Source organism: Xanthomonas sp. NCPPB 3005 (assembly GCF_041228095.2).
Classification (GTDB): domain Bacteria; phylum Pseudomonadota; class Gammaproteobacteria; order Xanthomonadales; family Xanthomonadaceae; genus Xanthomonas_A; species Xanthomonas_A bonasiae.
Window position 1 is genome coordinate 836,528 of record NZ_CP166096.2, and the last position, 57,671, is coordinate 894,198.

The window sequence follows — 57,671 nt, forward strand, 5'->3', positions numbered from 1 at the left end:
CCAGCGCGCACAGCAGCGTCACCGCCGCGCCGGCCAGCAGCACCGCGGCGAAGGCGACGAACACGTAGCGCAGGCCGATGCCGGCGATGACCGCGCCGACCACCAGCGGGCCGCTGGCCGAGCCCAGGCGCAGCCAGGCGCTGCCCAGGCCGGTGCCGATGGCGCGGATGCGGGTGGGATAGAGCTCGGCCGAATACAGGTACAGCGAGAAGGTGATGGTCTGCACCGCGGCATAGCCCAGCGCGGCGAACACCAGCACCTGCAGCGCCGAGGTGCCGCCCAGCATCGCCAGCGCCAGCAACGGGATGCTGCCGGCGGCGAAGGCGACGACGTACCAGCGCTTGCGTCCGACCCGGTCGATCGACAGCGCGCACACCACCGCGGCGGCGACGCCGGCCAGCGAGGTGAGGAAGCCGTAGGCGATGCTCTGCTGCAACGACAGCCCGAAATGCTGGCGGTACAGCGTCGGCAACCAGGTGATGATGCCGTTGGCCACCAGGTACGAACAGAACCACAGGCACCAGATCACCAGCGTGCGCTTGAGATAGACGCTGCCGAACAGTTCGCGCCAGTCCGAGCGCTGTGCCTTGGGCAGCGCGTTGCGGTCGAACACCGGCGCCGGCAGCGGGCCGTGGCGGCGCTCGGCGCTGCGCTCGAGGTCGGACACGATCGCGTCGGCCTTGTCGTAACGGCCCTTGGACGCCAGCCAGCGCGGCGATTCGAACATGAAGAAGCGCAGCGGGATCATGACCAGCGCCGGGATCAGCCCGACCATGAACATCGCCTTCCAGCCGTAGGCCGGCACCATGAAGTAGCCGATGCCGCCGGCGGCGACCAGGCCCAGCAGGAACATCACTTCGTACAGCAGGAAGAAGCGGCCGCGCTTTTTCGAGCCGATCAGTTCGTTGATGTAGGCGCTGGCCACCGGCACTTCGCCGCCGGTGCCGATGCCCTGGATGAAGCGGAACGCCATCATCGCCGCGGCGCCGCCGGCGAACAGGCAGGCCACGTCCATCGACACGAACAGCAGGATGGTGAACAGCAGCACGTGCAGGCGGCCGATGCGCTCGGCCAGCCAGCCGAAGAACACCGAGCCGAGCAACTGGCCCAGGTAGCCGGCCGACAGGATCATGCCGATCTGCGCCGGCGACAGGTTCCACTCCTTGGCCAGCACCGGCATCGCGTAGGCGATGGCGATCACCGTGTAGCCGTCGAAGAAGGTGGCGGCGCCGACGATGTTGCGCGCCCACCAGACCTGGCGGGTGATGGGCAGGCGTTCGAGCCGGGCGCCGATTTCCGCCTGCGCCTCGGCGGGCGGCAGCGAACGGGCGGTGGCGGCATTGGCGGTGGTGGTGGGCATGAGCATCGTTGCTGCCTCTCGCAGGACAAGGAGAACCCGGCGCGGGCGCCGGAGCGTCCACGAAGCGGTCGGATTGCAGGGGGCCGGGCGGGCGCCCGGACGGTCAGGTGCTGGGTGCGGTCACGGCGACGCTCCCGCTGGCCTGGATCGCGAAGGCGATGTCCTTGGCCGCGAGCAGGGTGGGTTGGAGGGCGGTGTTGAGCAGTTCGTCGTGGCTGGTGCGCACCGACGGCGCGGCGACGCTGATCGCGCCGAGCGGATAGGCGTCGGCATCCAGCACCGGCACCGCCAGCACGCGCAATCCCTCGGTCAGCATCGAATCGAGGATCACGTAGTTGTCGCGGCGGATGCGGTCGAAGGTGCCGAGCATGGCGGCGATCTCCGGCGCGTGCGGCGCGTGCACGTTCACTCCGGTCACCCGCGTCACTTCCGCCGGCGACAGATGCGCGAGCATGGCCAGGCCGATCGCGGTGCGGGTGCTGGGCACGGTGGTGCCGATGCGGATGTCCACGCCCAGCCGGGTGATGCCGGCACGCACCCGTTCGATGTAGAGCACGTCGGGACCCTGCAGCACCGCGAAGCTGGCCGCTTCGTTGACGTCGCTGACCAGCGCGCGCAGCAACGGCCGCACCACGCTGCGCAGGTCGCGGCGGGCGATGGCGTGGAAGCCGAGGTCCAGCACTTTCAGGGTCAGGCGGAAGCGGCGGCTTTCCGGAAGGCGATTCACGTAGCCCAACTCGACCAGCGTGTTGAGCATGCGGAACGTGGTCCCCGGATCGAGCCTGGCCAGCGCCGCGATCTGGCTCAGCGACAGTTCCTCGTGTTCGGAGGAAAACGCTTCGAGCACCCGGAACCCCTTCGCCAGCGATTGCACGGTGCTGCGCAGCTTCTTGTCCGCTGCGTCGCCGCTGTCCTCGGCGGCGACGTCCAACGCGCCTGGGGGGATGGTCTTGGTCATCGGCATGTCCTGGTGGCTGTCGTGCGTCGCCAGCTTGCCTAACCGGCTGGCTGGTGTCGCTTGACAAGCGTGTTTCGGATTGCGAAAATTATTTCGAAAGTACATGCCAAGATTCTGCCGGCGCCCTTGCCGCGTCAAGTTGCGCCGCAACATGCGTGGTGGGCGCGGCGCGGATGCGGGTGGCAATGCGACCGCGCGGCGCGCGACGATGCTGGCCAAGGCCAGCCCGACGGCGATCGGCGCCATGCCCGATCGAGCGGTTTCGCCATGCCGTGTCGGCGCTCGACCCTCCGCCGGTCCTGCCGTCCTTCGATCGATGCGAGATGGACTGCGGAGCGCCGTGTAGACGGACGCGTCTGCGGATTCGCGGCGCAAGCCGTGCTAACAGACAAGCGAGCGCGGCGCCGATAGCGTGGCGTGCATGGCCCGAACGAACCGTCAGCCGCCGCAACCGCCTGCGCAGAAATGGTGGCAGACGCTGTCGTTCAAACGCGCCGCCGCCGAGGTGTCGGCGGTGCTGGTGCTGGTCGGCGGCACTTACGGATGCGTGCAGTACGTGGAGGTCAAGCCGCTGGAGCGGCGTTTGGCCGAAGCGCAGGCCGCCGCGTGCAAGCCGGCGGCCAGTTCGCCCTCGATCGAGTTCAGCCTGTTGCCGGGCGACAGCCGCGTCCTATGGGAGGGCGCGCTGACGGTGACCAATGCGACGCGCGGCGGCGATGGCGGGAGGACACGGTTGCGGGCGACGCCGCGCGAGGGTGCGCCGGTCGAGCGCGCAGGGCTGTCGCCGGGCGACGGCTTCGATGTGCCGATTGCCGGACAAGGCACCTATCGGGTCTATCTGAAACGCAGCACGGCCGATTTCATCGAGGTGTCTGTGCTGCATCGGCCTTGAACCGCAGCACGCGAGGCCGCCGCCGCTGCCTCACTGCGCGGTTGCGGTCTCGACGATGGTGCCGTCCTCGTACACGCTCAGCTGGCGCATGCGTCCATCCGCTGCCGGCGCGAACACGAAGCGCAGGTCGCGTTCCTCGGCGAAGAAGCGCGTCGGCGATTCGGCGCGCAGGGTGACGGCCAACGCGCCGGCCGTGAGCTTCAGATGGTCGCCTTCCACGGCGACGCGGATGTCGCCGACCTTCTGGCCGAGATAGGTGCCGGCGTAGCCGGCCAGGACGTCGGGCGCCAACGTCAGGTGCGTGGCGGGCGCTACGTACGCCACCGCGCCGTGCGCATAGCTGTAGATGCGGCGCATGCGCCAGTGGCCATCGACCGCTTGCCAGAGATTGGTGAACTCGGCCTGGCCGTCCAACTGCTCGGGCTTGCCGTCGCGCTGCACGTAGAAGCGGTGCGTGCCCGACAGCAGCGCGAAGCCGCCGGCCAGCGGATGGAACTGCAGGCTGTCGGCGACGGCCTCGCGGCGCAGGTGCATCGCCGGGTCGGCGCAGGGGCCGTTGCGCAGGGATTGCAGCACCGCGGGCCTGGACGCGGTGAGGCCGGTCCTGTCGTGGTAGAACTCCACGTCGTCGGTGAGCAGCTCGCCCATCGCACGCATGTCGCAGGCGTTGTAGGCCTGCCAGTAGCGCGCATCGGCGGCGCGCACCGCCGCTGCGTCGTCGTCGGCCGCGGTTGCGGCGCCACTCAGGCTCAGCAGCACGCACAGGACAAGGTGGCGAAAGCGCATGGCGGGCTCCTGCAGCAGGACCGCGATTGCAGCGCACTTCCGCGCCGGTGGCGCGTGCAGTACGTCATGTGCACGAATGGGGCGGCAAGGCGGACGCGTGCGCCTCACGCGATCGCAAACGCGTGAAGGATGCGGATGGGACGCAATCGTCGCATACTGGTCGCGCAGGGGTGCGAGGGGAGGAGCGGTTGGCGGTGCTGAAGCGGGGAGATGGGACATTCAACCGGTTGCTGCACGGCCCGGCCAGATGGCTGCGCGCGGTGCCCATCGCCGATCCGGTGGATCTGCGCAATGCGCCGATGTTCCAGGTGGTGCTGTTGCTGTTCGGGACCTTGCCTGTCGCTGCGTGGCTGTATCGCGCGATCGCAGTGCCGGTTGCGTGGCGTCCCGGCGAATTGACCAGCCTGGCGTTGAGCGCGCTGTTCAGCGCGGTCGCGCTGCTGGGTGTGGTGCTGATCCGGTTCGGTCGGTTCCGCTGGGCCGCCTACCAGACGCTGTGCGTATTCGCGATCTCGGTCTTCGCGAGCTATGCCGCCAGCGGATTCGGTGGACAGCGCTTCGAGCAGCCGGTGCTGGTGGTGCCGATGGCGATCGCCGCGCTGGCGGTGGGACGGCCGGCGTTGTGGATGATGTTCGCCATTGTCGCGCTGTCGTTCGCGCTCGGAACGTACGTGGACCTGGGCAATGGCGAGCCGCACGACGTCATCGGCGATGCGCTCATCAGCGGTGTCATCTTCCTGCTGATCGCGGTGGTGCTGGACCGCACGTCGGCCGCGTTGCGGCAGAGCCTGCGCGATGCGCAGGCGCGCGCCGAGCAACTCGGCATCGCGCATGACACGTTGCGGCGCGAAGTGGAGGAGCGGCGCCAGGTCGAAGAGCAGCTGGTGAGCGCCAAGAAGGTGGAAGCGGTAGCGCGCCTGGCCTCCGGCCTCAACCATGATTTCAATCATCTGCTGAGCCTGGTGCTGGGCTACGTGCGCCAGGGGCGCCGCGCCAGCGATGCACAGGCGATCGGCGCAGCGTTCGATGGCGTCGAGGCGGCGGCCAGGCGCGCCACTGCGCTCAGCGCGAAGTTGCTCAGCTTCGGTCGCCAGGACGAGACCCAGGCCGAGGCGCTCGATCTGCGCGAACTGGTGGCGGCGCTGCAGCCGCTATTGAAGCAGGCGCTCAAGCCCGGCATCGCGCTCGATGTCCAGGTGCCGCCTGGGCTGCAGGTGCATTTCGACCGGCATCAGCTGGAGCTGATCCTGCTCAACCTGGTCGCCAATGCCGACGACGCGATGGAGCACAGCGGCACGGTGACCTTGCTGGGCCGACGTGTCGGCAGCGAAGCCTGGCTGCAGTGCCGCGATACCGGTCCGGGCATTCCCGCGGATCTGCACGACAAGATCTTCGAGCCGTTCTTCACCACCAAGCCTGCCGGCCAAGGCACCGGGCTCGGCCTGGCGATGGCGAACGGGCTGATGCAGCGGCATGGCGCGCGGATCTGGATCGACGCCGAGACCGGCACCGGCGCCGCGTTCGTGTTGAGCTTCCCGCACGAGCATGCGCAGCCGCCTGCGATGGCTGGCGCGAATGGCGGGCAGGGTTAGCCGCGTGGCGTGCGCTCGCTGCCTGGCGTATGCCGCGCGCGTGCCGTCGCCTTCTGCGAGCGGCCGGCGATGACCGCTTCGCAGGGCCTGGTGCTGGACGGTGTGCGGATCGCGGTGGTCGAGGACGACGCCGAACTGTGCGCGATCATCGTCGACGAGCTGGGCCACGAGGGCGCGCAGGTGCTCGGCTTCGGCAGCGCCGAAACGCTGTACCGACATCTGCTCGGCCATGTTTGCGATCTGGTGGTGCTGGATGTCGGGCTGCCGGGCGAGGACGGCTATTCGGTGGCGCGCTATCTGCGGCAGATCGCGCCGCAGGCGGGCATCGTGATGCTCACCGGCCGCGGCGCCAATCCCGACATGACCCGCGGCTTGCTGCAAGGCGCGGACATGTACCTGGTCAAGCCGCTGGATGTGGAACTGCTGATCGCCGCACTGGCCAATCTGCGTCGGCGCTTGCAGCCTGCCGCATCGCCGGAGGCGTTGCCGGCGCAGGAATGGCGCTTGAGCGACGACGGCTGGACGCTGTCCTCGCCAGCGCAGCGCACGCTGGCGCTGACCGAGGCCGAACGCGGCCTGCTGAAGGCGCTGTTCGCGCAACGCGGCGCGCCGGTGGACCGCGACACGCTGATCGCGGCGGTCACCGACGCGCCGTGGGACTTCGATCCCCACCGCCTGGAGGTGCTGGTGCATCGCCTGCGCGCACGGGTGGCCGCGGCCACCGCCGCGACGCTGCCGCTGCGTGCGGTGCGCGGGCAGGGATATCTGCTGGGCGACAACGCCTAGTCTTCGCCGCATCCGCATCCGCATCCGCATCGCGCGCGGAGCCGACGCCACGCGATCGGTAGACAGATTGCGCGTTTCACCCGCCATGCCAGCGCGCCGCCTTCCGTCACAGTGCGGCCATGGGCCGCATCTCATTGCCATTGCGCCATGCGTCTCGCTGTGCGTGTGAGGAAGTGAGAGCGAACGCGAACTGCTGCTACTGACTGCCTGCGCGCCCCTGCGCAGAATCCGCGCCACCACACCGGCAGGCCTCGCCTGCGCTTTCGGGGTGGGTACCGATCCCGATCGTCAGCGCGCCCCGCACGGCCTAGGCCTGGGGCGCCGGTTCGTGGGTCCGGCTTGGATGCTTGGGGAGAGAGAGGCACATGGATCATTTGATGCGCGGCAGCCGTGCGGCTGCACTGCGGGCGTGGGCGCGTGCCGCCTGCGAACACCACCGGACCACGGCGTCGTCGGGGCGACGCTTGCGGTTGCTGATGGCCGTCCTGCTGTCGGCCGCGCCTGCGCTGGCCGCGGCCGCGGACCTGCAGATCACCAACCTGTCCGACACCGGCTACGATCCCACGCCGGCCGGGGGCAGCGTGGTCTACAGCGTCACCGTCGAGAACAGTGCCGCCGATACGGTCAACAACGCGGTGGTGATCTTCGACCTGCCCGCCGGTGCCCAGGCGGGCTCGCCGTTGCCGTCCTCCTGCAGCGTGGCCGCCGGCAACGCGCAGCGCATCGAATGCCGGGTCGGCACGCTGGTCGGGACCTTCTCTTCCAACGGCGCGCCGGTGACCTTCCAGTTGCCGGTGAGCACGGTCGGCCTGGCCCCGGGCACGATCGAGATCCGCGGCGCGATCGGCGTGGAAACCGGCCTGCCCGCGGCGAGCACGCCGATCGCCTCGCTGGCCGATGCCGATCCGTTCTTCGCCGGCGACAGCAACGCGGCCAACAATCGCCGCCTGGAAGCGACCACGCTGGAATCGGCGGGCGACCTGAGCGTGGAGAAGACCGCCACGCCGAACCCGGTCGTCGCCGGCGCCGAGGTCACCTATACCGTCACCGTGCGCAACGCCGGACCCAGCGCTTCGGCCGGCTTCACCGTGGTCGACACGCTGCCGGCCGCGGTGCAGTACGTGGCCAACAGCTTCAGCGGCAGCGGCTGGACCTTCAACAGCGGCAGCATGACCGCCACCCACGCCGGCGCGCTGGCCAATGGCGGCAGCAGCAGCTTCACCTTCCGCGCCCGCGTCACCGCGGCCAGCGGCAACATCGTCAACACCGCACGCGTGCAGGCCGGCTCCACGCCGGATCCGTTGCCCGACAACAACACCGGCAGCGTGACCACCACGGTCACCGCCGGCGCCGACCTGGCGCTGAGCAAGAGCGTCAACCCCTCGCCGGCGATCTCCGGCCAGCCGGTCACCTTCAACATCCAGGTGCGCAACCAGGGGCCGAGCGCCGCGGTCAATCCGCGCTTCGTGGACAACTTGCCCACCGGCTTCCTGGCCACCGGCGGCACCGTGCCGGCCGGCTGGACCTGCACCAACAGCAACGGCGACGCCACCCGCACCTGCGCGTTGAATGGCAGCCTGGCGGTCGGCGCCGTGGCCGATTTCACCATCGAGAGCACGGTGCCGGCGTCCGGCACCAACAGCAGCGGCGACGTCACCAACAGCGCCACCGCCAGCGCCGACACGCCGGACGCGAACAGCACCGACAACACCGGCAGCACCACCTTCACCGTGCTCGCCGACGGTGCCGACCTGTCGCTGCAGAAGACCAAGACCCCGGCGCTGGTGCCGGTGTGGAGCGGCATCGGCAGCGATCTGGACAGTCGCATGACCAGCAGCATCGTCGTGCGCAACATGGGACCGCGCCCGGCGACCGGGCAGGTGCAGACGGTGGATACGCTGGCGACCGGCGAAGAGCTGTTGCAGCCGGACGGCAGCGTGGCGCAGCCGGGCGTGGCGTTCGCCAGCGGCGCGTGGACCTGCACCGTGGACCAGGCCTACAGCGGCTCCAGCGTGCAGCACGTGACCTGCGATCTCGGTGCCGGTTCGCTGCCGTTGGCAGTGGGCGCGCAGGCGCCGACGCTGCAGTTGCTGACGCGCGCGCGCAGTTCCTCGGCCAACCTGCTCAACAACGCCTGTACCGGCGGCTCCGGCGGCTCGATCGAGCCGCTGACCGGCAACGGCATCGACCGCGACCCGGAAACCGGCAACGACTGCTCGGGCGCGGGCACCCGCACCACCGACGAGCGCGCCGACCTGTCCATCGCCAAGCAGACCAATGGTGCCGGCGCCGCCGACAACGTGCTGGCCGCCAACCAGGACACGCTCAGCTACACCCTGACCGTGACCAACAACGGCCCGGACAGCACCACCGGCGTGGTGGTCAACGACACCGTGCCCGGCTTCGTCAACGGCCGCACCCAGATCAGCGTGACCACCACCCCGGCCGGCTGGAACTGCGCCATCAACGGCGCCTCGGTGGTCTGCCGCTCCGGCACCAACGCGCTGGCCAACGGCGCCACCGCGCAGATCGTCATCCAGGTCCAGCGCGCGCTGTTCGACAGCTTCAACCAGCCCGCCGGCACCTGCGGCGGCACCGCCATCAGCGGCGCGTTCTGCAACACCGCCGGGGTCGGCATCGATGCGGCCGTGGCCGGTTCGGTGGGCGAGCTCAACGGCAACAACAACCAGGCCTCGGACTGGATCCGCATCGCGCGCGTGGCCAACGTCGCCACCACCGCCAAGACCATTTCCTCGGGCACGCCCGGCCGCGCCGGCGTCAACACCACCTATGTGATGTCCTACATCAACCGCGGCCCGTCGACGGTGCCCGGGGTGATCTTCCGCGACGTGTTCACCCTGCCGGCCAACGATTCGGGCTTCGTGCTGGTGTCCGCGCAGCGCACCGGTGCCGGCACCCAGGCCTGTACCGCCAGCGCTGGCGCCGGGGTGACGGTCACCGTCGACGCCGGCGGCACCTCCTACGCCAATCCGACCGGCGCGCCGGCGCAGGTCACCGTGCAATGCCCGGCGCTGCCCTCGCTCACCAACGAGCAGACCGAAACCCTGCAGGTGGTGATCCGGCCCAACGTCAACAGCGGCAACACCGGCCGCCAGTTCGACAACACCGCCGACTTCGTGGTGGACCTCGATGGCGACGGCAACGGCGATGCCACCGCGGGCACCGACGGCGACGGCAACACCTACGACTTCAATACCGACACCAGCGACGACAGCAAGAGCGCGCAGCTGCCGTTCGAGGCCGGCCAGGTCGACCTGATCACCAACAAGGTGGACACCGGCTTCACCGGCGGCGTGGATCCGCTCGGCTTCGACGCGACCAATGCCGCGGCGAACCTGATCACCTACCGCATCACCATCCGCAACAACGGCCCGTCGGTCGCCACCGACGTGCGCCTGGCCGACACCTTCACTCCGCCGTCCGGCCGCACCGTCACCTTCATCGGCGCCTCGGCCACGCCCACCGGCACCTTCGATCCGGCCGCCTGTTCGGTGACGTCCGGCAGCAACCCGACCGTGGGCGCGGTGCAGGTGCTGAACTGCCTGATGCCCGGCATCGGCTTCAGCAACAACGTCGCCGGCGTGGTCGCGTCCGGCCAGACCAGCACGCTGTACCTGCGCTACCGCTACGACACCCCGCCCGGCGCGGCCGGCGACACGGTCAGCAACCTGGCCCAGGCCACGTCCGCCGAGACCGACAGCAACACCGCCAACAACGGCGCCAGCCAGGAAACCACGATCCGCGCCTCCGCCGACGTGGGCGTGAGCAAGCACGTGATCACCACCGCGCCCGATGCCGATCCGGATGCGGCGCTGCCGGCCAACGCCACCTCGGTGGGCCTGCGCCAGCCGTTCTTCTACGTCATCGACGGCATCAACAACGGTCCCGGCGCGAGCCTGTCGCGCGACCGCAGCGGCAGCAGTCCGCTCAACGGCACCGGCACCGTGGTCAGCGACACGCTGCCCGCCGGGCTGGTGGTCGTCGGCCAGGTGAGCTGGCAGAAGAAGGGCCCGATCCCGGGCGGCGGCGGTGGCGAAGTGCCCAACGGCACCGGCAACTGCACCCAGGCCTCGGCCACGCTGACCTGCAACCTCGGCGACGTCACCGTCGGCGGCAAGCTGCGCATCGTGGTGCCGGTGCGCTGGGATGCCTATCCGGGCGCGTCGGCGATCAACAACACCGCGACCATCACCACCGAGCAGGTCGATCGCGTCCCGCCGAACAACACGTCCACCGTGCCGATCCTGGTCACCCGGGCGTCGCTGGTCGGTACCGTGTTCGAGGACCGCGACCGCGCGGGCGGCAATGGCGGCGTTCACCAGAACGGCGAACCCGGCATCGCCGGCGTCACCATCGTGCTGAGCGGCACCGACGCCTACGGCAATGCGGTCAACCGCAGCACCACCACCGCGGCCGACGGCAGCTACAGCTTCGACAACCTGTCGGCGGCCGGCGCGGGCGGCTACACGCTGACCCAGACCCAGCCCACTGGCTATCGCAACGGGCCGGTGGATCCGCCGGTCGCCGGCGCCAGCGCGCCGTCGCTGGGCGGCACCTATGCCGCCGGCAGCCCCAACTCCAGCTACACCACGATTCCGGTCGGCGCGACCGACGCGGCCGTGCGCTACGACTTCCCGGAAGTGCGTCGTCCCAGCCTGTCCGGCCGGGTCTACGTGGACCTGAACTTCAACAACGTGCGCGACGGCGGAGATCCGGCGATCGCCGGCGCCACCGTGGAACTGCTCGATGCCGTCACCGGCGCGGTGCTGGCCACCACCAGCACCGACGGCAACGGCGCCTACCGCTTCGACGACCTGGATCCGACGCTCACCTACAGCGTGCGCGAGCCGCTGCCGAGCGGGCAGTACAGCAACCGTCCCAGCGCGATCAATCCCGGCCAGATCGGCGGCGCGGCGTGCGCGGCGGGCACCTGCGTGGCCGGCACCGCGGTGGCCGCGCCCGGCGGCCCGGATGCGGCCAGCACCGATCGCATCTCGCAGATCCAGCTGGGCGCAGGCCTGGACGGCACCGAGTTCAACTTCGGCGAGAACCCCAGCGGCAGCGCGATCCAGGGACGGGTGTGGCGCGACGACGACAACGACGGCGTGATCGACCCGGCCGAGACCGGCCTGGCCGACGTGGAGCTGGTGCTGACCGGCACCGACCAGAACGGCCAGGCGGTCAACCTGACCACCAAGACCGATGCGACCGGCAACTACAGCTTCATCGGCCTGCTGCCGGGCACCTACACGGTGACCGAGCCGACCCAGCCGACCGGCACCCTCAACGGCAAGACCGTGCCCGGCGACAAGGGCGGCACCGCCACCGGCGTGACCACCACGCCGTCGGCGATCGCCACCATCGTGCTCGGCGCCAACCAGCAGGGCCAGCACTACGACTTCGGCGAAGTGGCGGCGGCGTCGCTGTCCGGCCGCGTGTACTACGACAACGACGACAACGGCGTGGTCGGCAGCGACGAATCGGGCATCGCCAACGTGCGCGTGGTGCTGACCGGCACCGACGATCTCGGCGCCGCGGTGCAGCTGAGCGTGCAGACCGACGCGCAGGGCCACTACCGCTTCGAGAACCTGCGTCCGGGCACCTACACGGTGACCGAACCCGATCAGCCCGCCGATACCCGCAACGGCGTCACCAGCGCCGGCACCGTCGGGGGCGCCACGCGCGGCGTGGCGACCCCGCGCGAGACCGTGCCGTCGACGATTTCCACGGTGGTCCTGGCCCCGGGCGCGCAGTCGATCGACAACAACTTCGGCGAGATCGCCAACACCCCTGACCTGGTCGTCAGCAAGCTCGCCGACCCGGTCAAGTTCACCGTCAACAACACCGCCAGCTACACGATCAGCGTGCGCAACATCGGCCCGCGTCCGACCGCCGGCGTGTACCAGGTGCAGGACCGCCTGCCGCCGGGCGTGACCCTGGCGGCGGTACCGACCGGCAACGGTTGGACCTGCACCGGCGCGGTCGGCGCCGACCGCTTCAGCTGCGACGCCAGTACGGTGATCGCGCCCGCGCAGACCGCCAGCGACCGCATCAAGGTGCAGGTCGCGGTCGGCGCGGCCGCGGCGACCGGCAATCCGGTCAACAACGCGGTGCTGGTGCAGGGCGGCGGCGAAGACGCCACGCACAGCCCGACGCCGACCGAACGCGGCGCGTTCGAGGGCGACGTGACCCAGCTGCCGGTGTGCGATCCGGCGATCACCCAGAACGCCTGCCGCGTGCCGACCCAGGTGCAGTTGGCGGCCTCGGTGTCGGGCACGGTGTGGTTCGACGGCGGCAGCGAAGAGCGCCTGCTCGACGGCAGCGACCAGCGCCTGCAGGGCTGGACCGTGGAGTTGGTCGATCCGGTCAGCGGCCAGGTCGTGCGCAGCACGGTCAGCGCCGCCGACGGCAGCTACCGCATCGGCGACGTGATTCCCGGGCAGAAGTGGAAGCTGCGCTTCCGCCACCCGGTGTCCGGTGCGGTGTGGGGTTGGCCGGTGAGCACGGAGAGCGCCTCCACGGTGGCGCCGTGCGCGGCCGATACCGCTATCGCCAACGGCAGCACCAGCTCGTGCCGGGTCAGCGAAGGCGGCAGCAGCGAACTGGAAGTGGTGCTCAAGGCCGGCGAGAACCTGCCGCAGCAGAGCCTGCCGGTGGATCCGTCGGGCGTGGTCTACGACGCGGTGACCCGCGATCCGGTACCGGGCGCGATCGTGACCCTGGCGCCGGTCGGCGTGTGCGCCGGCTACGACCCGGCCACCAGCCTGCTCAACACCGGCAGCGGCGGCTACCGCATCGACGGCAACGCGGTATCGATGACCGTCGGCAGCGACGGCGCCTACCAGTTCCTGTTCGGTCCGGCGGCGCCGGCACGCTGCGAGTTCCAGCTGACGGTGACCCCGCCGGGCGGCTACGTGTTCGTGTCCACGCTGATCCCGGCCGAGCCGCAGGCGCTGTCGCCGCCGGGCGACGCCGGTTCGCGCTACAGCGTGCAGCCCGACGCGCGCGCGCCGACCGGTCCGGTCGGCCCCGCCACCCAGTACTTCCTGACCCTGTTTGCCGGCTCCGGCACCGCCAACATCGTGCACAACCACATCCCGCTGGACACCGCGGTGGCCACCGGCCTGGCCATCACCAAGACCGGCGACCGCCAGACCGCCGAAGTGGGCGATACCGTGCAATACACCATCACCATCCGCCAGACCGCCGGCAGCCCGCTGCAGACGGTGAACGTGGTCGATCGCCTGCCGCGCGGCTTCACCTACATCGACGGCACCGCGCGCGCCAACGGCGTGGCCGTGGCCGAGCCGCTGGGCAAGCCGGGCCCGACCCTGGGCTTCGCCACCGGTCCGATCCAGGTCGGCCAGCAGATCGCGCTGACCTACCGGGTGCGCATCGGCGTCGGCGCGCAGCAGGGCGACGGCATCAACCGCGCGCAGGCGCACGGCTGCTCGATCGCCGGCGGCTGCATCGATCCGGTCTCGCTGCAACCGCGTTCCGGTTCGTTGCCGTCCAACCAGGCGCAGTACCGCGTGCGTGTCAGCGGCGGCGTGTTCACCGAGGAAGGTTGCGTGCTCGGCAAGGTGTTCGTGGATTGCAACGTCAACCACGTGCAGGACCGCGAAGAGCTCGGCATTCCCGGCGTGCGCCTGTACTTCGAGGACGGCACCTGGGTGATCAGCGATTCGGAAGGCAAGTACAGCTACTGCGGCCTGCCGCCGCAGAGCCACACGCTGAAGGTCGATGCCAGCACGCTGCCGGTCGGCTCGCGCCTGACCACCAGCAGCAACCGCAACCTCGGCGATGCCGACAGCCTGTTCATCGATCTCAAGAACGGCGAGCTGCATCGCGCCGACTTCGTCGAGGGCAGCTGTTCCAACCCGGTGATCGAGCAGGTCAAGGCGCGCCGCACGCAAGGCGAAGTGCGCGCGCCGGAAACCGAAACCGGCCATGCGCCGCTGCGCTTCAGCAGCAAGCCGCTGCGCGCGCCGCAGCAGGGCACCGACAGCCCGGCGCAAGCGCCGATCGTCAAGCCGCGCGGCACCCCACCGCCCGATGTCGCCGTTCCTGCGGAGGTGCAGCCATGAGCCGGCCCGTCACGACGCGCCGCCTGCCGCGGCTGACCCTGCTCGCCTGCGCCCTGGCCGCGCTGCCGGCGCTGGCCCAGCAGACGGTCGGCAGCAGCCGCTTCACGCCGGTGCTGGGCGAGGCCGGCACGCTGTACCCGCGCACGCCGAGCAGCGCCGACGCCGCCGCGCAGACGCTGGCGCCGCGCGGCACGCTCGACGCGCACGCCGCGCAGGGCATGGACCAGGTGCAGGTGGAGGTCGACCGCGATGGCGCGCCGGCCGACGGCCAGACGCCGGTGCACGTGACCGTGCGCCTGCTCGACGACGCCGGCAAGCCGTTGCAGGGCGAGCACTTCGCCACCGTCGAACACACCGGCGGCCGCATCCTGCTGCCGGGCTCGCGCACCGACGAACTGGGGCCGGGCGCGGCCGATGCCGACAAGGTCACCCCGGGCGTGCAGCTGCCGGTGCGCGACGGCGTGGCCGAGTTCGACCTGCTCGCGCCGGACCAGCCGCAGGACGTGGTGCTGCGGGTCAGCGCCGGCGGCCACAGCGCCGAAGGCACGATCGGGTTCGTGCCGGAGATGCGCGAGATGATCGCCACCGGCCTGATCGAGGGTGTGGTCAACTTCGGCCGCCGCGACAACAGCGGGCTGATCGCGCCGGTCGATCACGACGACGTGTTCGAACGCGACATCCGCCGCTGGGAAAAGCAATTCAACAACGGCAAGGCCAACGCTGCCGCGCGCACCGCGTTCTTCGTCAAGGGCCGGATCAAGGGCGAATACCTGCTCACCGCCGCCTACGATTCGGACAAGGACGTGCGCGGCCGGCTGCTGCGCGACATCCAGCCGGAAGAGTTCTATCCGGTGTACGGCGACTCCTCGCTGCGCGGCTTCGACGCGCGCTCGGCCGAGCGCCTGTACGTGCGCGTGGACAACCGCCGCAGCTATCTGCTGTACGGCGATTTCCAGACCGGCGACACGCTGGCCACCGCGACCGGCGTCGGCGCGCGCAGCAGCATGCCGCAGCGCAGCCTCGGCACCTACAACCGCACCGCCACCGGCCTGGGCTGGCACTACGAGAACGCACGCGTGCGCTCCAACGTGTTCGCCATCCAGGACTCGCTGCGCCAGGTGATCGAAGAATTCGCCAGCCAGGGCAGCGGCCCGTACGCACTGCGCAACAACGCGGTGCTGGAAGGCAGCGAGCGGGTGGAAGTGGTCGTGCGCGACCGCAACCAGCCCTCGCGGATCGTCTCGGTGCAGCCGCTGGCGCGGTTGGTGGACTACAGCTTCGAGCCGTTCTCGGGGCGCATCCTGCTCAACCAGTTCCTGGCCTCGTTCGACAGCGACCTCAATCCGGTGTCGCTGCGCATCACCTACGAACTCGACCAGGGCACCGAGCGCTTCTGGGTCTACGGCGCCGACGGCCAGCTGCGGCTGACCGATGCGCTGGAAGTCGGCGGCGCGGTGGTGGACGACCGCAACCCGTTCGCCGAATTCCGCATGGGCAGCGTCAACGCCGGCTACCGCTTCGGCCCGAATACCGCGATGGCGGTGGAGTTCGCGCGCACCCAGAGCGAGATCAACACCAACTCGATCAACCAGGTCGCCACCCCTGGCCTGCAGGATCTCAGCGGCCGCGTCGAAGGCGATGCGTGGCGCGTGGAGTTCGGCCACGACGGCGACAAGCTCGACGCCAACCTGTTCGCCGCGCGTACCGATCCGGCGTTCAACAACCCGGCCTCGCCGCTGTTCGGCGGGCGCGGCGAGTACAACGCCAAGGTCGACTACCACCTGACCGAGCGCGTGGAGCTGTATGCCGAAGGCCTGCGCAGCGAGGACCGCAATCCGGACGGCGGCAAGCGCGATGCCGGCGGTGCCGGCGTGCGCGTCGGCGCCACCGAAAGGCTCACCCTGGACGTCGGTGTGCGTTCGATCCGCGAGACCGTCGGCGCCTACTCGCCGTGGTCCTCGGGCCTGGGCTACGGCAACACGGGCGGCCTGACCGGCGGTTTCGCCACCGGCTCCGGCGGCGGCGCGCTCGGCTACGGCCAGCAGCCGCTGGATCCGTTGACCGGCCTGCCGGTGATCGGTTCCAGCAGCGCCGTCACCGGCACCGCCAGCGACCTGCCGATCGGCACCCGCCTGGAATCGGACAGCGCGCGCATCGGCGCCGGCTACCGCGTCGGCGCCAAGCTGTCGCTGGGCGCCGAGTACGAGCAGAGCGTGTCCGGCGAAGACCGCAACCGCATCGCCGCCGGCGTCGATTACCAGGTGCTGGAACGCAGCCGCCTGTACGGCCGCTACGAGAAGCAGACCGGCCTGACCAGCGCCTATGGCATCACCACCACCGACCGCGAGGCCGATGCGCTGGTGTTCGGTATCGACAGCAGCTACGTGCGCGACACCCAGGCGTTCTCCGAGTACCGCATGCGCGATGCGATCAGCGGCCGCGACGTGCAGGCCGCCTCCGGCATCCGCAATACCTGGGACGTGCGCGAGGGCGTGCGCCTGAGCAGCTCGGCCGAACACGTGAAGGTGTACGACGGCAACACCGGCGATGCCACCGGCCTGGCGCTGGCGCTGGACTATGGCGTCAACCCGCTGTGGCGCGGCTCGGTGCGGGTGGAGTACCGCATCAGCGGCGACGTCGCCCAGACCGCGACCGACGAGGCCTTCGACACCACGCTGGTGCAGTTCATGCTGGCGCGCAAGCTCAGCCGCGACTGGACCCTGCTCGGCCGCAACTACCTGCTGCAGACCAACTACGCCGCGCGCGGCGACGTGCTGCAGAACCGCTTCCAGCTGGGCGTGGCCTACCGCGATACCGACACCAACCGGATCAACGCGCTGGCCCGCTACGAGTACAAGCTGGAGCGCGACGAGAGCGGACTGACCCTGCTCGACGGGCAGGCGGTGGACGGCAGCAGCCAGGACATCAGCAGCCGTGCGCACATCGTCTCCACCCATGCCGACTGGCATCCGTCGCGGCCGTGGTGGCTGACCGCGCATGTGGCCGGCAAGTGGCAGCAGGACCGTTTCGCCTATGCCGACGGCGGCCGCGTGGACAGCCGCTTCCACGCGGTGCTGGTGTCCGGGCGCGTGGTCTACGACATCACCGAGAACTGGGACATCGGCGTGCTCGGCTCCACCTTCCGTGGCCAGAGCGGTTCCAACCAATACGCCTACGGCATGGAAGTGGGCCGGCTGCTGCGCCAGAACCTGTGGCTGTCGGCCGGCTACAACTGGTCCGGCTACACCGCCGACCGCGACCTGTCCGGTTACGAGTACACCCAGCAGGGCGTGTTCCTGCGCCTGCGCTTCAAATTCGACGAAGACCTGTTCCGCCGGGATCCGGTCCGTTACCGCGACCCGGCGCGCTGAGGAATCCATGATGACCACGACCCAACCCCGCTTCGTCCTGTCCCGCACCGTCGCCGCCGCCTTGCTGCTCGGCGCCTGTGCCGCCGGCAACGCCCAGACCCAGCTGTTGCCGCAGCAGCAACGCATCAGCGACGCCGCCATCGCCGCCGACCTGCACGGCTACCAATCCGTGCAGGACCGCATCCAGGCGCTCAACGACGGCGGCCGCCCGGTGCGCGACTACGCCTTGTCCAAGGCGCAATGCTGGCTCGACGTGTCCTTCCACGAATACACCCGCAACGACCGCAGCGCGTTCCCGCAAGGCGCGCTGAGCGAGTCGGAGAAGCTGGTGCAGCTGATGGAACAGGGCGCCGCGACGATCCCGACCGAGACCCCGCTGGTCAACGACGCCAAGTACCTGCGCGACGACCTGTGGCAGCGCCTGCGCGCGCTGCACGGCAGCGCCGGTTTCAGCTGCGCGCAGCAGGCGGCGGCCTGCGGCGAGGTCGAGCTGGTACACGCCGGCAACGAGTTCAACCAGCAGCAATGGCGCCATTCCAAGCCGTACATCCAGATCGCCGAGGACCTGGTCAACGACGCCGAGGCGCTGGCACGGCAGTGCGACGGGCCGAAGCAGGCGGACACGCCGGCGGCGGCGCCGATTCCGCTGGTGGCCAACGTGCTGTTCGAATTCGACCGCGACGGCTACAAGGACATCCGCACCCACTCGCTGGAAAGCCTGGATCGCGCGCTGGCACGCATCGCCGAAGAGAAGTTGACCTTGCAGAAGGTGGAGCTGGTCGGCCATGCCGACCGCATGGACGGCCGTGGCCACGACTACAACCAGGGCCTGTCCGAGCGCCGCGCGCGCACCGTGCGCGAGCTGCTGATCGGCCGCGGCGTCGCCGCCGACCGCATCCGCTACGAATACCGTGGCGACAGCCAGCAGGTGCAGCAGTGCGCCGGCGTGAAGCCGCGCGCGGCGCTGCTGGAATGCCTGCTGCCGAACCGCCGCGTCGAAGTGCGGCTGGTGGTCGGTCGCGGCGACTGACGGCACCTAGAGCCCCTCTCCCCCCGGGAGAGGGGTTGGGGTGAGGGTCCGGCGCGAAAGCGACTCGCGGAGTTTGGGTGCACGAGGCTCCACCCGGACCCTCATCCGCCCCTTCGGGGCACCTTCTCCCGATGGGAGAAGGGAACAGCGCTAGCCCCTCTCCCCTCGGGAGAGGGGTTGGGGTGAGGGTCCGGCGCGAAAGCGCCTCGCGGAGTTTGGGGGCACGAGGCTGCGCCCGTACCCTCATCCGCCCCTTCGGGGCACCTTCTCCCGATGGGAGAAGGGAACAGCGCTAGCCCCTCTCCCATCTTGAGAGGGGTTGGGGTGAGGGTCCGGCGCGAAGCGTCTCGCGGAGTTTGGGTGCACGAGGCTGCGCCCGTACCCTCATCCGGCCCTTCGGGCCACCTTCTCCCGACGGGAGAAGGGAACAGCGCTAGCCCCTCTCCCCTCGGGAGAGGGGTTGGGGTGAGGGTCCGACGCGAAGCGCCTCGCGGAGTTTGGGTGCACGAGGCTGCGCCCGTACCCTCATCCGGCCCTGCGGGCCACCTTCTCCCGATGGGAGAAGGGAACAGCGCTAGCCCCTCTCCCATCGGGAGAGGGGTTGGGGTGAGGGTACGGCGCGAAGCGTCTCGCTGTGTTTGGGCGCGCGAGGCTTCGCCCGCACCCTCATCCGCCCCTGCAGGGCACCTTCCCTCGAAAACGGGCCATGGTCCCGCCGGGAAAAGGAGGCGCGGCCGGCCGGGCAGCGCTCAAGAATTCCCGCGCAGCGCCGCCATCATGGTGAAGCGAAGTCGCTTTCGCCGCCCGGATCGGGCTGTCCATGAGGGAACGCGCATGCTGTCCTTGCCACGCCTGCTGGGTCGTCACCTGGCCAAGTTCCTGTCCAAGCCGCGCCGGCACCGCTCGGAACTGCCGACCAGTCCGCCGCAGCTGCTGCAGGCGACCTTGCGCAAGGGCGACGTGCTGCTGGTCGAGGGCAACAGCCGCTTCTCCACCGCGATCAAGTACCTGAGCCAGTCCACCTGGTCGCACGCCGCGCTGTACATCGGCGATCACCTGGGAACGGCGGCCGACGCGGACGCGCCGACCTTCTGCGACGTGGACATCAACGTCGGCGTGCGCGTGGTCGGGCTGAGCGAATTCGCCGGCCTGCACACGCGCATCTGCCGCCCGGTGGGACTGGGCGCCGACGAGATCGATGCGGTGGTCGACTACATGGTCAGCCGCGTCGGCAACAGCTACGACCTGAAGAACATCTTCGACCTGGCGCGCTACCTGATCCGCACCCCGCCGCTGCCGTCGTCGGTGAAGCGCCGCTTCCTGGAACTGGGCAGCGGCGAGCCGACCAAGGCGATCTGCTCGACGCTGCTGGCGCAGGCCTTCGGCGCGATCCGCTATCCGATCCTGCCGGAGATCGGCAGCGTGCCGGTGTCCGACGCGCAGGATGCGGAGATCCTGCACAACCGTCATTACAGCCTCTACCTGCCGCGCGACTTCGACGTCTCGCCCTATTTCAACGTGGTGAAGCCGCGCCTGCAATCCGGCTTCGATTTCCATCGGTTGGTGTGGCATGGCGATGCCGATGCCGATGCCGATGCAGACGTGGCGCAACGTCAACGCGTTGCACAGGTTGCCTGAAAGCGGTTGCAGTCTTCGCACCGCTCGGACCTGAATGCGGAGGTTCACCGCCGCGGCAGCGCGAAAACCGGCGATTCGATCACAACGCCTTCAGTTTCCTGCACCGCCAGGCGTCAAGTTTGCGGCGATCGCGGCCGATATCGGTGGATATACATCACCGGCATCGCCCTCAGGATCGCTATGAATCCCGTCCATTTCCTGCGTCGTCGCATCGCCAACCTGCCGATGACGCGCAAGTTCGTGGTGCTGTGCACCCTGCTCGCCATCGGTGTGATCCTGCTCGCCGTCGCCGCCGCGCGTCTGCAGTACCTGGACCTGGTGGATGCGCGCAAGCAGACCGTGAAGACCCAGATCGACATGGGCATGAGCGTCATCGAACACTATGCGGCCAAGGCCAAGCGCGGCGAACTCACCGAGGCGCAGGCCCAGGAAGCGGCCAAGTCGGCGCTGGCCGACATGAAGACCAACGGCGGTGTGGACTACTTCTTCATGCTCGACCCGCAGATGCGCATCCTGATGCATCCCAAGCGCAAGGTCGGCACCGACATGAGCGACTACAAGAGCGATGCCGGCGAATACGTGTACCGCGACATCCGCACCGCGGTGACCAGCGGCGACGGCTTCAGCTACTACAGCGCGCCCAAGCCGGGCAAGAAGGAGCAGCTGCCGAAGATCAGTTACGCCAAGCTGTACCCGCAGTGGAACTGGGTGCTGGTGATGGGCGTGTACGCCGAGGACATCCAGGTCGAGGCGCTGGGCTTCACCAAGATCCTGACCGTGATCGGCGCGGCCCTGGTCGGTCTGGTGGTCGGGCTGTGCTGGCTGATCGCCAGCGCCATCGTCACCCCGCTGCGCGCCGCCACGCGCACCGCCGAGGCCATCGCCTCGGGCCGTTTCGACAACACGATCAAGGTGGAATCGCGCGACGAGACCGGGCAGCTGATGACCAGCATGCAGCAGATGCAGACCCAGCTGCAGCGCTTCAACGGCGAGATGCAGACCCTGGTGCAGCTGCAGCAGGGCGACGACATCAGCCACCGCATGCCGGAGGATTTCCCCGGCGATTACGGCACCCTGGCGCGCGGCATGAACACCGCGCTGTTCGAACACCTGGACGCGATCATCGAGGCGATGACGATCATGGGCGAGTACGGCCGCGGCGATCTGCGCCGCGACATGCGCCGCCTGCCGGGCCAGCGCGCCGCGCTGCACGAAGCGCTGGATGCGGTGAAGAGCAACCTGTCGGCGATCAACGGCGACATCGCGCGCCTGGCCGATGCGGCGGCGCGCGGCGATTTCTCCGCACGCGGCGACGAGGCGCGCTACCAGTTCGCGTTCAAGGAAATGGTGGAAGCGCTGAACCGGCTGATGCGGCAGGCCGAAAGCGGCCTGGCCGACGTGGGCCGGATCATGGGCGCGATCGCCGACGGCGATCTGTCGCAGCGCGTGGACGTGCGCTACGAGGGCGCCTTCGGCCAGCTGGCCGAGGCCGCCAACCGCACCGCCGAGCAGCTGACCACGATCGTGCAAGGCATCCAGCGCTCGGCCGAATCGATCAACACCGCCGCCGGCGAGATCGCAAGCGGCAACAGCGACCTGTCGGTGCGCACCGAGCAGCAGGCGGCGAGCCTGGAAGAAACCGCCGCGTCGATGGAAGAGCTGACCTCCACGGTCAAGCAGAACGCCGACAGCGCGCGCCAGGCCAACCAGCTGGTGCTGGGCGCCGGCGAAGTGGCCGAGAGCGGCGGCCGCGTGGTCGAGGACGTGGTCACCACGATGGCGTCGATCAGCGCCGCCTCCGCGCGCATCGCCGACATCATCGGCGTCATCGACGGCATCGCCTTCCAGACCAATATCCTGGCGTTGAACGCCGCGGTGGAAGCCGCGCGTGCCGGCGAGCAGGGCCGTGGCTTCGCCGTGGTCGCCTCGGAAGTGCGCTCGCTGGCGCAGCGCTCGGCGGCGGCGGCCAAGGAAATCAAGACGCTGATCTCCGACTCGGTGCAGGAAGTGGAGCAGGGCTCGACCCTGGTCGCGCGTGCCGGCACCACCATGGCCGAGGTGGTGACCTCGGTGAAGCGGGTCACCGACATCATGGCCGAGATCTCCGCGGCCAGCGCCGAGCAGAGTTCGGGCATCGAGCAGGTCAGCAAGACGGTGATGCAGCTGGACGAGACCACGCAGCAGAACGCGGCATTGGTGGAGGAAGCCACCGCGGCGGCGAAGAGCATGGAAGACCAGGCCTCGGACCTGACCCGTGCGGTGGCGGTGTTCCGTCTTGCCGGCGCCGCCAGGCCGGTGGCTGCGGTCGCGCCCAGGCCGGTGACGACCCAGGCCGCGGTCCGTCCGGTCGCCGCCGCACGCGCGCCGGTCAAGAAGGCGCCGGCAGCGGCTGCACGCCCGCTGGCGCGGAGCAAGCCCGGCGGCGCGCTGGCGGAAAGTTCGGAGTGGGAAGAGTTCTGAGCCAGCGCCACGACGTCCGTAACGGACGCCATGGCCGATGACGACGCCGATGCCTTGGCGCATCGGCGTCTTCGTTTCTGCGTTGGCCGCGGTCGGCGGCCGCCGCATCGTGGTGCGCTCGCGGCGATGTCATGCCACGCCGCGAGCGAGGCGTGGCGCTCCAGCGCAACCCGATCAAGGCGACGCCACTACGTGTGGGAGCGACTTCAATCGCGACGCGGCGTTGTCGAGGGAGTCTGTCGCGGCTGAAGCCGCTCCTACATGGGGTTGCGCCGTGCCAGTCCGAGCGCATTGCAGGAAGGGCGGCAGCGGTGCTCATGCGGCCTACGCGTTGCGTTGTGCCATCCAACTGCGCGGCGTGGCTGGCGACTCCGTGGTCGCATCTGCCACACTGCGCCGCCCCGTTCAAGGAAGACTCGCCGGATGCATCTTCGTGCCGTGGTCGCTGCCGTACTCGCCGTGCCCAGTTCCGTCGCCGCTGCGCAGGACACGCCCGCATCCGCTGCCGCGCCGCTGCTCACCCAGGTCGCGTTCGCCGGTGGCGACATGCAGTTGGGCGAGCGCGGCGGCCACTGCGCACTGCTGCGCGGCGAGACCGAACTGCTGGCGTTGGCGATCCCGGCGCCGTGCGGGTTCAGTCCAGACCGACACGGCGAGGTGCGCATCGAGCCGTTCAATCGCGGCAGCCGCATCGTGCTGGTTGAGCACATCCGCCCGGATCCGCGACCGCCGCTGCGCGGCAGCGCGAGGCCGGAGTGCATCCGCGAGGCGCAGGCCGTGCGCGCGATCGGGGGCACGCTGGAGGCCGGCCATGTGATCGCCTCGGCCGGCTGCGATCGCGGCCCGACCGACCAGAAGCTGTTCGTCGCCGGTTTCGCCTGGTGACGGTCGCGCGCGTGACGCGACCGCGCCGGTGCACGTGTCACTCGCCTTCGTCGTCTTCTTCCTCGTCCACTTCGGCATCATCGCCACGCCCGGGTGCATCGGCATCCACCGGTTCCAGCAAGGTGTAGTCGTTGCGCTCGCGGCGCTGGTAGGCCGACGAAACCGGATAGGCCAGCAGCGGCGGCTGCGGTGCGCGTGCCAGGAACGCGGTGGGAAACAGCCGCGGCCCGCGCAGCCAGCTGCGCCAGCGGTCGCCGCTCAGGAAGATCGGCCCGTCCGCGGTCAGCGGCGGCGGAATCGCGGCGTTGGCATGGGTCAGCACGCTGAAGCTGAGCAGTGCCGGTTCGCCGCGTTCCCAGCGTTCCCACAGCCCTGCCGCCAGCAGCACGGCGCCGTCCGCGTGGTGGATGTAATAGGGCTGCGCCGGTTTGCGGCTACGGTCCCACTTGTAGTATCCGGACAGCGGGATCACGCAGTGCTGGCTCTTCCACGGCGCGGCGAAGATGCGGCTGCGCGCGGCGCGTTCCAGCCGCGCGGTGACGGTGGTGTAGGGCGTGTCCGGCGTCTTCGACCAACGCGGCACGATGCCCCATTGCAGGCGCTCCACCTGCGCGACGCCGTCGCGGCACAGGATTGCGGTGGCGAGGTCGCCCTTGCCCAGGTTGTAGTGGTCCGGATAGGCCGCAAGCGCCGCACGCAGCGACGCGTCCAACTGCGCGGGCAGGGCGTCCTCGATGCCGAAGGCCTGTACGAAACGTCTCATCGGTCTCTCGCGTTGCGTGCCTGCAGCTTAGGGCGCACGACGGGCAAGCGCGGGTGAAGAAGTGGGGGCGCGCCGCGATGTGCGCGCATGCGCTCGGCGACGGCGTCGTCGCCGCTGACGGTTTCTTCATCCGTTCTTCCCGCGCGCGCTCGCATATTCCCGCCCGATATCCGCGATCGCACGACCGTGCGTAGCGCAGGAGGGAGGCAATCGCTCATGTTCTGGAAACGCAATGGCCTGTCGCTGGTGCTGTTGGGGCTGACCCTGCTGTTCATGGCCGGCCAGGCGCTCAGCGGCCACCTTGCCTACAACGACGAACTGCGCCAGCAGGGACTGGCGCCGCTGATGTTCTGGGAATACCTGCGCAGCGGCCATTTCGTCGGTGCGCTGTTCGAGAACTGGGAGAGCGAATTCCTGCAGATGGGCATGTATGTGGTGCTGACGGTGAAGCTGCGGCAGTGGGGCTCGGCCGAATCGCGGCCACTGTCGCCCGAGCAGGAAGACGACAGCGTCGCGCCTGGCACGCCGCCGTGGCCGGTGCGTGCCGGCGGCATCTGGCTGTGGCTGTACGAACGCTCGCTGGCGCTGGCGTTCGGCCTGCTGTTCCTGACCAGCTTCGTGCTGCACGCGCTGGGCAGCTGGCGGCACGAACTGGCCGAGCGGGCGATGCAACGGCTGCCGGCGATCTCGCTTTTCGAGCACGCGACCGGCGCGCAGTTCTGGTTCGAGTCGATGCAGAACTGGCAGAGCGAGTTCCTGGCCGTGTTCGCGCTGGTGGTGCTGACCATCTGGCTGCGGCAGAAGGATTCGCCGCAATCCAAACCGGTGCATGCGCCGCACACGCAGACCGGCGATTGAGCGGGCGCGTGGCTGCCGAGCCTGCTGCGTTCCGAGGCGACGGCGTATTCGTGTGCTGCTGGAGTGCGTCACGCGCGCATGGCCGACACGAGCGAGCTGGCGTATCGGGTTGGAAACAGCTTCGATATTGCAGGAGCGACTTCAGTCGCGACAGGATGCTATCGAAGTGCCTGTCGCGACTGAAGTCGCTCCTACAAGTGCCCACACTGCGGGCGTGTCCCGATCGGATGCTGGCGAATCTACAGCGGCGAGGGACTCGCCGCTGCGGACCGTGCGATCACAGCTTGATGTCGCCCTTGGTCGAACCGGCGCCCGGACCTGCACCCAGATCGGCGCCGGTGGTCGGATCGCTGTCCTGCTGCGACATGGTGCGCGCCGCCAGCGCCTGCAGCGCGCGTTCCTCGGCCGGACTCAGGCCGACGCTGGGCACGCCGCTGCCGCCGTCCACGGCCGCCTGGCGGTTGCGGTCGGAGACCTTTTCCCATTGGCTGCCGCTGTTCCAGGGGCCGTTGAGGTCGCCATCGCCCTGCGACATGTCGTAGAACGTGTCGGTGAACGCCGGATCGCCCGGCAGCTTGCCCGGCGGGAAGTTCGGCTCGATCGCGTACAGCGCCTTCTCGAACGACTTCTGGTGCGCTATCTCGCGGGTCATCAGGAACTTCAAGGCATCGACGATGCCCGGATCGTCGGTGACGTTGATCAGGCGCTCGTAGACGATCTTCGCGCGTGCCTCGGCGGCGATATTGGAGCGCAGGTCGGCGGTGGGTTCGCCGATGGAATCCACATACGCCGCACTCCACGGCACGCCGCTGGAGTTCACCAGCGCCGGGCCGCCGCCGTACAGGATCTGCTGGGTCTGGCTGGTGTTGTTGTTCCTGGTCAGGGTGCGCATCTCCTCGGCTTCGACCATGCCTTCGGACAGCACCGCCTTGGGTCCCTGGTTGAGCATGGCGATGATCGAACCGATGATCTCCAGATGGCTCAGTTCCTCGGTGGCGATGTCGTACAGCAGGTCCTTGCGGCCCGGATCGACCTCGCCGATGGCCTGGGTGAAATAGCGCATGGCGGCGGCCAGCTCGCCTTGCGGGCCGCCGAACTGCTCGAGCATCAGCGAGGCCAGGGCCGGATCCGGCTTGGCCACGTGCACCGTGTACATCAACCGCTTGTTGTGCATGAACATGAAAATCTCCTGGAGTGCGCCCACGGCAAAGCCACGACGACCTGGCGATCAGGCGTCGTGGCCAGTGGGCGCGTCTGGGTATAAAAAGCCGCGGCGCCGGCAATCGGCGCCGCGGTCGTGCGGTCAGGCCGCCTTGCGCTTCTGCGCGGCTTCCTGGTTGCCGCCCTGCTCGGCGAGCATGGTCAGCTTCTCGTCGGTGGACTTTTCCTCTTCCAGCGTTTCCAGCAGCAGCTTGAGCGCGTCGGTCTTGCCCAACTGCTTGGCCATCGCGGCCAGCGTGCCGTAGGACGCGATCTCGTAGTGCTCCACTTTCTGCGCGCCGCCGATCAGCGCCGCATCGCGCACCGGACCGGCCTCGATCGATTCGATCACTTCCTTGCCTTCCTCCACCAGGCCCTCCATCGCCGCGCACTTGATGCGCTTCAGGCGCAGTTCGAGTTTTTCCACGATCTGGTCGATGCGCTCGATCTGGCCCTGGGTCTCTTCCAGGTGGGCTTCGAAGGCCGCGCGCAGGGCCGGATTGGTGGAAGCGCGGGCCAGTTTCGGCAGCGCCTTGGTCAGTTGCTTTTCCGCGCTGTAGATGTCGGAAAGTTCGTGCAGGAACAGGTCGTCGATGGTCTTGATAGCCATGTCGGTGGATCTCCGTGATCGGGTAGTGGGATGGTGCAGGGTGGGCGCGCGGACTAGCGCTTGGCGGTCTGGCCCTCGGTCCGTTCGCGTTTCAGGAAGGCCAGGATCGTGGCCTCCTGGTGTTCGATCAGCCACTCGGCCATGGCGATTTCCTGGTCGAGAATGGCGGCGCAGATCTCGGCGATCTGCGTTTGACCGGCCTCCTTGGCGGCAATGACCAGCGCGCGATAGCTGGCGATTTCCATGTGTTCGAAGGCGTAACTGATCCCGAGGCTCTTGGCCACTTCGTCGCTCATCATCGAATTGCCGGCGGCATGTACCGTCGCCATCACGCTGGCCACGGCCCCCTTGATGGTCGGGATGGAACCGTCCAGCAGTTCGATGCAGCGCTTGACCTGGTCGGACTGGTCGCGGGTCTCGGCGATGTGCTGCTCGATCCGCGCCTTGAGTTCGGGGTAATGCTCCAGACGGCCGGCGGTGGCGGTCAGCATGGTGTTCGCCTCCTGCTCCATCGCGTAGGCGTCCTGCAGCCATTTCAGCAAACGCTCGGGGTTGCTTCGCGTCATGAATTTCCTCCAAAAGGATTCGTGGATCTTGATAGCGCCGCGCACTCGCGGAGTGCGCCACGTATCGGCTGTTTTTTCCCCTGTGCAGGCCAAGCTAGACGCACGCCCGTTAGCGCGGATGCAATGAAGGGTGAACGCCTTGCGAGGAACGGAGCGCGTCAACGCCACGCTGAAAACAATGAATGCGGCAGCGCTCTCCGCCACCGTCGGGCATGCGGCGACCGCGCGTTCACGGCGCCCGCGCCAGGCTCGTGCAGGCCATCGATACAGGAGACCCTCGTGCCGAAACTCGATCACGCCGATTGGCCGCAACGTCTGTGGCTGGTGCGGCATGGACAGAGCGCGGGCAATGTCGCCCGCGATATCGCCGAAGCCTCCGGGCAGGAGCTGATCGACATCGCCACGCGCGATGCCGACACGCCGTTGTCCGCACTGGGCGTGCAGCAATCGCAGCAACTCGGGCAGTGGTTCGCGACCTTGCCGGCGACGGTGCGGCCCCAGATCCTGCTGACCTCGCCGTTCCTGCGCGCGCAGCAGACCTGCGCCGCGATCGGCGCGGCGCTGCAGGTGCCGCCGACGGCGCAGCTGCTGGACGAGCGCCTGCGCGAGAAGGAGTTCGGCATCCTCGACCGCTACACCCGGCACGGCATCGTCAGCCGTTTCCCGGAACTGGCCGAACAGCGCGCCTCGGTCGGCAAGTTCTACTTCCGCCCGCCCGGCGGCGAAAGCTGGTGCGACGTGATCCTGCGCCTGCGCAGCGTGGTCGAGGAACTGCGCCGCGACCATGCCGGCCAGCGCGTGTTGATCGTCGCCCACCAGGTCATCGTCAACTGCATGCGCTACCTGCTCGAGCGCCTCGACGAGGCGGCGATCCTGGACATCGACCGGGGCGGCGACGTGCCCAACTGCAGCGTCACCGAATACGGCGTCGGCCACGCCGACGGGACGCCGCATTTCGGCCTGGTCCAGGCCAACGCGGTGCCGTTCGAGGTGCCGGTGACCACCGCGGCCGACCAGCCGGGCGGGCCGCGGTGACCCAGGCGCGCGCGATCCCGGTGACCGCGACGCTGCTGCGGCGCTGGCCGTTGCCCAGCGCCGCGGGCATCGCCGGCAAGGAGCAGCGCGGGCGCGTGCTGGTGATCGGTGGCAGCTGCGAAATTCCCGGCGCGGCGTTGCTGGCGGCGGAGGCGGCGTTGCGCGCCGGCGCCGGCAAGCTGCAGGTGGCCACCGCGCGCCCGGTGGCCACGGCGATGGCGATCGCCCTGCCCGAGGCCAGGGTGGTGGGCCTGGCGGCGGCCGCCGACGGCGAACTGCGCATCGGCGGCCAGGCGCTGCACGCCGATGCCGCGCGCGCCGACGCGCTGTTGATCGGTCCCGGCATGCGCGCCCGCCCAGCGCTGCGCAAGCAGATCGCGCGGCTGCTGGAGGACACGCGCTGCGGCGTGGTGCTCGATGCCGGGGCGCTGGTCGACACCCGTGGCATGGCCGATCCGGGGCGCATCGTGCTGACCCCGCACCATGGCGAGATGACCGCATTGAGCGGCGTGCCGATCGAGCGCATCGCGGCGGACCCGGCGACCATCGCGCTGCGCTACGCACGCCGCAGCGGCGCGGTGGTGGTGCTGAAGTCGGCGACCACGGTGATCGCCGCGCCGGATGGCACGCACTGGGTGCACCGCGGCGGCAGCGCCAGCCTGGGCACCTCCGGCTCCGGCGACGTGCTGGCCGGCATCATCTGCGGCTTGCAGGCGCGTGGCGCCGGCAGCACGCAGGCGGCGGTGTGGGGCGTGCACCTGCATGCGCGCGCCGGCGCGCTGCTGGCGCGCCAGATCGGCCCGCTGGGGCCATTGGCGCGCGAGATCGCGGCGCAGATCCCGGGCCTGCTCGCTGTCAACTGAGTCGGGCGCAGCGGGAACAACCACGATGGCGGCGCCGTGAGAAGCCGCACCGTCGCCGCACCGCCACGCTATTCGGATTCGGTGTTGCCAATCCCGAATCCCGAATCCCGAATCCCGGCCTACAGCGTCACCGCACCGCCAGCGATGGTGAGCAACGCCCCGGAGGTATAGCTGGACGTGTCGGCCGCGAGCAGCACATAGGCCGAGGCCAGTTCCGCCGGTTGCCCGGGGCGGCCGAACGGGGTCTGCGTGCCGAATTCCTTCAGCGAGTCTTCGTCCATGCCGGCGGGGATGAACGGCGTCCAGATCGGACCGGGCAGCACCGCGTTGACCCGGATCTTCTTGTCCGCCAGCAATCCGGCCAGGCCGATGGTCAGGTTGGCGACCGCGCCCTTGGTGGCGGCGTAGGGCAGGATGTTCGGGGTCGGTTTCTTCGAATTGACCGAGGCCGTGTTGATGACCGAGCCGCCCTCGGGCATGTGCGGCACCGCCAGCTGCACTAGGTGGAACGGTGCGTGCACGTTGGTGGCGAAGGTCTTCTCCCACTCGTCCAGGGTGATTTCCTCGAAGCTGTGGAAGTAGCGTTGGTAGGCGGCGTTGTTGACCAGTACGTCGAGTCCGCCGAAACGCTCGGCCACGGTCGCGATCAGCGCCTGCGCCTGTGCGCGGTCGCTGACGTCGCAGGGGTACAGCAGCACGCGCACGCCGGCGGCCTCGACCAGCCTGCCGATGCGTTCGGCATCGTGCTGTTCGCTGGGCAGGTAGGCGATGGCCACGTCGGCGCCTTCGCGTGCATAGGCGATGGCCACCGCGGCGCCGATGCCGCTGTCGCCGCCGGTGATCAGCGTGCGCTTGCCCTGCAGCAAACCGTGGCCGACGTAGCTGTCCTCGCCATGGTCCGGCTTCGGATCCATCTTGTCGGTCAGGCCGGGGAACGACTGCTGCTGCGGCTTGAAGGGCGGATAGGGATAGTTCGGAACCGGCATGGCGATGTCCTGCTTCGGGGGGAAGGGACACCTTGCGCGTCAGTGGGTAAAGGCCCGGCCAAGATCGCGTCGTCGTCGTGTGTGCAGCGATGCCGCGCGCCGCGCGCGTGTCGGGTTACAGCGGCAGCGACACGCTGAACACGCTGCCGCGGTCCTGTCCGTCGCTGCTGGCGACCACCGTGCCGCCGTGTGCGGTCACGATCTCGCGCACCACGGTCAGTCCGATGCCCAGGCCGCCGCTGTGGAAACCGATCGCATGCGTGTCCTGCACGAACGGTTCGAACACCAACGGCAGCGCCTGCGCGGTGATGCCGATGCCGGTGTCGGAGACGATCAACTGCGCCTGGTCCTCGCTGTGCTGCAGCTCCAGCGCCAACCGGCCGTGCTCGGGCGTGTACTTGGAAGCGTTGTCCAGCAGATTGCGCACCACCTGCGACAGGCGGACGCGGTCGCCGTGCATCCACAGCGCATGCTCGGGCATGGTCAACGCCAACGTCTGCTGGCGCGCGTCGATCGCCGGGCGGCAGGCATTGACCGCCTCCTCGATGATCTCGCACAGATCCATCGCTTGCTTGATCAGGCGCAGCTTGCCGGTGCGGACCCGAGAAACGTCCAACAGGTCGCCGACCAGGCGGGTCATGTGCGCGACCTCGTGTTCGATGATCTGCTGCATGTTCAGCAGCTCGGCGGGCGCCAGGGTGGTCAGCATCGAGCCAGCGATGCGGATCGGCGTCAGCGGATTGCGCAGCTCGTGCGCCACGAAGGCCAGGAACTCGCCCTGCCGCTGGTAGGCCTTCTCGGCGCCGGCCTGCAATTCCTGCGCGCTCAGTGCCGCCAGCACCAGGTGTTGGTTGGCCTGGCGCAGCTGCGCCTGCTGTTCGCTCTCACCCGCATCTGGTGCCGTCGTTGCGTCGATCGCGCGCGCTTTCGCGCCCAAGGCATTGCGGTGCGCATGCAGTTCGGCGACGCGGCGCGGATCGTAGAATTCGAAGCGGGCCGTCGACAGGCGCTTGGCGCAATACATGGCGTCGTCCGAATGTGACAGCAGGGCCTCCGCGTTGTCGGCATCGTCCGGATACAGGCTGATGCCGATGCTCACCCCCAGCCGCAGCGCATCCTCGCCGGCGACCGCCGGCCGTTCGAAGGCTTCGATCAGCGCCGTCGCTGTCGCGGCGGCGTAGGCGTTGGTGCTCAGTCCGGTCAACACCACGACGAACTCGTCGCCGCCATAGCGCGCCACCGTGACATGCGCGTCGACGATGCCGTCGATGCGCTCGGCGGCCAGGCGCAGGAACCTGTCGCCGGTCGCATGGCCGAGCAGATCGTTGACCTGCTTGAATTCGTTCAGATCCAGGAACAGCACGGCGATCCGGCTGTGCTGCGCGTGCGCCGTGGTGATGGCCAGATTGAGCCGTTCGAACAGCAGTTCGCGGTTCGGCAAGCCGGTCAACGCGTCGCGCTTGGCATGGCGCGTGGCGTCCTGCAGCGCCGTTTCGTAGCTCGCCACTTGCGCCTGGGCGCGTAGCGTGGAGAACACCAGGCGTTCGTTGGCCGCTTGCAGATCGGTCGCCAGTCCGAGCGGCGCACGTTCTTTCAGCGTACTCAGGTCCGCTTGCAACCGATCCAGCTCCAGCCGCGCGACCAGCGACTGGCGGCGCAGGTGCGAGAGCTCGAGCCGGGCCGCGTCGATCGCGTGCTGGTCGGAGGGCGTCTGCATGCGCGGTCAACTCGTGTCGAGGGCGTCATGCACGCCGTATTTGCGCATCGGCCGGCCGCCGAGCAGGCCTTCCTGCTGAGGCAACGCCGCGCCGATGCGAATGCCGCTGTCGTCGATATGGAATTCCCGCAGCGCGTCCGAGTGCGCGCTCGCGCGCACCTTGACCACGGCCATGACCCGGCGCAGCCGGCTGTCCACCTCGATGTAGCGCTGCACGATGATCGCATCGGTCATGAAGGCGGTGCCGTAGGGGCTGAAGCGCAGGTCGGTGTAGCGGTCTTCCAGTTCCGAGGTCATCAGCACGGTGACGCCGGTCGCGGCCAAGGCCACCACCATGCGCGACAGGGATTCGCGGAAGTCTTCGCGAAACGTCGGCGCCAACGCCAGCTCGAACGCCGACAGCGAATCGATCACCACGCGGGTGGCGCCGAGCCGGTCGATTTCCGCGACCAACAACTGCAGGATCTCGTCGATCGACAGGTCCGGCGCACGGCTGTCCACCACGCCGACCTGGCCGCTCGCGATCAATGCCGCCAGCGCGGGCGTGCGCGAGCGCTGCGGCTGCTGCTCGAAGACGACCAGCACGCCGTTGTCGCCATAACGCGCGCCTTCGGCGAGGAACGCCGCGGCGAGCAAGGTCTTGCCGGAGCCGGAGGGGCCTGCGACCAGCAGCGAATAGCCTTGCGGCAGGCCGCCGCCGAGCATCGCATCCAGCTCCGGCACGCCCATCGGCAAGCGCGCGCCGGTGCGCGGCGATGGTGCGCCTAGTGGCAGCACCGGCACCGGCGCGAACACCCGCATGCCGGAATGGTCGATGCGGAACGTGTGCAGCCCCGGCAGCGACGGGCTGCCGCGCATCTTCATGATCTCCATCTTGCGCACCATCGAGTTGCGCTGCACGCTCTGCCGCAACCAGATCAGCCCGTCGGCCACGGTGAACACCGGATTGGGATCGGATTCCACGAAGTATTCGCCGATCAGGAAGGTGGTGGCCTGCCAGCTGGTCATCAGCATGCCCAACTGCTGGATGAAGCGTTGCAGGCTGTTGTGCAGGTTGCCGTCGGCGGTGCTGGCCAGCGCCACCGAGCGGAACGAATCGACGAACACCAGCGCTGGGCCGTGCGCCTCCACTTCGGCGACCATGCGCGCCAGCACCCGGTCCAGATCGCCGGCCAGGGTTTCCTCGGAGAGGTTGACGAAGTGGATCGTGGCGTTGATCGCCGTGGTATCGAAGAAGTCGAACTGCTGCTGGTAGCGCAGCATCTTCAGTGGCGGCTCGCCGAGCACGCTGAAGTACAGCGCCGGACGCTCGGGCGTGGCCAGCGCGAACATCATCTGGTGCGCGAGCGTGGTCTTGCCGCAGCCGGGCGGCCCGGCGATCAGGTTGAACGAGAATTCGGGCAATCCTCCACCCAATACCTTGTCGAGTCCGGGGACGCCGGTCCGCAGGCAATGAATGGCGACTTTGCTGCTCATGGGGAAGTGTCCTGCGCGGGAGGTCCGCTGGAAGAGGCGACCCACACCGACTGCAACAGCCGTTCGGTGAGGGTTGCGCCGATCATGCTGTCCAGCACGCCATGAAAGGTCGAAAGGAATGTGCCGCCGCCTGCGGCCGCGGTGGTGGCGCTTTGCTGGCCCAGCACCAGGCCGAAGCTGTCTAGCGCGGCGTGTTCGCTGGACGCCTCGGTCGCGACAAAGGCCTCTTCCAGCCACGGGAAGCGGTCCTTGGTCAGGAACAGGGCGCGTTTGAACAGTGCGGCGACGCCGCGTGCGCCCAGGATCGGGGTCAGTGCCTGTTCGATCTGCCGCCACGTCGAAGTGACGGATGTCGCGATCGTCGACGCCTCGGCGCCGTCGGCTGCTTGTCGTGCGAGCGCGGCTACCGTCGCAGATAACGCGGGGTTCTCCATTGCCTTGCGCGTACCTGCGGATTATGTGTCCCCACTGTATACCTTCGGTCACGCAACGCGCGTGGCGTTGTACTCATGCGTCCGGCAACCGCCGGTAAAAGCGGGGCGATGCTATCGGCGGCGGGTCCGGCAGGAGCGCGCCGAGGCATTCCGCCCATCGCAACGCCCTGCCGATCAAGGCGGAAGGCGGGTTATGGACGGATACGTAGACAGCGAATAAACAGTTCAGGGCGCAATGGCGTCGAGCCCATGCGCCGGCGCGGAAGCGATTACGCCGAAGCGGCGATCGTGCGCGAGCCGAGGATGATCATGCGCAGCATCGCGCTGATCTGGCGGATCAGTTCCGGGTCTTTCTCCGGCGGCAGGTCCATCGCGGTGGCGCCCATCGCGAACACCAGCCGGGTGATCGCCTTGGACACCAGCGCCGGCTCGTGCAGCGGCGCATTGTCGATCGCGGCCAGGCGGATCAGGTCCACGCGCAGCTCTTCCTCGAAGTAGTTCAGCTCGCGGTCCACCGCGTGCTTGAACGCGTCCGAGCCGACCGTGCCCTCGCGCAGCAGCACGTGCAGCAGCTTGTCGTCGGCGCGCAGCTGCTCCATGAAGGTTTCCACCGAACTGAGGATCACGCTGCGGTTGCTGCCGGCCGCGCGCTGCCGCGCCTGGCCGATGATGGTGCGCAGCGAACTGCCGGCCAGGTCGATCAGTGCCACCGCCAATTCGTCCATGTCGCGGAACTGGCGATAGAAGCTGTTCGGGGCGATGCCGGCCTCGCGGGTCACTTCGCGCAGGCTCAGCGTGGACACGCTGCGGTGCGGCCCGATCAGCTTCAGCGCCGCCGCCAGCAGGTCTTCGCGCGAGATCGCGCTCTTGCGCGCGGGCAGCGCGTCCTCGGACAGGGGCAGGGGAACGATGGACGTCATGGGCGGACTGGGCGAGACAAGGCCGCGATCATACCCCTCTTCGTGAATATACAACTGTATAGACATCTGTATCTGCGCCTGTATAGTGGGCGCCATGAACGCTGCCCGCCGTCCTGCCGCCACCCGCTCCGCCACCCGCGCCCTGCGCGCCTGGGTGCAGCCGGAGGTGTTCGATTTCTGGTCCACGCGGATCCATCCGCTGTGGACCTGGCAGCGTCCGCGCGCGCGGCTGCTGCAGCGCGAACGCGCCAGCAGCGACGCGGTGACGCTGATCCTCAAGGCCAACCGCCACTGGCGCGGCCTGCGCGCCGGCCAGCACGTGCAGCTGGGCGTGGAGATCGACGGACGCCGCCTGACCCGCAGCTACAGCCCCACGCCGCTGCCGGGCGGGCGCCTGGCGATCACGGTCAAGACGATCGACGGCGGCCGCGTCAGCCAGTACCTGGCCAGCGCGGCGCGGATCGGCGAGACCTTCGAACTGGGCCAGGCGTTCGGCGACATGGTGCTGCCCGCCGCGCCGCAGGGACGCTGGCTGCTGCTGGCCGCCGGCAGCGGCATCACCCCGATGCGCGCGCTGCTGCGGCAGCTGGCCGACGCCGGCATGCCCGCCGACGTGGACCTGATCTACTGGGCGCGGCGTCGCGAGCAACTGTGCTTCGTCGAGGAACTGCAGGCGCTGGCCGCCGCGCACCCGCGGTTCCGCCTGCAACTGGCGATCACCGGCGAAGGCGATGCGCCGGCGCCGCGCGTGGACACGCTGCCGCTGGCGCACCTGGCCGGGCTGGAACAGGCGCAGGTGCTGGCCTGCGGCCCCGGCGGCTTCGTGCAGGCCGCGCGTACGCGGCTGGAAGGCAGCGTGGCGCGCTTCCAGGCCGAGGCGTTCAGCACCCCGTTGCTGGCCGATGCCGAACACGGCACGGTCGCGGTGACGCTGGCGCGTAGCGGCCGTGTGCTACAGCTGCCGCGTGGGCAGTCGCTGCTCACCGCGCTGGAAGCCGAAGGCCTGCGCCCGAAGCACGGCTGCCGCATGGGCATCTGCAACAGCTGCGCCTGCGGCAAGCAATCCGGCGCGACCCGCGACCTGCTCACCGGCGCGCACGCCACCGAACCGGGTTCGATGCTGAAGCTGTGCATCAACAGCGCCAGCAGCGACCTGATCCTGGACCTTTGAAGGACTTCCCCATGGCTGCTCCCCGCAACCGCGCACTGACCCCGGCCGAACTGCAGGCCTTCGGCGACGAACTCGACGCGTTGCGCGTGCGTACCGTCGCCACCCTGGGCGAGGCCGACGCACGCTACATCCGCCGCATCGTCGCCGCGGTGCGCTACACCGGCCTGGCCGGGCGCGCGCTGCTGTTCCTGGGCGCGTTCGTGCACAGCGTGCTGTGGCCGGCGTGGATCGCCGGCGTGGCGCTGCTGACCCTGTCCAAGATCCTGGAGAACATGGAGCTGGGCCACAACGTGATGCACGGCCAGTACGACTGGATGGGCGATGCGCAGCTCAACGGCAACACCTACGAGTGGGACATCGTCGCCACCGGCGACAACTGGCGCAAGACGCACAACTTCAAGCACCACACCTACACCAACGTGCGCGGCATGGACGACGACATCGGCTACGGCCTGCTGCGCATCTTCCCCGAGCAGCGCTGGCGCCCGTTCTACCTGGCGCAGCCGTTCATCGCGGTGGTGTTCGCGCTGCTGTTCGAATGGGGCGTGGCGATCCAGGACCTGCGCCTGGGCCGCTGGTTCGCCGGCAAGATGAAGCGCGGCGAGCTGCGCCGCACGTTCCTGCCGGTGGGCCGCAAGATGGGCCGTCAGATCCTGAAGGACTACGTGATCTTCCCGGCCCTGGCCGGCCCGTTCTTCCTGACCGTGCTGCTGGGCAACCTCGCCGCCAACGTGCTGCGCAGCATCTGGACCTTCGTGATCATCTTCTGCGGGCACTTCACCGCCGATGCGGAGACGTTCCCGAAGGAGTCGATCAAGGGCGAGTCGCGCGGCCACTGGTATCTGCGCCAGCTGCGCGGTTCTTCCAACCTGGCCGGCGGCAAGCTGTTGAACGTACTGTCGGGCAACCTGAGCCACCAGATCGAGCACCACTTCTACCCGGACATCCCGGCCAACCGCTACGCGGCGCTGGCGGTGGAGGTGAAGGCGATCTGCGCGCGCTACGGCCAGCACTACAACACCGGCTCGCTGCCGCGCCAGTTCGGCCAGGTGATGTGGCGGATCGTGCGCCACGCCTTCCCGAGCCGGCCGCGGCCGGTGCGCCAGGTGCGGCAGCACGAGGCGATGCAGCAGACGGGTTGATCGCGCCGGACGACGCGCGATGCCAACGAAAGCAGGCCAGTCTGGCCTGCTTTTTTTTATGCCGACTCCTTTGGGCTTGCGGCAGTAGTCTTGTGCAGACGGGAGGAAATGGCGGGGTGCAGGCGCTGCCAGGATATGGAAATATGTACCCGTTTCGGGTATGTTTTGGAGGCAAGGATGACTCGAACGTTCAAGCGAAGGGATTTTGCGCGGTGGCAGGCCGGCGAAAAGCTGTCCGACACCGTTCTGTGCAAAGCGGTCCAGGAAATGGAAGCCGGGCTGATCGACGTGGATCTGGGCGGCCAGCTCTACAAGAAGCGGGTGGCCCGTCCTGGCGGCGGCAAGAGCGGTGGCTACCGCACGTTGTTGGCCGCTCGCATCGGCAGTCGCTACGTGTTCCTGCATGGGTTCCCAAAGAGCGGCAAGGCGAACATCGCGCAGGAAGAGAAGAAAGCGCTGCAATTCGCCGGCAAGGTGTTTCTGGAACTGTCCGGGGAAGCCTTGCTGAAAACCTTGCAGTCGGGCGTATTAGTGGAGGTGCGGTGTGAGCAAAATCATTGAATCGCTACGTGGTGATCTGGCCGCGCTCCACGAAGCGGGAGCGATCGGCAAGGTGACGATGCGCGAATTCGACGCGATCTGTCCGCCGCCGGTGCGAGCGTTCGGCGCGGCCGACATCAAACGTCTACGCGAAGCCCTGAAGTTCAGCCAGCCGGTGTTCGCGCATCACCTGCATACCACGGCATCGACGGTGCGCAAGTGGGAGCAGGGCGAAACCCGTCCTGCCGGGCCAGCGCTCAAGCTGCTCAACGTGATCGCCGACAAGGGGCTTCAGGCGATCCTGTAACGCGGGCCATGCGTTTCCGGCGCAGTGCTGCAGCAGCGCGGTGCAGGTGGCTAAGCGTTGGCGCACGGCCAGGCGTGGCGACGGGACATGCACACAGACTGGCGGGGAGAACCCGCCGGTTTTTGTGCCTGACTTTCCACGCATCGCTCACGCGGCGGCGCAGATCATCCGCGCTGCCCGCGCATCACGCCTGGTGCGCCGGTCCATTCGACTGCGCGAGGTGTGCGATGAAAGCTGCAAACCTGTTCAATGCCGTCGCCAAGAAGGCGTCGTACGCGGCCGGCACGCCGTGGACGTTCTGCATCGCGCTCGGCATCGTGGTGCTGTGGGGCGCCAGCGGCCCGGTGTTCGGTTTCAACGACACCTGGCAGCTGGTGATCAATACCGGCACCACCATCATCACCTTCCTGATGGTGTTCCTGATCCAGCACACCCAGAACGCGGACACCGCGGCGATGCAGATCAAGCTCGACGAGCTGATCCGCGCCACGCGCGAGGCCAACAACGAACTGTTGAACCTGGAGGAGCTGGACGAGAAGCGCCTGGAACAGATCCGCAAGCAGTACGAAGCGCTGGCGCGTGCGGCCGGCCGCGAACAGCAGGCGCGCGCGGGCAGGGGCGGACAACAGGCGGCGGCCGCCGCGCCGGATGTCGACACCACCGAGTGAGCGGCTTCGCACGCCGCGCGGCGGCTCCGTGACGCCGGACTTACGTGCTGCGTGGGACGCTGTCGCACCCCCTCCCGCGGAGCAGCGCACGTGTCGAAACTCAGCATCGCCCGGCATCTGGCCGAAACCCTGCAAAGCGCCGGTGTCGAACGTATCTGGGGCGTCACCGGCGACAGCCTCAATGGGCTGACCGACGCGCTGCGGCAGATGGACAGCATCGAGTGGATGCACGTGCGCCATGAAGAGGTGGCCGCGTTCGCCGCCGGCGCCGAGGCTGCGCTGACCGGCAAGCTCGCGGTCTGTGCCGGCAGCTGCGGGCCGGGCAACCTGCACCTGATCAACGGCCTGTTCGACTGCCACCGCAGCCACCAGCCGGTGCTGGCGATCGCTGCGCATATCCCTTCTTCCGAGATCGGCCTGGGCTACTTCCAGGAAACCCATCCGCAGGAACTGTTCCGCGAGTGCAGCCACTACGTCGAACTGGTCACCAATCCGGCGCAGATGCCGGAGGTGCTGCACCGGGCGATGCGCACCGCGATCCTGAAACAGGGCGTGGCGGTGGTGGTGATTCCCGGCGACGTGGCGCTGCAGGAGCTGCCCAAGGGCACGCCGAGCGCCTGGCCGGCGCTGGCGCCGCCGCGGATCCTGCCGGCCGACGCCGACGTGGAGCGCCTGGCCGAGCTGCTGCAGGGGAGCGAGGCGACCACGCTGCTGTGCGGCAGCGGCTGCGCCGGCGCGCACGACGAGCTGGTGGCGCTGGCCGACCTGCTCGGCGCGCCGATCGTGCACGCGCTGCGCGGCAAGGAGCACGTGGAATGGGACAACCCGTTCGATGTCGGCATGACCGGCCTGATCGGTTTCAGTTCCGGCTACCAGGCCATGCTCAACTGCGACACGCTGCTGATGCTCGGCACCGATTTCCCGTACCGCCAGTTCTATCCGAAGGACGCGGCGATCGTGCAGATCGATCGCGATCCGGCCGCGCTGGGCCGGCGCACGCCGCTGCAGCTGGGCATCGCCGCCGACGTGCGCGAGACCATCGCCGCGCTGCTGCCGAAACTGCAGCGGCGCGAGCAGCGCGGCTTCCTGGACAAGTCGCTGGCGCATTACCGCAAGGCGCGCGAAGGCCTCGACGAGCTGGCCGTGGCGGCCGCGCCCGGCGAGCCGCTGCACCCGCAGTTCGTGACCCGGATGATCGATGCGCTGGCCGACGAGGACGCGATCTTCAGCTGCGATGTCGGCACGCCCACGGTGTGGGCGGCGCGCTATCTGACCATGAACGGCAAGCGCCGCCTGCTCGGTTCGTTCAACCACGGCTCGATGGCCAACGCGATGCCGCAGGCGCTGGGCGCGCAGGCGCAGTTCCCGCGGCGGCAGGTGATCTCGCTGTCCGGCGACGGCGGCTTCACCATGCTGATGGGCGATTTCATCTCCCTGGCGCAGTTGGGCCTGCCGGTGAAGGTGGTGGTCTACAACAATGCCTCGCTGGGTTTCGTGGCGATGGAGATGAAGTCGGCCGGCTATCTGGATACCGGTACCGACCTGAGCAATCCGGACTTCGCGGCGATGAGCAACGCGATGGGCATCCTCGGCCTGCGCGTGGACGAGTCCGCGCAACTGGAGCCGGCGCTGCGCCAGGCCTTCGCGCATCCGGGGCCGGTGCTGGTCGATGTGCGCGTGGCCACCCAGGAGCTGGTGATTCCGCCGGCGATCAAGCTGGAGCAAGCCAAGGGCATGGGCCTGTATCTGTTGCGCGCGGTGATGAGCGGGCGCGGCGACGAGGTCGTCGAACTGGTCAAGACCAACCTGCGCTGAGCCGTGAACGGCAGCAGCGCGTCCGCGCATGCGCGGCGTTGCGCGCTGCTATCTTTCAATTTTCGCGTCCCCCGGTGGACCATGCCCCGTTCGCTGTTGCGGCAGCTGCTGCTGATCTGGATCGTCATCCTCGCCGCGTGCGTGGGCATGACGGTGGTGCTGTTCGGCCTGTACCGGCACAGCGAGGGCGTGCGCGTCAGCGAGGCGCAGGCGCGGTTGCAGGGCGAATGCGCGCGCATCGTGCAGCGCTACAACGGCGCCAGCGCCGCGGCGCGCGGCAGCGACGGCGCCGGCCTGGCCGCGGTGGTGCTGCAACTGGTGCTGGCCGACGCCGCGGGCGTGGAAGGCGGGGTGTGGGATCGGCAGCGCGGCTTCGTCGCCTATGCCTATCCCACCTACGACGGCAGCGACCACAAGACCGATGTGCCGACCGCCGAACAGAGCGCCATCGTGGCTACTGCGCAGCGCGGTGTCGCCAAACAGCAGGCGGTGCACTACCGTCGCGATGGCCAGCGCGAGACGCTGTTGATCGCGGCCTGCCCGCTGGATCGCGGCACCGCGGCGTGGACGATGGCGCGGGTCACTGCCACCGGCGAGGCCTCGGCCAGCCGTCCGCTGGCGGTGGGCGTGGCGCTGATCCTGGCGCTGGTGGTGGTGTCGGCCATCGCGCTGGGATGGGTGGTGCGGCGCTGGAGCCAGCGCCTGCACGGCATCCAGCAGGCCTTGGCGACGCCGGCGGAGGTGCCGACGATTCCGGCCACCGGCGCGCCGGAACTGGACCGCCTCGGCGCGGCGGTCACCGACTATGCGCAGCGCAGCGCGCAGGCCCTGGCCGAAGCGCGCCGGCTCGGCGAGGAACTGTCGCGGCACGAACGGCTGGCTGCGCTCGGGCGCATGACCGCGACCGTGGCGCACGAGATCCGCAACCCGATCGCGACCTTGCGCCTGGCCCTGGAAAACCAGATCGCCGCCGGCCAGGGCGGTTTCGACGAGGCGCAGGCGCAACTGATGCTGGCGCAGATCCAGCGCCTGGATGGCGTGGTCGAAAGCCTGCTGGGCATGGTCCAGCCGATCCGCCTGCAGCGCGAGACGGTGGCGTTGCAGCCGTGGTTGCAGGCGCTGCTCGATCCGGCCGACTGGGATCCGCTGGCGCCGCCGATCGCACTGCAATTGGCGGAGGCGCCGAGCGAATGGACCCTGGATCCGCAGCAGGCGGCGCGGGCCTTGCACAACCTGCTGCGCAACGCGCTGCAGCACGCCGCGCCCGGCACCGCGGCGACGCTGACGGTCGCAGCCGATGCCGACCTGCTGCGGCTGACCGTGGCCAACCAAGGCCCCCCGGTGCCCGCGCCGGTGGCCGCGCACCTGTTCGAGCCCTTCGCCAGCGGCCGCAGCGACGGCAACGGCCTGGGCCTGGCGCTGGTGCGCGAGATCGCCCGCGCGCACGGCGGCGAGGTGCGCTACGCGCACCACGACGGCATCACCTCCTTCATTCTGGAACTGCCATGGCGCGCATCCTGATCGTCGACGACGACACCGCCTTCCTGAGCACGCTGCAGGCCACGCTGCGCTCGTTCGGCCACGAGGTGATCGCTGCCGCAGATGGCGAAGGGGGACTGGCGCGATTGCGCGATGGCGGCATCGACCTGGCCTTCGTCGATTTCCGCATGCCGGGCATGGACGGCATCGCGCTGATGCGCGCGCGCCAGGCGCATGCGCAGGCCGCGGCCGTGCCGCTGGTGATGCTCACCGCCTACGCCTCCAGCAGCAACACCATCGAGGCGATGAAGCTCGGTGCGTTCGATCACCTGGTCAAGCCGGTGGGCCGCGCCGACATCGTCGCGGTGGTGGAGCGCGCGCTGCAGGCGCATGCCGGCGGCGACGGCAGTGCGGCAGCGCCGCAGGCGCCGGCCGAGGATGCCGGCGCGCTGCTCGGACACAGCGCGGCGATGCGCACCGTGCACAAGCGCATCGGCCTGGCCGCGGCCTCGGACCTGCCGGTGCTGGTCAGCGGCGAGACCGGCACCGGCAAGGAGCTGGTGGCGCGCGCGCTGCATCGCGCCAGCGCCCGCGCGGGCGCGGCGTTCGTCGCGGTCAACTGCGCGGCGATCCCGGCCGAGCTGATCGAAAGCGAATTGTTCGGCTACCGCAAGGGCGCCTTCTCCGGCGCCGTCGCCGATCGTCCCGGGCTGATCCGCGAAGCCGACGGCGGCACCTTGTTCCTGGACGAGATCGGCGACATGCCGCTGCCGATGCAGGCCAAGCTGCTGCGTTTCCTGCAGGAAGGCGAGGTGTCGCCATTGGGCGGGCGCGGCGCGCAGAAGGTGGACGTGCGCGTGGTCGCCGCCACCCATCGCGAACTGGCGCAGTTGGTCGCCGACGGCCGTTTCCGCAGCGACCTGCGCTACCGGCTCAACGTGGTGCCGATCGAATTGCCGCCGCTGCGCGAGCGCGGCGACGACATCGTGCTGCTGGCCCAGCATTTCCTCGAGGAGGGCGCCAGCGCGCCACGCACGCTGTCGGCAGCGGCGCAGGCGCGGCTGCGCGCGTATCCGTGGCCGGGCAACGTGCGCGAGCTGCGCAACGCGATGCAGCGCTGCCAGGTGCTGGTGCGCACGCCGACGATCGAGGCGCACGACCTGGACGAGGTGTTGGCCGGCGATACCGCGGCAACGTCCGCCGAAACGCCGGCGCTGACCCTGCCCGACGCGATCGCGCAACTGGAGAGGCAGATGATCCAGGCGGCACTGACCCAAGCGCAGGGCAATCGTGCCGAGGCCGCACGCCGGCTCGGCATCCACCGCCAGCTGCTGTATCGCAAGCTCGACGATTACGGGCTGGGCTAGGCGCAGCGCCACCGGCCAGCCACGACGCGGCCTGACGCCCGCCCAATATCCGCCGCAATCGCAGCCGCAACGCCCGTGTAGGAGCGGCTTCAGCCGCGACAGACACTCCCCCGCAACGCGCCTGCCAACCCGAACAACCCCATCAGCCAGACAAGCGCTCCCCAGCGGCACCCGGCAGCAAACGAAGCAACCGCCCCAAGCGTCCGCTCGCAGACACCGCAGCTGTCCGCAAAACGGACGGCGGTGGATGAAGCGCAGACACCCATCGTGGCCGTTTCCAAGTGATATGTATTTAAAAATCAATAACTTAAAACTTGGCACGGATGCTGCGATGACCGTCATACAGGCGGACTCCCTCGCCGCCCTGGAGAACTTCCGATGATCCGTCGTAGCGCACTCGCTTTCTCGCTGGCCATCGCCGCCGCCACCGCCGCCGCGCAGGTGCCGGCTCCCCCCGCGGCCCCTGCCGCCGCCGCTGCCGGTATCGCGCCGCCGCCCGCACCTCCTGCGCCACCCGCGCCACCCGCGCCGATCGCCGCCGCGCAGGTCAGTGTCCAAGGCACGGTCGACCGTTTCATGCTCAATCCCAACGGCGACGTCGATGGGCTGTGGCTGCGCGACGGCACCCAGGTCGGCTTCCCGCCGCACCTGTCGGCCGACCTGCAGGCCGCGGTGCGCCGCGGCGATGCGGTGACCGTGCAGGGCTATCGCCTGGGCACGCTGCCGCTGCTGCAGGCCAGTGCGATCAGCGCGCGTCGCAGCGGCAAGCAGGTGGTGGACCGCCCGCCGAACCCGCTGGCCGGCCCGCCTGCGCCGCCGACCCCGCCGGCGTTGAATCCGATGCAGGCCGAAGGCCGCATCGAACGCCTGGTCTATGGTCCGGGCGGCGACACCGCCGGGGTGCTGCTCAGCGACGGCACCGTGGTGCGGATGCCGCCGCACGTGGCGGTGCAGTACAGCACGCTGTTGCGCGTCGGCGCGCCGCTGAGCGTCAGCGGTTTCGGCGTGGCGACCGCGGCCGGTCGCGCGCTCGAGGCGACCCAGCTCGGCCGCGACCGCGCCTCGCAGCGCACCCTGTTCGCGCCGCCCGCACCGCCGGCCGCGCCGGCCGCGCCGCCGCCGCCGGGCGGTCCCGCCGCACCTGCCGCACCGCCGGTGCCGCCGCCCGCGCCGCGCTGATCGGCCTGGCCATGTGACCCCGGCGCCCGCTGCTTGCCGCGGCGGGCGCCGCTACCGGCGCGACGCCGGTTCCCCACGTTCATTGGAGTAACGCTATGCATTGTGTCGATCCCGATTACCTGCCGGAAACCCGCGGCACGCTCGCCCGCTTCCTGCTCAATCCCAAGGCCGAGGTCGATGGCCTGCTGCTCGACGACGGCACCGAGGTGCATACCGCGCCGCACCTGTCGGCGCAGTTGCTGAAAACGCTCAAGCAGGGCATCGCGCTCGGCGTGCGCGGACTCAAGCCCTACGGAGTGGACATGCTGGTCGCGCTGGCGATCGATCCCGACGGCGGCAAGCGCATCGCCGATCGCGGGCCGCATGGGCCGCACGCCGATCACAAGCCGGGCAAGAAGCCGGAGAAATCCGCAAAACCCGAGAAGCACGAAACGCCCGCCAAGACCCAGCACAGCGGTGTGATCGCGCGGCTGCTGCACGGTCCGCACGGGCAGGTGCACGGCGCGCTGCTCGAAGACGACAGCACCGTGCGTTTCCCGCCGCATGCCGCCGCGCCCTTGGCCAAATGGCTGGCGGTGGGCAAGCCGCTGGCGGTGGAAGGCCACGCGCTGGCCTCGCCGCACGGCACGGTGATCCACGCGCAGGCCCTGGGTGCGAAAGCGTCGGCGTTGCAGCCGATCGCGCCCAAGCCGCATCCGCCCAAGCCGCATGACGCCGACAAGCCGAAGCCCAAACCCAAGCACTGAACCGGGCAGGGCGGGGGTGGTCGCGGTGACGCGGCGGCCCCTGCGTCGCGTATCGTTTCGCGTCCGTCGTGGTGTCCGCGGCGGCGCTTTCAGGACCTCGCCATGTCGCTTTTTCGCTGTGCGCCTCGCTATGGTTTCCCGCTTGTTTCCGCCCGCGTGGCGGTGCGGCGATGAGCGCGCGCGCGCCCGCTGCGCCTGGTGCCCGCCCGCGCGGCACGCGCGCGCTGGAAGCGCTGAACTTCACCCTGGCCGACGTGCAGGACGGGCTCGGTCCGTTCCTGAGCGTGTTCCTGCAATCCAAGGGTTGGTCGCTGGGGGCGATCGGCTCGGTGATGAGCATCGGCGGCATCGCCGGCATGCTCGCGACCACGCCGGGCGGCGCGCTGGTCGATGCGACCCGGCGCAAGCGCAGCATCGTGGTGGTCGGTTGCACGTTGATCCTGCTGGCCTCGGCGCTGCTGTGGTGGTCGCCTAGCTTCGCCGGCGTGGTGACCGCGCAGGTGATGACCGCGCTCGCCGCCGCGGCACTGGGCCCGGCGTTGTCGGGCATCACCCTGGGCCTGGTGCGGCAGGCCGGGTTCGATCACCAGATCGCGCGCAACCAGGTCGGCAGCCATGCCGGCAACGTGGTCGCGGCGGCACTGGCCGGGCTGCTCGGCTGGAAGTTCGGCTTCGGCGCGGTGTTCGCGCTGACCGGCTGCTTCGGCGTGCTGGCGATCGCCTCGGTGCTGCTGATCCCGCGCGATGCGATCGACCATCGCGCCGCGCGCGGCCTGGCCGACGCCGGCGCGCACGGCGCGGACCACGCCAGCGGCTGGTCGGTGTTGCTGACCTGCAAGCCGCTGCTGGTTTTGGCGTTGGCGCTGGCGCTGTTCCACCTCGGCAATGCGGCGATGCTGCCGCTGTACGGCATGGCCGTGGTCGCCGCGCACCAGGGCGATCCCAGTGCGCTGACCGCGACCACGATCATCGTCGCGCAGGCGACGATGGTGGTGGCCTCGCTGCTGGCGATGCGCCTGATCCGCGTGCGCGGGCATTGGTGGGTGATGCTGCTGACCTTCCTGGCGTTGCCGTTGCGCGGGCTGATCGCGGCCAGCCTGATCCATGCCTGGGGCGTGTTCCCGGTGCAGATTCTCGACGGCGTCGGCGCCGGCCTGCAGAGCGTGGTGGTGCCGGCGCTGGTGGCGCGGTTGCTGCAGGGCACCGGCCGGGTCAATGTCGGCCAGGGCGCGGTGATGACGGTGCAGGGCATCGGCGCGGCGCTGAGTCCGGCGCTGGGCGGCTGGATCGCGCAGGACTTCGGCTACCGCACCGCGTTCCTGCTGCTCGGCGGCATCTCGCTGCTGTCGCTGGCGCTGTGGGTGGGTTTCCGCAAGCAGTTGCTGCAGGTGGCCGGGGTGCCGACAGCGCAGGGTACGGTGGCGCCAGCGCCGGCTTGATTCGCCGTCGCGACCGCGCCGCGCCGATCAGTCCAATGCCACGCCCGCGACCACGTCGCAGGCGATGCCGGCAGCGGCCAGTTGCGCGGCCAGCTGCGCATGCGGCCACTGGCGGAACGCATCGCCGGGTTTCAGGCTGACCACGCGCTGCCCGGCCTGCACCTGCGCGATCAGCAACGCCAGGTGCGCGTCGGTGTCGGCCGGCAGCGGCTGGCGTGTCGCATCGCGGCGCGCCAGGCTCAGCACCGCGGCGTCCACTGCCGGATCGCACAGCAGCAGATCGGCCTGGTTCAACGCACGCAGTGCCTTCAGCGTCAGCGCGCCGGGATCGCCGTTGCCGGTGCCGACCAGCCACACGCTGCCGCGGCGCGGCACGTCCTCCGCGCTGCGCTGCAGAGCATCGTGGAACGCCTGCTCGGCGGCCTGGGTCTGCCCGCTCTGCAGCAGCACCTGCACCGGGCCTTCCAGTACCTGTTCGAACCAGCGCCGGCGCTGCGCCAGCTGCGGCAGACGCGCGCGGATCGCCTCGCGGTGGCGCGCGAACAACTGCGCCAACTGCGCGTAGGAATGGTCCAACTCGGTTTCCCAGCGCTCGCGCAGGCGCCGCGCCAGCATCGGCGCCGCGCCGCTGGAGGAGATCGCCACCAGCAGCGGATCGCGGTCGATGATCGCCGGCACCTGGAACGTGGACAGCTCGGCGTCGTCGACCACGTTGACCAGCTTGCGGCGTTGCCCGGCCTGCGCGGCGAGCTCGCGGTTGAAGGCGTTGTCGTCGGTGGCCGCGACCACCAGCCAGGCGTCGTCCAGCCATTGCGGATCGAACTCGCCATCGACCCGCTGCAGCCGGCCCTGCGCCAGCCACTGCGCCACCGTGGCGTTGAGCGCGTGCGCGTACACCAGCACCTGCGCGCTGGCGTGCAGCAGCGCCTCGATCTTGCGCATCGCCACCTCGCCGCCGCCGACCACCAGCACGCGGCGCCCGCCCAGGTCGGCGAACAAGGGATACAGCGGCATGCAAACTCCTGCGTGGTGGGGGACGGCTCGCGGCGGACGCGTGTTGCATGGCACCATGCGGCTCAGCCAACTTCCGCTAGCCAGGCCCGAATGCTGCGCGTCCTGCTGGTCAACGATACCGAAAAGCCGATCGGGCAGCTGCGCCAGGCGCTGCTCGACGCCGGCTACGAGGTGTTGGACGAAGTGGCGGCGGCGCCGGCGCTGCTCAAGGCGGTGTCCACCCAGCAGCCGGACGTGGTCATCATCGACGTCGATTCGCCTTCGCGCGACACGCTCGAGCAACTGGCGCTGATCCATCGGCAGGCGCCGCGTCCGGTGGTGATGTTCTCCGCCGACGGCGACGACCAACTGATCCGCGCCGCGGTGAGCGCCGGCGTCACCACCTACGTGGTCGACGGCCTGGCGCCGGCGCGGCTGGCGCCGATCGTGCAGGTGGCGCTGGCGCGCTTCGAGCAGGAAGCGGGCATGCGCCGGCAACTGGACGAAGTGCAGGGCAAACTGCGCGACCGCGAACAGATCGACCGCGCCAAGCGCCTGCTGATGGACAAGCGCGGGATGAGCGAGAACGAGGCCTACGCCGCGCTGCGGCAGCAGGCGATGAAGCAGGGACTGAAGCTGGCCGAGGTCGCCCAGCGCATCCTCGCGATGGCCGACTTGCTGGGATGAGGAAGCGATGAGCGCACCACTGCACCCCGAACCGCGCACCTTGCGCCTGGGCTACCTGCCGCTGATCGACTGCGCGCCGCTGGTCGCCGCGGTGCGGCTGGGCCTGGACCGCCGCCATGGCCTGCGCCTGGACCTGCAGCGGCAGGCCTCGTGGGCGGCGGTGCGCGACAAACTGCTGTCCGGCGAACTGGACGCGGCGCACGCGTTGGCCGGCCTGGTCTACGGCGTGGAATGTGGCATCGGCGGGCCGCAGGCGGACATGGCGATCCTGCTCACGCTCAACCAGAACGGCCAGGCGATCACCCTGGCGCCGGCGCTGGCCGACGCGCTGGCGCAAGGCACGCCGCTGCGCAGCGCGCTGGCCGCACTCGGCCGCGCACCGGTGTTCGCGCAGACCTTCCCCACCGGCACCCACGCGATGTGGCTGTACTACTGGCTGGCGGCGCAGGGCGTGGATCCGATCGGCGCCATCCAGGCGGTGACCCTGCCGCCGCCGCAGATGCCCGACGCGCTGGCGCGCGGCGAACTGGACGGCTACTGCGCCGGCGAACCGTGGGCGGCGCAGGCCGAGGCGATGGGCGTGGGCCGGCGCGCGATCCGCAGCGGCGAGCTGTGGCCCGGCCATCCGGAGAAAGTGCTGGCCTGCCGCCGCGCCTTCGCCGCGCTGCAGCCGGAACTGGCGACCGCACTGACCGCCACGCTGCTGGACGCCTGCCGTTGGCTCGACGATGCCGCGCACCGCCGCGAAGCGGTGGCGTGGTTGGCCGACCCGGAGGTGATCGGGCTGCCGGCCGAGCGCATCGCGGCGTGCCTGCTGCCGGGAGGCGCCGCCGACGATGGCGCCGATCCGCAGGGGCTGCGTTTCCACGCCGGCGGCCTGGCGAACATGCCGTGGCTGTCGGATGGGCGTTGGTTCCTGCAGCAGTTCCGGCGTTGGGGGTGGTTGCCGGCGAGCGAGGCGGGGGCCGAGCAGGAGGCGGCGCACGATGCGCAGATCGTGGCGCGAGTGCATCGGTTGGAGACGTATCGTGCGGCGGCTGCGCAGTTGGGGATCGCGGTGCCGGAGCGCGACGAGCGCGAGGATGGGTTGCCGGATTGGGGGGATGCGCGCGCGCCTGCTTAGCTAGGCAACACGCTGTTGTCTTGCACCGGGTATCCGGCGTACGGCAAGGAGCATATCGTCGCGTTCTTGCTCTGCGTAAGCGATCTCTCGCAGAGGCACGGGTTCATGGCCGTCGATTCTGCGGTGTGCAGGTTGATGCTGCGCTGCGAGCCGCAACAGCTGATCGTCCGCAGTTCTGCCGGGTCTGGGCAACGCTGTTAGGTTTGGCGAATGCGGGAAGAGGCAATGGTTACTTTGGGCGGGAAACGAACTTGCAGGCGTGGGGGTGGCAGGGTGACCAGTGTGTATCAGTCCACCCGGCAAAATTAGCGCTGCGTGCGTTCCATCTTCAGCCGTGCCTGCGACTTGTCGTCCCCCAGCGCTGCGGCGCGTTCCAGTAACGCCAGCGCGGTGGTGCGGTCGGCATCGCCGCCGCGTTCCAAGCGCATGAGCGCGGCGTTGTAGGCGGCAATGGCGCTGCCCTTGGCGGCGGCGCGTTCGAAGCCGGCCAGCGCCTTGTCTGGGCACAGGAACAGGACGTCCCAGCCGGCCGCGGCCTGCGTCAGCAGCGTGGGATCGGTATCGCCGATGTCGCCCTCCACGAACGTGGGCCAGCCCGCCACCAGGGGAACGAACAGCTCTGCGCCAGCGGGCAGGAAATAGGAACCGGCGCCTTCGCGCACGGTGTAGGCCTGGTGCGTGGTGCGGCGTGAGCCGTCCTTGGAAAGCCACAGGAAGCCGTCTTCGCCCTTCACTGGAAAACCGTCCAATGCCTTGGACACGCGATCGGCCAGTGACGGCACGCCCGGCCCTGGCGACACGCCGGTCCACGAGGCCAGCAATTCCACGCGCTGCACGTTTTCGTCGCGTTGCGCGCGAATGGTCGCGGCGAGGTCGTCGGGGGTGAGAATGCGCCACTCTCCGTCGTACATGCGCCAGGGGCTGGCCTGCAGGCCGATGGTAAAGCTCGCAGCGCTGTCCGGCACGGCTTCCATGTAGTCGTAAAGTGCCCGGCCCGAATAGACGCAGCCGGCGGCTCCCTTGCTCGGCGAGCAGGTTGTCACGCTGACCGAGCCCGACAGCGGCAGGTGGTTGTCGCACGCCCACGCGGCGGGGCTGAGCAGAAAGACGGCGAGCAGGGCGTGTTTCATCTGATGGAAAAAGGATGGCCGACAGGAAGATGGCAGCGTGCCGATTCCCGTGCGGTCCAGCAAGCCGGAGTGCACGATTGTCGGCGGTAGCGCTTTTGGCCAAGTGGGGCCGCCGCGGACGCTAGCGGTGCCGCGCCCGGATGGCGCTGGCGGCGAGCTGGAGAACGCTGTGGTGGCGCTGGAATCGCAGCGCCTGGGGCGTGGCGCATCCAGCATCGGCGGATCGGGATTCGGTGCCATGGACGCAAGGCATGTTCGAATCTTCCAGTGCCTTGTCCACGGCAACCACACGCGACTCGCCACGATTGCCGCGACGCACAATAAAGGTGCGTTGCGCACCACTTGTGTTCGTTGGCGCGCGGCGCGGCCGGCGGTCGGCGGCGCTGCAACTTGCCGATGAACTAGCCAACGCCTTGAATTCTCGGATGATTCGGCCGCATCGCCGCTACCGCGAACACTTGGCACGCCGATTGCGATAGCTCCAGCGCGGACGCAACGGGGTGTCCGCACCAACTCGATTCGGCAGGCGGGCCAACGGCGGCCCACCTGCCCAGACAACGGCGTCTTCCGGTGCGAACCGGACGGCGCCGTTTTCGTTTTTCCCTCCCCTCGACTACCGCGCGCTGCGGGTGGTGTGCAGCGCTGCGGCCCAACGTTTCTCGGAGATGGCGCGGATGAATCGATCGTTCTGGCAAGCCGGGCATACGCCCACGCTGTTGTCGGCGTTCCTGTATTTCGACCTGAGTTTCATGGTCTGGTACCTGCTCGGTCCGCTGCAGGTGCAGATCGCCGCGGCGCTGCAGCTGGATACGCAGCAGCGTGCGCTGATGGTGGCGGTGCCGATCCTGTGCGGGGCGGTGCTGCGGCTGTTCCTGGGCATGCTCGCCGATATGATCGGCGCCAAGCGCGCGGGGATGCTGGCACAGGTGCTGGTGATCGTGGCGCTGGCGGTGGCGTGGCAGCTGGGCGTGCGCAGCTTCGCGCAGGTGCTGCTGCTGGGACTGATGCTCGGCGTGGCCGGGGCCTCGTTCGCGGTGGCGCTGCCGCTGGCCTCGCGCTGGTATCCGCCGCAGCACCAGGGCACAGCGATGGGCATCGCCGGCGCCGGCAATTCCGGCACGGTGTTCGCGGCGCTGTTCGCGCCGGTGCTGGCCACGGCGTTCGGCTACCAGGCGGTGTTCGGGCTGGCCTGCATTCCGCTGGCGCTGACCTTGCTGGTGTTCGCGCTGTGTGCCAAGGACGCGCCGGTGGAGGTGCCGCGCAAGCATCTGGGCGACTACGCGCGGGTCCTCGTCGGCAACCGCGATTCGTGGTGGTTCATGCTGTTCTACGCGATCACCTTCGGCGGCTTCGCCGGGTTCGCCAGCGCCTTGCCCGGCTACTTTCACGATCAATTCGATTTCTCGCCGAAGCTCGCCGGCTGGGCCACCGCGGCCTGCGTGCTGGCCGGTTCGGTGATGCGTCCGCTGGGCGGGGCGCTGGCCGACCGCATCGGCGGCACGCGCACGCTGTTGTCGATCTATCTGCTGGTGGCATTGCTGGTGGCTGCTGCGGCGATCGGCGTCGGCGGTCCGGCGGCGACGGTGGCGCTGTTCGTGCTGACCCTGCTGTGCCTGGGCACCGGCAACGGCGCGGTGTTCCAGCTGGTGCCGCAGCGGTTCGGCCGCGACATCGGGCTGATGACCGGGTTGATCGGCATGGCCGGCGGCATCGGCGGGTTCCTGCTCGCTGCGGGGCTGGGTGTCGTCAAGCAGCACACCGGCAGCTATGCGCTGGGGCTGTGGCTGTTCGCCGGCTGCGCGCTGCTGGCCTGGGGCCTGCTGTCCAACGTCAAGCAGCACTGGCGCAGCCAATGGGCCGCGGCCGGCGCGGCGCGCGTCTGATCCTCTCCACCGAAGCGAGACTCGCATGAACAAGCCAAGATTGGTGGTGGTGGGCAACGGCATGGCCGGCATCCGCACCGTGGAAGAACTGCTCAAGCTGATGCCGGGGATGTACGACATCACCGTGTTCGGCGCCGAGCCGCATCCGAACTACAACCGCATCCTGCTCTCGCCGGTGCTGGCCGGCGAACAGCGGTTCGACGAGATCGTGCTCAATCCGCTGGCCTGGTACGCCGAGCACGGCATCCGCCTGCATGTGGGCAAGGAAGTCACCCGCATCGACCGGATCAGGCGCAAGGTGATCGCCGCCGACGGCACCGAGGCGCCGTACGATCGCCTGCTGCTGGCCACCGGCTCGCTGCCGATCGTGCTGCCGGTGCCGGGCAAGGAGCTGAAGGGCGTGATCGGCTACCGCGACATGCACGACACGCAGACCATGATCGACACCGCCACGCGCAAGCGCCATGCCGTGGTGATCGGCGGCGGCCTGCTCGGCCTGGAGGCGGCGAACGGGCTGAAGCAGCGCGGCATGCAGGTGACCGTGGTGCACCTGGCCGACTGGTTGCTGGAGCGCCAGCTCGACCCGGTCGCCGGGCAGTTGCTGCAGCAATCGCTCAGCGAACGAGGCCTGGAGTTTCGCCTCGGCACCTCCACCACCGAGCTGGTCGGCAATGCCGACGGCGAAGTGGTGGCGGTGAAATTCTCCGACGGCAGCGAGGTGCCGGCCGACCTGGTGGTGATGGCCGCCGGCATCCGTCCCAACATCGCGCTGGCGCAGGCCGCCGGCATCCACTGCACGCGCGGCATCGTGGTCAACGATACGCTGCAGACCTTCGACCCGCGGGTGTACGCGGTCGGCGAATGCGCCAGCCACCGCGGCATCGCCTACGGCCTGGTCGCGCCGCTGTTCGAGCAGGCCAAGATCTGCGCCAACCACCTGGCCGGGTTCGGCATCGGCATCTACCGCGGGTCGGTGGCCTCGACCAAGCTCAAGGTCACCGGCATCGACCTGTTCTCGGCCGGCGATTTCATGGGCGGGGAGGGCAGCGAGGAGATCGTGCTGTCCGATCCGGCCGGCGGCGTCTACAAGAAGCTGGTGCTGAAGGACGACAGGCTGGTCGGCGCCTGCCTGTACGGCGATACCAACGACGGCGCCTGGTATTTCCAGTTGCTCAAGGATGCCAGCCCGATCGGCGAGCGCCGCGAGCGGCTGATGTTCGGCGAGAGCGCGCTCGGCGACGCCGGCACCGCCGGCCAGGACCGCGCCAGCGCGATGCGCGACAGCGACGAGGTGTGCGGCTGCAACGGCGTGTGCAAGGGCACCATCGTCAAGGCGATCAACGCGCAGGGCCTGTTCACCGTGGACGAGGTCAAGAAGCAGACCAAGGCGGCCAGCTCCTGCGGCTCGTGCACCGGCCTGGTCGAGCAGATCCTGATGAACTGCCTGGGCTCCAACTTCCAGCAGACGCCCAAGACCAAGGCGGTGTGCGGCTGCACCGACCTGAGCCATGGCGAGGTGCGCCAGGCGATCCGCGAGGGCAGGCTGCTCACGCATGGTGCGGTGTACGCGCAGTTGCAATGGCGCAGTCCGAACGGCTGCGCCACCTGCCGCCCGGCGATCAACTACTACCTGCTGTCGACCTGGCCGCGCGAGGCGGTGGACGATCCGCAGTCGCGCTTCATCAACGAACGCGCCCACGCCAACATCCAGAAGGACGGCACGTTCTCGGTGATCCCGCAGATGAAGGGCGGCGTGACCAACGCCTCGGAACTGCGCCGCATCGCCGACGTCGCCGACAAGTACGCGGTACCGATGGTCAAGGTCACCGGCGGCCAGCGCATCGATCTGCTCGGCATCCGCAAGGAAGATTTGGTGGGGGTGTGGAAGGACCTGGGGATGAATTCCGGACACGCCTATGGCAAGTCGATCCGTACGGTGAAGACCTGCGTGGGCAGCGAGTTCTGCCGCTTCGGCACGCAGAACAGCACGCAGATGGGCATCGATCTGGAAACCATGCTGGCCAACATGTGGAGCCCGCACAAGGTGAAGCTGGCGGTGTCCGGCTGCCCGCGCAACTGCGCCGAGTCGGGGATCAAGGACGTGGGCATCATCGCGGTGGAGTCGGGCTGGGAGCTGCATATCGGCGGCAACGGCGGGATGAAGACCGAGGTCGCCAAGTTCCTGGTCAAGGTCAGGACCGCCGAGGAGGTGAAGGAGTACACCGGCGCGTTCCTGCAGCTGTACCGCGAGGAGGCCTACTACCTGGACCGCACCGTGCACTACATCGAGCGGGTGGGCATGGACTACATCCGCCAGCGGGTGATCGAGGACGCGGCCAACCGGCGCGCGCTGTACGAGCGGCTGCTGTACGCGCTGGAAGGCCTGCCCGATCCGTGGGCCGAGCGCATCGCCGGGGCCAGGCAGCGCGAATTCCAGCCGTTGCGCGTGGCCGCGCCGCTGGCGCTGGTGGAGGACTGAGCGATGAACGCAGCCGCTTCCGACCCCGTCGCGTCCGACGCCAGCGCCCGCCGCTGGATCCGCATCTGCCGCATCGACGAGATCCCTTCGCTCGGCGCGCGCGTGCTGCAGATCGACGGCACCGACCCGATCGCGCTGTTCCGCACCGCCGGCGACCGCGTGTTTGCGCTGGTCGATCGCTGCCCGCACAAGGGCGGTCCGCTGTCGCAGGGCATCGTCGCCGGCGACAGCGTCACCTGCCCGCTGCACAACTGGAACATCGCGCTGGGCAGCGGCCAGGCCTGCGCGCCGGACGTGGGCTGCGCGCGCCGCTATCCGGTGCGGGTGGACGATGGCGACGTGTGGCTGTCGTTGCAGGGCGCCGCGTGATGGACGGCGCGCACGTGCCCGGCGCGAGCGCGGTCGCGGACAACGCGGCACGGCGCACACTGACCCGTTCCACCTGCTGCTACTGCGGCGTCGGCTGCGGCGTGCTGATCGAGACCGAGCACGGCGCCGACGGCGCGGCGCGCATCGTCGGCATCGAAGGCGACCCGCAACACCCGGCCAACTACGGCCGGCTGTGCAGCAAGGGCCGCACCCTGCCGGAGACCGTGCGCAGCCTGCACGGCCGCGCGCTGCATCCGGAACTGCGCACCCATCGCGACGCGCCGCGGCGCGCGGTGGACTGGGCGGTGGCGCTGGACAGCGTGGCCGAGCGCCTGGCCGGCATCGTCGAGCGGCACGGGCCGGACGCGGTGGCGTTCTACCTGTCGGGACAGCTGCTGACCGAGGACTACTACGTCTTCAACAAGCTGGCCAAGGGCCTGATCGGCACCAACAACATCGACACCAATTCGCGGCTGTGCATGTCCAGCGCGGTCAGCGGCTACAAGCTGGCGCTGGGCGCGGACGGCCCGCCGACCTGCTACGAAGACCTGGAGCTGGCCAGGACCGTGCTGCTGGCCGGCAGCAACATGGCCTACGCGCATCCGGTGCTGTTCCGCCGGCTCGAGGACGCGCGCGCGCGCGATCCGGACGTGCGCTGGATCGTGGTCGATCCGCGCCGCACCGACACCGCGGCGATGGCAGACCTGCATCTGCCGATCCAGCCCGGTACCGACGTGGCGCTGTTCAACGGCATGCTGCACCACCTGATCTGGGAAGACCGCATCGACCGCGGATTCATCGCCGCGCATACCCAGGGCTTCGCCGAATTGCGGCAGACGCTGCGCGAATACACCCCGGCGATGGCCGCCGACATCTGCGGCATCCCGGTCGCCGACCTGGTGCAGGCGGCGGAGTGGTTCGCTCGCGACCTGCCGGCGCTGTCGCTGTATTGCATGGGCCTGAACCAGTCCGCGCACGGCACCGACAAGAACCTGGCGCTGATCCATCTGCATCTGGCCACCGCGCAGATCGGCAAGCCCGGCGCCGGCCCGTTCTCGCTGACCGGGCAACCGAACGCGATGGGCGGGCGCGAGGTCGGCGGCATGGCGACGATGCTGGCCGCGCACCGCGAGATCGGCAGCGCGACCGATCGCGCCGACCTGGAGCGGCTGTGGCAGCTGCCGGCCGATCGCCTGTCGGCGCGTCCCGGCCTGCCGGCGGTGGCGCTGTTCGATGCGCTGCGCCGCGGCGAGGTCAAGGCGGTGTGGATCGCCTGCACCAATCCCGTGCACTCGATGCCGGACATCGCACAGGTGCGCGATGCCTTGCGCCAGGCCGAGCTGGTGATCGTGCAGGACGCCTTCGTGCACACCGATACGGTGCCCTACGCCGACGTGCTGCTGCCGGCGGCGAGCTGGGGCGAGAAGGACGGCACGGTGACCAATTCCGAGCGCCGCGTCTCGCGCGTGCGCAAGGCGCTGCCGGCAGCGGGCGCGGCCAGGCCGGACTGGTGGATCGCCAACGAAGTGGCGCGGCGGCTGGAAGCGCGGCTGGACGCGCCGTCGGCCGGTTCGCGTTTCGGCTTCGCCGATACCGCGGCGGTGTTCGACGAGCACCGTGCACTGACGGTCGGCCGCGACCTGGACATCGGCGGACTCGACTACGCGCGGCTGGACGCGCAAGGTCCGCAACAATGGCCGCTGCCGGCCGGCACCGCGCACGGTCAGGCGCGGCGCTATGCCGATGGCGTGTTCGCCACCGCCGACGGGCGTGCGCGCTTCCATCCCACGCCTTACAAGCCGGTGGCCGAGCCGACCTCGGCACGGTTTCCGCTGCGCCTGCTGAGCGGGCGCCTACGCG

General features: G+C 69.4%; 43 protein-coding genes (2 of these 43 running past the window's edge). 29 read left to right on the plus strand and 14 right to left on the minus strand.

Annotation, left to right across the window (positions count from 1 at the left end; all coding sequences use genetic code 11):
• Both AB8810_RS03725 and AB8810_RS03730 read right to left on the minus strand, forming a co-directional pair.
• A protein-coding gene (locus AB8810_RS03725; protein ID WP_241093858.1) for an MFS transporter crosses the window boundary here: on the minus strand, positions 1 to 1,360 show its 5' portion. 38 nt of this gene lie to the left of the window's left edge; only the first 1,360 of its 1,398 coding nucleotides appear in the window; it begins with the start codon at positions 1,358 to 1,360; the stop codon falls past the left edge of the window.
• A gap of 103 nt (positions 1,361 to 1,463) precedes the next feature.
• Positions 1,464 to 2,318, minus strand: coding sequence for an IclR family transcriptional regulator (locus AB8810_RS03730; RefSeq protein ID WP_369915600.1), 855 nt, complete (start codon positions 2,316 to 2,318; stop codon positions 1,464 to 1,466).
• Positions 2,319 to 2,739: 421 nt separating this feature from the next.
• On the opposite strand from AB8810_RS03730, the gene AB8810_RS03735 reads away from it, so the two are divergent.
• Positions 2,740 to 3,210, plus strand: coding sequence for a hypothetical protein (locus AB8810_RS03735; RefSeq protein WP_369916609.1), 471 nt, complete (start codon positions 2,740 to 2,742; stop codon positions 3,208 to 3,210).
• 30 nt (positions 3,211 to 3,240) lie between these two features.
• Here AB8810_RS03735 and AB8810_RS03740 read toward each other — a convergent pair whose 3' ends face one another.
• Positions 3,241 to 3,996 (minus strand): nuclear transport factor 2 family protein, encoded by a 756-nt coding sequence (locus AB8810_RS03740; protein ID WP_369915601.1) that lies wholly within the window; start codon positions 3,994 to 3,996, stop codon positions 3,241 to 3,243.
• 260 nt (positions 3,997 to 4,256) lie between these two features.
• Here AB8810_RS03740 and AB8810_RS03745 point away from each other — a divergent pair, with 260 nt between their 5' ends.
• The 8 genes from AB8810_RS03745 to AB8810_RS03780 all read left to right on the plus strand — a co-directional run bounded on the left by AB8810_RS03745 (position 4,257) and on the right by AB8810_RS03780 (position 23,866).
• The gene (locus tag AB8810_RS03745; RefSeq protein ID WP_369915602.1) at positions 4,257 to 5,588 is read left to right on the plus strand and encodes a sensor histidine kinase; all 1,332 of its coding nucleotides are present in this window, start codon (positions 4,257 to 4,259) and stop codon (positions 5,586 to 5,588) included.
• A 69-nt stretch (positions 5,589 to 5,657) separates the two neighbouring features.
• Entirely contained in the window at positions 5,658 to 6,374 is a 717-nt protein-coding gene (locus AB8810_RS03750) for a response regulator transcription factor (RefSeq protein ID WP_369915603.1), read from the plus strand.
• A gap of 476 nt (positions 6,375 to 6,850) precedes the next feature.
• The gene (locus tag AB8810_RS03755; RefSeq protein WP_369915604.1) at positions 6,851 to 14,482 is read left to right on the plus strand and encodes an SdrD B-like domain-containing protein; all 7,632 of its coding nucleotides are present in this window, start codon (positions 6,851 to 6,853) and stop codon (positions 14,480 to 14,482) included.
• Positions 14,479 to 17,853 carry a hypothetical protein gene (locus tag AB8810_RS03760; protein WP_369915605.1) on the plus strand — a complete coding sequence of 1,125 codons (3,375 nt, stop codon included), beginning with the start codon at positions 14,479 to 14,481 and terminating at the stop codon, positions 17,851 to 17,853. The genes AB8810_RS03755 and AB8810_RS03760 overlap by 4 nt, the downstream gene beginning before the upstream one ends.
• A gap of 10 nt (positions 17,854 to 17,863) precedes the next feature.
• Positions 17,864 to 18,883: an OmpA family protein gene (locus tag AB8810_RS03765; protein ID WP_369915606.1), complete on the plus strand. Its 1,020-nt coding sequence runs from the start codon at positions 17,864 to 17,866 to the stop codon at positions 18,881 to 18,883.
• An 834-nt stretch (positions 18,884 to 19,717) separates the two neighbouring features.
• The gene (locus AB8810_RS03770; protein ID WP_179567529.1) at positions 19,718 to 20,521 is read left to right on the plus strand and encodes a lipo-like protein; all 804 of its coding nucleotides are present in this window, start codon (positions 19,718 to 19,720) and stop codon (positions 20,519 to 20,521) included.
• A gap of 198 nt (positions 20,522 to 20,719) precedes the next feature.
• On the plus strand, positions 20,720 to 22,981 hold the full coding sequence (locus AB8810_RS03775; RefSeq protein ID WP_369916610.1) for a methyl-accepting chemotaxis protein: 2,262 nt from the start codon (positions 20,720 to 20,722) through the stop codon (positions 22,979 to 22,981).
• Between the two features lie 423 nt (positions 22,982 to 23,404).
• Positions 23,405 to 23,866 (plus strand): hypothetical protein, encoded by a 462-nt coding sequence (locus tag AB8810_RS03780; protein WP_369915607.1) that lies wholly within the window; start codon positions 23,405 to 23,407, stop codon positions 23,864 to 23,866.
• A gap of 37 nt (positions 23,867 to 23,903) precedes the next feature.
• Here AB8810_RS03780 and AB8810_RS03785 read toward each other — a convergent pair whose 3' ends face one another.
• Positions 23,904 to 24,629 (minus strand): SOS response-associated peptidase, encoded by a 726-nt coding sequence (locus tag AB8810_RS03785; RefSeq protein ID WP_206256756.1) that lies wholly within the window; start codon positions 24,627 to 24,629, stop codon positions 23,904 to 23,906.
• 216 nt (positions 24,630 to 24,845) lie between these two features.
• On the opposite strand from AB8810_RS03785, the gene AB8810_RS03790 reads away from it, so the two are divergent.
• Complete coding sequence (locus AB8810_RS03790; protein ID WP_369915608.1) at positions 24,846 to 25,487, plus strand: DUF6766 family protein; 642 nt, start codon at positions 24,846 to 24,848, stop codon at positions 25,485 to 25,487.
• Positions 25,488 to 25,764: 277 nt separating this feature from the next.
• On the opposite strand, the gene AB8810_RS03795 is transcribed toward AB8810_RS03790, so the two are convergent.
• The 3 genes from AB8810_RS03795 to AB8810_RS03805 all read right to left on the minus strand — a co-directional run bounded on the left by AB8810_RS03795 (position 25,765) and on the right by AB8810_RS03805 (position 27,863).
• Positions 25,765 to 26,667: a manganese catalase family protein gene (locus AB8810_RS03795; protein WP_369915609.1), complete on the minus strand. Its 903-nt coding sequence runs from the start codon at positions 26,665 to 26,667 to the stop codon at positions 25,765 to 25,767.
• A gap of 123 nt (positions 26,668 to 26,790) precedes the next feature.
• Positions 26,791 to 27,297, minus strand: a complete 507-nt coding sequence (locus AB8810_RS03800) for a ferritin-like domain-containing protein (protein WP_185815178.1) — start codon at positions 27,295 to 27,297, stop codon at positions 26,791 to 26,793.
• Between the two features lie 53 nt (positions 27,298 to 27,350).
• Complete coding sequence (locus AB8810_RS03805) at positions 27,351 to 27,863, minus strand: ferritin-like domain-containing protein (RefSeq protein WP_191825196.1); 513 nt, start codon at positions 27,861 to 27,863, stop codon at positions 27,351 to 27,353.
• Positions 27,864 to 28,142: 279 nt separating this feature from the next.
• On the opposite strand from AB8810_RS03805, the gene AB8810_RS03810 reads away from it, so the two are divergent.
• A complete protein-coding gene (locus AB8810_RS03810; RefSeq protein ID WP_369915610.1) occupies positions 28,143 to 28,898 on the plus strand; it encodes a histidine phosphatase family protein in 756 nt (251 codons plus the stop codon).
• The gene (locus tag AB8810_RS03815; RefSeq protein WP_369915611.1) at positions 28,895 to 29,761 is read left to right on the plus strand and encodes an NAD(P)H-hydrate dehydratase; all 867 of its coding nucleotides are present in this window, start codon (positions 28,895 to 28,897) and stop codon (positions 29,759 to 29,761) included. Before AB8810_RS03810 ends, AB8810_RS03815 begins: the two co-directional genes overlap by 4 nt.
• A gap of 119 nt (positions 29,762 to 29,880) precedes the next feature.
• Here the strand turns inward: AB8810_RS03815 and AB8810_RS03820 are convergent, their stop codons facing one another.
• The 5 genes from AB8810_RS03820 to fabR form a co-directional block, all read right to left on the minus strand.
• Positions 29,881 to 30,747 carry an SDR family oxidoreductase gene (locus tag AB8810_RS03820; protein ID WP_369915612.1) on the minus strand — a complete coding sequence of 289 codons (867 nt, stop codon included), beginning with the start codon at positions 30,745 to 30,747 and terminating at the stop codon, positions 29,881 to 29,883.
• 115 nt (positions 30,748 to 30,862) lie between these two features.
• Positions 30,863 to 32,464, minus strand: a complete 1,602-nt coding sequence (locus AB8810_RS03825; protein ID WP_369915613.1) for a diguanylate cyclase domain-containing protein — start codon at positions 32,462 to 32,464, stop codon at positions 30,863 to 30,865.
• Positions 32,465 to 32,470: 6 nt separating this feature from the next.
• Positions 32,471 to 33,940: an ATPase domain-containing protein gene (locus tag AB8810_RS03830; RefSeq protein ID WP_191825200.1), complete on the minus strand. Its 1,470-nt coding sequence runs from the start codon at positions 33,938 to 33,940 to the stop codon at positions 32,471 to 32,473.
• Positions 33,937 to 34,374: a hypothetical protein gene (locus tag AB8810_RS03835; protein ID WP_369915614.1), complete on the minus strand. Its 438-nt coding sequence runs from the start codon at positions 34,372 to 34,374 to the stop codon at positions 33,937 to 33,939. Before AB8810_RS03835 ends, AB8810_RS03830 begins: the two co-directional genes overlap by 4 nt.
• A 269-nt stretch (positions 34,375 to 34,643) precedes the next feature.
• Positions 34,644 to 35,294 (minus strand): HTH-type transcriptional repressor FabR, encoded by a 651-nt coding sequence (fabR, locus tag AB8810_RS03840; RefSeq protein ID WP_191825202.1) that lies wholly within the window; start codon positions 35,292 to 35,294, stop codon positions 34,644 to 34,646.
• A gap of 94 nt (positions 35,295 to 35,388) precedes the next feature.
• Between fabR and AB8810_RS03845 the strand changes: the two genes are divergently transcribed.
• The 11 genes from AB8810_RS03845 (at position 35,389) to AB8810_RS03895 (ending at position 47,147) form a co-directional block, all read left to right on the plus strand.
• Positions 35,389 to 36,465, plus strand: coding sequence for a ferredoxin reductase (locus tag AB8810_RS03845; RefSeq protein WP_369915615.1), 1,077 nt, complete (start codon positions 35,389 to 35,391; stop codon positions 36,463 to 36,465).
• 11 nt (positions 36,466 to 36,476) lie between these two features.
• Positions 36,477 to 37,607 carry an acyl-CoA desaturase gene (locus tag AB8810_RS03850; RefSeq protein WP_179567496.1) on the plus strand — a complete coding sequence of 377 codons (1,131 nt, stop codon included), beginning with the start codon at positions 36,477 to 36,479 and terminating at the stop codon, positions 37,605 to 37,607.
• Between the two features lie 177 nt (positions 37,608 to 37,784).
• Positions 37,785 to 38,168 carry a type II toxin-antitoxin system RelE/ParE family toxin gene (locus tag AB8810_RS03855; RefSeq protein WP_369915616.1) on the plus strand — a complete coding sequence of 128 codons (384 nt, stop codon included), beginning with the start codon at positions 37,785 to 37,787 and terminating at the stop codon, positions 38,166 to 38,168.
• Positions 38,152 to 38,454, plus strand: coding sequence for a DNA-binding transcriptional regulator (locus AB8810_RS03860; RefSeq protein ID WP_191825205.1), 303 nt, complete (start codon positions 38,152 to 38,154; stop codon positions 38,452 to 38,454). Before AB8810_RS03855 ends, AB8810_RS03860 begins: the two co-directional genes overlap by 17 nt.
• Positions 38,455 to 38,681: 227 nt before the next feature.
• The gene (locus tag AB8810_RS03865) at positions 38,682 to 39,122 is read left to right on the plus strand and encodes a low affinity iron permease family protein (RefSeq protein ID WP_369915617.1); all 441 of its coding nucleotides are present in this window, start codon (positions 38,682 to 38,684) and stop codon (positions 39,120 to 39,122) included.
• A 105-nt stretch (positions 39,123 to 39,227) separates the two neighbouring features.
• The gene (gene poxB, locus AB8810_RS03870; RefSeq protein WP_369916611.1) at positions 39,228 to 40,937 is read left to right on the plus strand and encodes a ubiquinone-dependent pyruvate dehydrogenase; all 1,710 of its coding nucleotides are present in this window, start codon (positions 39,228 to 39,230) and stop codon (positions 40,935 to 40,937) included.
• Between the two features lie 81 nt (positions 40,938 to 41,018).
• Positions 41,019 to 42,458 (plus strand): PAS domain-containing sensor histidine kinase, encoded by a 1,440-nt coding sequence (locus AB8810_RS03875; protein ID WP_369915618.1) that lies wholly within the window; start codon positions 41,019 to 41,021, stop codon positions 42,456 to 42,458.
• A complete protein-coding gene (locus tag AB8810_RS03880; protein ID WP_179567486.1) occupies positions 42,443 to 43,783 on the plus strand; it encodes a sigma-54 dependent transcriptional regulator in 1,341 nt (446 codons plus the stop codon). Before AB8810_RS03875 ends, AB8810_RS03880 begins: the two co-directional genes overlap by 16 nt.
• 378 nt (positions 43,784 to 44,161) lie before the next feature.
• Positions 44,162 to 44,962, plus strand: coding sequence for a hypothetical protein (locus AB8810_RS03885; protein ID WP_179567484.1), 801 nt, complete (start codon positions 44,162 to 44,164; stop codon positions 44,960 to 44,962).
• A 95-nt stretch (positions 44,963 to 45,057) separates the two neighbouring features.
• A complete protein-coding gene (locus AB8810_RS03890; RefSeq protein ID WP_369915619.1) occupies positions 45,058 to 45,708 on the plus strand; it encodes a hypothetical protein in 651 nt (216 codons plus the stop codon).
• A gap of 170 nt (positions 45,709 to 45,878) precedes the next feature.
• Positions 45,879 to 47,147 (plus strand): MFS transporter, encoded by a 1,269-nt coding sequence (locus tag AB8810_RS03895; protein ID WP_179567480.1) that lies wholly within the window; start codon positions 45,879 to 45,881, stop codon positions 47,145 to 47,147.
• A gap of 27 nt (positions 47,148 to 47,174) precedes the next feature.
• Here AB8810_RS03895 and AB8810_RS03900 read toward each other — a convergent pair whose 3' ends face one another.
• Positions 47,175 to 48,161 carry an NAD(P)-dependent oxidoreductase gene (locus tag AB8810_RS03900; protein ID WP_369915620.1) on the minus strand — a complete coding sequence of 329 codons (987 nt, stop codon included), beginning with the start codon at positions 48,159 to 48,161 and terminating at the stop codon, positions 47,175 to 47,177.
• Between the two features lie 93 nt (positions 48,162 to 48,254).
• Between AB8810_RS03900 and AB8810_RS03905 the strand changes: the two genes are divergently transcribed.
• Positions 48,255 to 48,827, plus strand: coding sequence for an ANTAR domain-containing response regulator (locus AB8810_RS03905; RefSeq protein WP_100225477.1), 573 nt, complete (start codon positions 48,255 to 48,257; stop codon positions 48,825 to 48,827).
• Positions 48,828 to 48,834: 7 nt separating this feature from the next.
• On the plus strand, positions 48,835 to 49,950 hold the full coding sequence (locus tag AB8810_RS03910) for a CmpA/NrtA family ABC transporter substrate-binding protein (protein WP_369915621.1): 1,116 nt from the start codon (positions 48,835 to 48,837) through the stop codon (positions 49,948 to 49,950).
• A gap of 305 nt (positions 49,951 to 50,255) precedes the next feature.
• On the opposite strand, the gene AB8810_RS03915 is transcribed toward AB8810_RS03910, so the two are convergent.
• A complete protein-coding gene (locus AB8810_RS03915; RefSeq protein WP_369915622.1) occupies positions 50,256 to 51,080 on the minus strand; it encodes a hypothetical protein in 825 nt (274 codons plus the stop codon).
• A gap of 713 nt (positions 51,081 to 51,793) precedes the next feature.
• Between AB8810_RS03915 and AB8810_RS03920 the strand changes: the two genes are divergently transcribed.
• The 4 genes from AB8810_RS03920 to AB8810_RS03935 form a co-directional block, all read left to right on the plus strand.
• Positions 51,794 to 52,963, plus strand: coding sequence for a nitrate/nitrite transporter (locus tag AB8810_RS03920; protein WP_369916612.1), 1,170 nt, complete (start codon positions 51,794 to 51,796; stop codon positions 52,961 to 52,963).
• A gap of 61 nt (positions 52,964 to 53,024) precedes the next feature.
• Entirely contained in the window at positions 53,025 to 55,442 is a 2,418-nt protein-coding gene (gene nirB / locus AB8810_RS03925; RefSeq protein ID WP_369916613.1) for a nitrite reductase large subunit NirB, read from the plus strand.
• 3 nt (positions 55,443 to 55,445) lie between these two features.
• Entirely contained in the window at positions 55,446 to 55,811 is a 366-nt protein-coding gene (nirD, locus tag AB8810_RS03930) for a nitrite reductase small subunit NirD (protein ID WP_369915623.1), read from the plus strand.
• Positions 55,811 to 57,671, plus strand: the 5' portion of a protein-coding gene (locus AB8810_RS03935) for a molybdopterin oxidoreductase family protein (protein ID WP_369916614.1). It continues 932 nt past the right edge of the window; only the first 1,861 of its 2,793 coding nucleotides appear in the window; its start codon is at positions 55,811 to 55,813; the stop codon falls past the right edge of the window. The genes nirD and AB8810_RS03935 overlap by 1 nt, the downstream gene beginning before the upstream one ends.

Excerpts from the sequence above, each read along its gene's own strand:
- AB8810_RS03835 (WP_369915614.1), bottom strand. The coding sequence starts at position 34,374 with ATGGAGAACCCCGCGTTATCTGCGACGGTAGCCGCGCTCGCACGACAA.
- AB8810_RS03855 (WP_369915616.1), top strand. The coding sequence starts at position 37,785 with ATGACTCGAACGTTCAAGCGAAGGGATTTTGCGCGGTGGCAGGCCGGC.
- AB8810_RS03895 (WP_179567480.1), top strand. The coding sequence starts at position 45,879 with ATGAGCGCGCGCGCGCCCGCTGCGCCTGGTGCCCGCCCGCGCGGCACG.
- AB8810_RS03805 (WP_191825196.1), bottom strand. The coding sequence starts at position 27,863 with ATGACGCGAAGCAACCCCGAGCGTTTGCTGAAATGGCTGCAGGACGCC.
- AB8810_RS03845 (WP_369915615.1), top strand. The coding sequence starts at position 35,389 with ATGAACGCTGCCCGCCGTCCTGCCGCCACCCGCTCCGCCACCCGCGCC.
- AB8810_RS03850 (WP_179567496.1), top strand. The coding sequence starts at position 36,477 with ATGGCTGCTCCCCGCAACCGCGCACTGACCCCGGCCGAACTGCAGGCC.
- AB8810_RS03890 (WP_369915619.1), top strand. The coding sequence starts at position 45,058 with ATGCATTGTGTCGATCCCGATTACCTGCCGGAAACCCGCGGCACGCTC.
- AB8810_RS03785 (WP_206256756.1), bottom strand. The coding sequence starts at position 24,629 with ATGAGACGTTTCGTACAGGCCTTCGGCATCGAGGACGCCCTGCCCGCG.
- AB8810_RS03735 (WP_369916609.1), top strand. The coding sequence starts at position 2,740 with ATGGCCCGAACGAACCGTCAGCCGCCGCAACCGCCTGCGCAGAAATGG.
- AB8810_RS03910 (WP_369915621.1), top strand. The coding sequence starts at position 48,835 with ATGAGCGCACCACTGCACCCCGAACCGCGCACCTTGCGCCTGGGCTAC.
- AB8810_RS03900 (WP_369915620.1), bottom strand. The coding sequence starts at position 48,161 with ATGCCGCTGTATCCCTTGTTCGCCGACCTGGGCGGGCGCCGCGTGCTG.
- AB8810_RS03830 (WP_191825200.1), bottom strand. The coding sequence starts at position 33,940 with ATGAGCAGCAAAGTCGCCATTCATTGCCTGCGGACCGGCGTCCCCGGA.
- AB8810_RS03795 (WP_369915609.1), bottom strand. The coding sequence starts at position 26,667 with ATGTTCATGCACAACAAGCGGTTGATGTACACGGTGCACGTGGCCAAG.
- AB8810_RS03790 (WP_369915608.1), top strand. The coding sequence starts at position 24,846 with ATGTTCTGGAAACGCAATGGCCTGTCGCTGGTGCTGTTGGGGCTGACC.
- AB8810_RS03865 (WP_369915617.1), top strand. The coding sequence starts at position 38,682 with ATGAAAGCTGCAAACCTGTTCAATGCCGTCGCCAAGAAGGCGTCGTAC.
- nirB (WP_369916613.1), top strand. The coding sequence starts at position 53,025 with ATGGCCGGCATCCGCACCGTGGAAGAACTGCTCAAGCTGATGCCGGGG.
- AB8810_RS03885 (WP_179567484.1), top strand. The coding sequence starts at position 44,162 with ATGATCCGTCGTAGCGCACTCGCTTTCTCGCTGGCCATCGCCGCCGCC.
- AB8810_RS03760 (WP_369915605.1), top strand. The coding sequence starts at position 14,479 with ATGAGCCGGCCCGTCACGACGCGCCGCCTGCCGCGGCTGACCCTGCTC.
- nirD (WP_369915623.1), top strand. The coding sequence starts at position 55,446 with ATGAACGCAGCCGCTTCCGACCCCGTCGCGTCCGACGCCAGCGCCCGC.
- AB8810_RS03765 (WP_369915606.1), top strand. The coding sequence starts at position 17,864 with ATGACCACGACCCAACCCCGCTTCGTCCTGTCCCGCACCGTCGCCGCC.
- AB8810_RS03740 (WP_369915601.1), bottom strand. The coding sequence starts at position 3,996 with ATGCGCTTTCGCCACCTTGTCCTGTGCGTGCTGCTGAGCCTGAGTGGC.
- AB8810_RS03780 (WP_369915607.1), top strand. The coding sequence starts at position 23,405 with ATGCATCTTCGTGCCGTGGTCGCTGCCGTACTCGCCGTGCCCAGTTCC.
- AB8810_RS03915 (WP_369915622.1), bottom strand. The coding sequence starts at position 51,080 with ATGAAACACGCCCTGCTCGCCGTCTTTCTGCTCAGCCCCGCCGCGTGG.
- AB8810_RS03750 (WP_369915603.1), top strand. The coding sequence starts at position 5,658 with ATGACCGCTTCGCAGGGCCTGGTGCTGGACGGTGTGCGGATCGCGGTG.
- AB8810_RS03825 (WP_369915613.1), bottom strand. The coding sequence starts at position 32,464 with ATGCAGACGCCCTCCGACCAGCACGCGATCGACGCGGCCCGGCTCGAG.
- AB8810_RS03730 (WP_369915600.1), bottom strand. The coding sequence starts at position 2,318 with ATGACCAAGACCATCCCCCCAGGCGCGTTGGACGTCGCCGCCGAGGAC.
- AB8810_RS03755 (WP_369915604.1), top strand. The coding sequence starts at position 6,851 with ATGGCCGTCCTGCTGTCGGCCGCGCCTGCGCTGGCCGCGGCCGCGGAC.
- AB8810_RS03770 (WP_179567529.1), top strand. The coding sequence starts at position 19,718 with ATGCTGTCCTTGCCACGCCTGCTGGGTCGTCACCTGGCCAAGTTCCTG.
- AB8810_RS03880 (WP_179567486.1), top strand. The coding sequence starts at position 42,443 with ATGGCGCGCATCCTGATCGTCGACGACGACACCGCCTTCCTGAGCACG.
- AB8810_RS03875 (WP_369915618.1), top strand. The coding sequence starts at position 41,019 with ATGCCCCGTTCGCTGTTGCGGCAGCTGCTGCTGATCTGGATCGTCATC.
- AB8810_RS03800 (WP_185815178.1), bottom strand. The coding sequence starts at position 27,297 with ATGGCTATCAAGACCATCGACGACCTGTTCCTGCACGAACTTTCCGAC.
- fabR (WP_191825202.1), bottom strand. The coding sequence starts at position 35,294 with ATGACGTCCATCGTTCCCCTGCCCCTGTCCGAGGACGCGCTGCCCGCG.
- AB8810_RS03820 (WP_369915612.1), bottom strand. The coding sequence starts at position 30,747 with ATGCCGGTTCCGAACTATCCCTATCCGCCCTTCAAGCCGCAGCAGCAG.